At 48.8% G+C, this 57671-nt stretch carries 45 protein-coding genes (2 of these 45 running past the window's edge); 25 read left to right on the plus strand and 20 right to left on the minus strand.

Annotated features, from left to right (window positions below):
• The 10 genes from gspK to ACYQ1O_RS14025 all read right to left on the minus strand — a co-directional run.
• Positions 1-434, minus strand: partial view of a type II secretion system minor pseudopilin GspK gene (gene gspK / locus ACYQ1O_RS13980; protein WP_459992559.1) — the start only. It extends 508 nt beyond the left edge of the window; only the first 434 of its 942 coding nucleotides appear in the window; it begins with the start codon at positions 432-434; its stop codon lies beyond the left edge, outside the window.
• Positions 431-1018, minus strand: a complete 588-nt coding sequence (gene gspJ / locus ACYQ1O_RS13985) for a type II secretion system minor pseudopilin GspJ (RefSeq protein ID WP_459992561.1) — start codon at positions 1016-1018, stop codon at positions 431-433. Before gspJ ends, gspK begins: the two co-directional genes overlap by 4 nt.
• Positions 1015-1371: a type II secretion system minor pseudopilin GspI gene (gene gspI, locus ACYQ1O_RS13990; RefSeq protein ID WP_459992563.1), complete on the minus strand. Its 357-nt coding sequence runs from the start codon at positions 1369-1371 to the stop codon at positions 1015-1017. Before gspI ends, gspJ begins: the two co-directional genes overlap by 4 nt.
• Positions 1361-1876, minus strand: a complete 516-nt coding sequence (gene gspH, locus ACYQ1O_RS13995) for a type II secretion system minor pseudopilin GspH (protein WP_459992565.1) — start codon at positions 1874-1876, stop codon at positions 1361-1363. The genes gspI and gspH overlap by 11 nt, the downstream gene beginning before the upstream one ends.
• A 6-nt stretch (positions 1877-1882) precedes the next feature.
• A complete protein-coding gene (gene gspG / locus ACYQ1O_RS14000) occupies positions 1883-2311 on the minus strand; it encodes a type II secretion system major pseudopilin GspG (RefSeq protein ID WP_459992566.1) in 429 nt (142 codons plus the stop codon).
• A gap of 44 nt (positions 2312-2355) precedes the next feature.
• Positions 2356-3567, minus strand: coding sequence for a type II secretion system inner membrane protein GspF (gene gspF / locus ACYQ1O_RS14005; RefSeq protein WP_459992568.1), 1212 nt, complete (start codon positions 3565-3567; stop codon positions 2356-2358).
• A gap of 5 nt (positions 3568-3572) precedes the next feature.
• On the minus strand, positions 3573-5108 hold the full coding sequence (gene gspE, locus ACYQ1O_RS14010; RefSeq protein WP_459992569.1) for a type II secretion system ATPase GspE: 1536 nt from the start codon (positions 5106-5108) through the stop codon (positions 3573-3575).
• 21 nt (positions 5109-5129) lie between these two features.
• Positions 5130-7022 carry a type II secretion system secretin GspD gene (gene gspD, locus ACYQ1O_RS14015; protein ID WP_459992571.1) on the minus strand — a complete coding sequence of 631 codons (1893 nt, stop codon included), beginning with the start codon at positions 7020-7022 and terminating at the stop codon, positions 5130-5132.
• Positions 7023-7024: 2 nt separating this feature from the next.
• A complete protein-coding gene (locus tag ACYQ1O_RS14020; RefSeq protein WP_459992573.1) occupies positions 7025-7558 on the minus strand; it encodes a type II secretion system protein N in 534 nt (177 codons plus the stop codon).
• Between the two features lie 93 nt (positions 7559-7651).
• Positions 7652-8152: a hypothetical protein gene (locus ACYQ1O_RS14025; RefSeq protein ID WP_459992575.1), complete on the minus strand. Its 501-nt coding sequence runs from the start codon at positions 8150-8152 to the stop codon at positions 7652-7654.
• Positions 8153-8687: 535 nt separating this feature from the next.
• On the opposite strand from ACYQ1O_RS14025, the gene ACYQ1O_RS14030 reads away from it, so the two are divergent.
• The 9 genes from ACYQ1O_RS14030 to ACYQ1O_RS14070 all read left to right on the plus strand — a co-directional run bounded on the left by ACYQ1O_RS14030 (position 8688) and on the right by ACYQ1O_RS14070 (position 30999).
• Complete coding sequence (locus ACYQ1O_RS14030) at positions 8688-10409, plus strand: hypothetical protein (RefSeq protein ID WP_459992576.1); 1722 nt, start codon at positions 8688-8690, stop codon at positions 10407-10409.
• A gap of 364 nt (positions 10410-10773) precedes the next feature.
• Complete coding sequence (locus ACYQ1O_RS14035) at positions 10774-12378, plus strand: ShlB/FhaC/HecB family hemolysin secretion/activation protein (RefSeq protein ID WP_459992579.1); 1605 nt, start codon at positions 10774-10776, stop codon at positions 12376-12378.
• Between the two features lie 79 nt (positions 12379-12457).
• Positions 12458-22891 carry a filamentous hemagglutinin family protein gene (locus ACYQ1O_RS14040; RefSeq protein ID WP_459992580.1) on the plus strand — a complete coding sequence of 3478 codons (10434 nt, stop codon included), beginning with the start codon at positions 12458-12460 and terminating at the stop codon, positions 22889-22891.
• Between the two features lie 178 nt (positions 22892-23069).
• Complete coding sequence (locus ACYQ1O_RS14045) at positions 23070-24875, plus strand: DUF2341 domain-containing protein (protein ID WP_459992582.1); 1806 nt, start codon at positions 23070-23072, stop codon at positions 24873-24875.
• Between the two features lie 21 nt (positions 24876-24896).
• Entirely contained in the window at positions 24897-25301 is a 405-nt protein-coding gene (locus ACYQ1O_RS14050; RefSeq protein ID WP_459992583.1) for an ExbD/TolR family protein, read from the plus strand.
• Positions 25302-25310: 9 nt separating this feature from the next.
• Positions 25311-25976, plus strand: coding sequence for a TonB C-terminal domain-containing protein (locus tag ACYQ1O_RS14055; RefSeq protein ID WP_459992585.1), 666 nt, complete (start codon positions 25311-25313; stop codon positions 25974-25976).
• 24 nt (positions 25977-26000) lie between these two features.
• The gene (locus ACYQ1O_RS14060) at positions 26001-27722 is read left to right on the plus strand and encodes a putative porin (protein WP_459992587.1); all 1722 of its coding nucleotides are present in this window, start codon (positions 26001-26003) and stop codon (positions 27720-27722) included.
• 11 nt (positions 27723-27733) lie between these two features.
• Complete coding sequence (locus ACYQ1O_RS14065; RefSeq protein WP_459992590.1) at positions 27734-28393, plus strand: hypothetical protein; 660 nt, start codon at positions 27734-27736, stop codon at positions 28391-28393.
• 230 nt (positions 28394-28623) lie between these two features.
• On the plus strand, positions 28624-30999 hold the full coding sequence (locus ACYQ1O_RS14070; RefSeq protein ID WP_459992592.1) for a tetratricopeptide repeat protein: 2376 nt from the start codon (positions 28624-28626) through the stop codon (positions 30997-30999).
• On the opposite strand, the gene ACYQ1O_RS14075 is transcribed toward ACYQ1O_RS14070, so the two are convergent.
• Complete coding sequence (locus ACYQ1O_RS14075; RefSeq protein WP_459992594.1) at positions 30996-31610, minus strand: CPBP family intramembrane glutamic endopeptidase; 615 nt, start codon at positions 31608-31610, stop codon at positions 30996-30998. The two genes, ACYQ1O_RS14070 and ACYQ1O_RS14075, sit on opposite strands and share 4 nt — an antisense overlap.
• A gap of 25 nt (positions 31611-31635) precedes the next feature.
• Here ACYQ1O_RS14075 and ACYQ1O_RS14080 point away from each other — a divergent pair, with 25 nt between their 5' ends.
• The 6 genes from ACYQ1O_RS14080 (at position 31636) to ACYQ1O_RS14105 (ending at position 38080) form a co-directional block, all read left to right on the plus strand.
• Entirely contained in the window at positions 31636-31977 is a 342-nt protein-coding gene (locus tag ACYQ1O_RS14080; protein WP_459992596.1) for a YcgL domain-containing protein, read from the plus strand.
• A gap of 280 nt (positions 31978-32257) precedes the next feature.
• Positions 32258-32980, plus strand: a complete 723-nt coding sequence (gene creB, locus ACYQ1O_RS14085) for a two-component system response regulator CreB (protein WP_459992598.1) — start codon at positions 32258-32260, stop codon at positions 32978-32980.
• A gap of 4 nt (positions 32981-32984) precedes the next feature.
• The gene (gene creC / locus ACYQ1O_RS14090; RefSeq protein WP_459992600.1) at positions 32985-34424 is read left to right on the plus strand and encodes a two-component system sensor histidine kinase CreC; all 1440 of its coding nucleotides are present in this window, start codon (positions 32985-32987) and stop codon (positions 34422-34424) included.
• Between the two features lie 124 nt (positions 34425-34548).
• Positions 34549-36552 (plus strand): VIT domain-containing protein, encoded by a 2004-nt coding sequence (locus tag ACYQ1O_RS14095; RefSeq protein ID WP_459992602.1) that lies wholly within the window; start codon positions 34549-34551, stop codon positions 36550-36552.
• Entirely contained in the window at positions 36545-37237 is a 693-nt protein-coding gene (gene xrtK, locus ACYQ1O_RS14100) for an exosortase K (protein ID WP_459992604.1), read from the plus strand. The genes ACYQ1O_RS14095 and xrtK overlap by 8 nt, the downstream gene beginning before the upstream one ends.
• An 84-nt stretch (positions 37238-37321) precedes the next feature.
• A complete protein-coding gene (locus ACYQ1O_RS14105; protein ID WP_459992607.1) occupies positions 37322-38080 on the plus strand; it encodes a polymorphic toxin-type HINT domain-containing protein in 759 nt (252 codons plus the stop codon).
• A gap of 195 nt (positions 38081-38275) precedes the next feature.
• Here the strand turns inward: ACYQ1O_RS14105 and ACYQ1O_RS14110 are convergent, their stop codons facing one another.
• Together ACYQ1O_RS14110 and ACYQ1O_RS14115 are read right to left on the minus strand one after the other, a co-directional pair.
• Positions 38276-38923: a copper oxidase gene (locus ACYQ1O_RS14110; protein WP_459992609.1), complete on the minus strand. Its 648-nt coding sequence runs from the start codon at positions 38921-38923 to the stop codon at positions 38276-38278.
• Positions 38920-40581 carry a multicopper oxidase domain-containing protein gene (locus ACYQ1O_RS14115; protein WP_459992610.1) on the minus strand — a complete coding sequence of 554 codons (1662 nt, stop codon included), beginning with the start codon at positions 40579-40581 and terminating at the stop codon, positions 38920-38922. The genes ACYQ1O_RS14110 and ACYQ1O_RS14115 overlap by 4 nt, the downstream gene beginning before the upstream one ends.
• A gap of 200 nt (positions 40582-40781) precedes the next feature.
• Between ACYQ1O_RS14115 and ACYQ1O_RS14120 the strand changes: the two genes are divergently transcribed.
• The gene (locus ACYQ1O_RS14120; protein ID WP_459992612.1) at positions 40782-44126 is read left to right on the plus strand and encodes a diguanylate cyclase domain-containing protein; all 3345 of its coding nucleotides are present in this window, start codon (positions 40782-40784) and stop codon (positions 44124-44126) included.
• 86 nt (positions 44127-44212) lie between these two features.
• Here the strand turns inward: ACYQ1O_RS14120 and ACYQ1O_RS14125 are convergent, their stop codons facing one another.
• The 4 genes from ACYQ1O_RS14125 to hflD are packed head-to-tail and all read right to left on the minus strand — an operon-like array spanning position 44213 to position 47854.
• Positions 44213-45544: a GldG family protein gene (locus ACYQ1O_RS14125; protein ID WP_459992613.1), complete on the minus strand. Its 1332-nt coding sequence runs from the start codon at positions 45542-45544 to the stop codon at positions 44213-44215.
• Entirely contained in the window at positions 45541-46302 is a 762-nt protein-coding gene (locus ACYQ1O_RS14130; RefSeq protein ID WP_459992614.1) for an ABC transporter permease subunit, read from the minus strand. The genes ACYQ1O_RS14125 and ACYQ1O_RS14130 overlap by 4 nt, the downstream gene beginning before the upstream one ends.
• Positions 46299-47225, minus strand: coding sequence for an ABC transporter ATP-binding protein (locus ACYQ1O_RS14135; protein ID WP_459992617.1), 927 nt, complete (start codon positions 47223-47225; stop codon positions 46299-46301). Before ACYQ1O_RS14135 ends, ACYQ1O_RS14130 begins: the two co-directional genes overlap by 4 nt.
• Before the next feature lie 5 nt (positions 47226-47230).
• Positions 47231-47854 carry a high frequency lysogenization protein HflD gene (gene hflD, locus ACYQ1O_RS14140; RefSeq protein WP_459992619.1) on the minus strand — a complete coding sequence of 208 codons (624 nt, stop codon included), beginning with the start codon at positions 47852-47854 and terminating at the stop codon, positions 47231-47233.
• A 283-nt stretch (positions 47855-48137) separates the two neighbouring features.
• Here hflD and ACYQ1O_RS14145 point away from each other — a divergent pair, with 283 nt between their 5' ends.
• On the plus strand, positions 48138-48356 hold the full coding sequence (locus ACYQ1O_RS14145; protein WP_459992621.1) for a heavy-metal-associated domain-containing protein: 219 nt from the start codon (positions 48138-48140) through the stop codon (positions 48354-48356).
• A 10-nt stretch (positions 48357-48366) separates the two neighbouring features.
• A complete protein-coding gene (locus ACYQ1O_RS14150) occupies positions 48367-50592 on the plus strand; it encodes a heavy metal translocating P-type ATPase (protein WP_459992623.1) in 2226 nt (741 codons plus the stop codon).
• Between the two features lie 52 nt (positions 50593-50644).
• Here the strand turns inward: ACYQ1O_RS14150 and ACYQ1O_RS14155 are convergent, their stop codons facing one another.
• Both ACYQ1O_RS14155 and serA read right to left on the minus strand, forming a co-directional pair.
• Positions 50645-51283 (minus strand): HAD-IB family phosphatase, encoded by a 639-nt coding sequence (locus ACYQ1O_RS14155; RefSeq protein WP_459992625.1) that lies wholly within the window; start codon positions 51281-51283, stop codon positions 50645-50647.
• On the minus strand, positions 51280-52863 hold the full coding sequence (gene serA, locus ACYQ1O_RS14160) for a phosphoglycerate dehydrogenase (RefSeq protein WP_459992627.1): 1584 nt from the start codon (positions 52861-52863) through the stop codon (positions 51280-51282). The genes ACYQ1O_RS14155 and serA overlap by 4 nt, the downstream gene beginning before the upstream one ends.
• Positions 52864-52954: 91 nt before the next feature.
• Between serA and ACYQ1O_RS14165 the strand changes: the two genes are divergently transcribed.
• From ACYQ1O_RS14165 to ACYQ1O_RS14190, 6 genes are all read left to right on the plus strand, one after another.
• Complete coding sequence (locus ACYQ1O_RS14165; protein ID WP_459992629.1) at positions 52955-54241, plus strand: chloride channel protein; 1287 nt, start codon at positions 52955-52957, stop codon at positions 54239-54241.
• Positions 54238-54729, plus strand: coding sequence for a peroxiredoxin family protein (locus ACYQ1O_RS14170; RefSeq protein ID WP_459992631.1), 492 nt, complete (start codon positions 54238-54240; stop codon positions 54727-54729). Before ACYQ1O_RS14165 ends, ACYQ1O_RS14170 begins: the two co-directional genes overlap by 4 nt.
• A gap of 3 nt (positions 54730-54732) precedes the next feature.
• Entirely contained in the window at positions 54733-55158 is a 426-nt protein-coding gene (gene hemJ, locus ACYQ1O_RS14175; RefSeq protein WP_459992633.1) for a protoporphyrinogen oxidase HemJ, read from the plus strand.
• 53 nt (positions 55159-55211) lie between these two features.
• On the plus strand, positions 55212-55718 hold the full coding sequence (locus ACYQ1O_RS14180; protein ID WP_459992635.1) for a hypothetical protein: 507 nt from the start codon (positions 55212-55214) through the stop codon (positions 55716-55718).
• A gap of 9 nt (positions 55719-55727) precedes the next feature.
• Entirely contained in the window at positions 55728-56168 is a 441-nt protein-coding gene (locus ACYQ1O_RS14185) for a universal stress protein (protein ID WP_459992636.1), read from the plus strand.
• 134 nt (positions 56169-56302) lie between these two features.
• Positions 56303-56719: a TM2 domain-containing protein gene (locus tag ACYQ1O_RS14190; RefSeq protein WP_459992637.1), complete on the plus strand. Its 417-nt coding sequence runs from the start codon at positions 56303-56305 to the stop codon at positions 56717-56719.
• 74 nt (positions 56720-56793) lie between these two features.
• Here the strand turns inward: ACYQ1O_RS14190 and ACYQ1O_RS14195 are convergent, their stop codons facing one another.
• Entirely contained in the window at positions 56794-56997 is a 204-nt protein-coding gene (locus ACYQ1O_RS14195; RefSeq protein WP_459992639.1) for a cold-shock protein, read from the minus strand.
• Between the two features lie 394 nt (positions 56998-57391).
• On the opposite strand from ACYQ1O_RS14195, the gene ACYQ1O_RS14200 reads away from it, so the two are divergent.
• On the plus strand, positions 57392-57671 hold the 5' portion of the coding sequence (locus ACYQ1O_RS14200; protein WP_459992641.1) for a hypothetical protein. 107 nt of this gene lie beyond the right edge of the window; 280 of the gene's 387 nt are visible here — the first part of the coding sequence; its start codon is at positions 57392-57394; the stop codon falls past the right edge of the window.

Here is a 57671-nt window from a genome sequence, read left to right on the forward strand (position 1 = left end):
CAATCCAAAAGCGCATCGACAAGCTGCGGTTCGATGTCTAAAAGGCTTAGCAAACGCTTAAAGCGTTTTACATCCCGTTCGTTGACTTCATTATCAACCAGCAAATTATTGAGGTTGAAGCGGCCTTGCAAATCGCTGATGTGGGCGGTTAGCTGCCCGTTATGCGGCGTTGATGTACTGAGCGGTTCCGTCCACGGGTCTTCGAAGCTGTCTGATTTGTTATTGGCGCCATCGGCTTGCAGGACATTTTTCGCCCAGGTTTCAACGTTATAAACTTGCTCGAAGGCTTGTGCGGCGGTCATCAGATTATCGGTGCGGCGGATGTCCAGTTGCCGGCTGGTGGACATCGACACCAGCACAACGGTGGCAATGGCAAGTACCAGCAATACGGTTATCAAGGCAATGCCTTGTTGGCGGATGTGGGCAGCCATCATTCGTGCAGATAAAACAAACGCGGGATGATGCCATCATTGGCTGTGTTGATGCGGACTTCTATGGCTTGGGGGATCGATACCGAATCACCTTCCGCCAGCCACAGGTCGGCCCACGCATTATTAAAAAAGCGCAGTTGGATTTGATCGGCTTTCATCAGTTTGCGGCGTTGGAATTCGCTTTGTTGGGTGCGGTCAAGGCTGTTCCAGACCAAGCGGTACAGCTCACCTTTTTCTAAGCGATAGCTGACCCGCTGCAGTTGGCTGCCGGTTTGGTATTTTGACCAGAGCGGTACGGTGCGGGTTAAGGTGAGCAAGTTGCCATTGTTGCTGTTGCTGCTAAACGCGGGTTCGGACATGCCATATTCATCGCGGACCGGTCTTGGTGCGATTTGGCTTAAGTCTTCGTTGAGCAGGTACAAGGTCATTTGCAAAGCTTCTAGCTGCGCCGATTTTTCGGTGGTGGCAGCCTTGGTGTCCAACAATATCCTCAGGCCGGCGTAAGTCATCACGGACATGATGGCAAACACGGCAATGGCAATCAGCAGTTCCAATAAGGTGAAGCCTAGGCTTTGACGGGCATTCATTGTAATGGCGTTAAAATCGACAGTTCGCTGTACGGCGCTTTGTCGCCTTCCAGATAAACGTTAATGTGGTATTGCCAACCGCCCGCGCCTGGTGTGGTGGGGCGCTGGGTTTGCCAATACCATTTGCGTCCCGCCAAGGTTTCCCAGCCATCTTCGTGTTCGGGCTTGTCTTTGCTTAGCCTTAATAAGGTGGCGTGATTTTGCGCGATGATGTTGGCGAGGGTTTTGTTTTCCAAATGCCAGAGGTTGCGCGTGTTGTCAGCGCTGATTTTTATCAAGCTCATCATGACAATCGCCAAGATGGCAAGCGCGATCAAAACCTCAAGCAGGGTGAAGCCGCCGTTATTTTTCATGGCGGGAGTCGGGCGATTGAATCAACAGTCCGTCTTTTGCGGTGTTGGCAAGGCTGAACAACTGGCTTTCGCCTTCTAGCGCAATATGGATTTGGAACGGGCTGATGCTACCGTCGGGCGTAAAAACAATCTGCGGTTGTTGGTTGTTAAAACCGGTTTGTGCCAACGTGTCCAGCCTAATGGGCTTGTTGTTAATCCGCAAAGCCAGTTGCAGTTTGGCGGGCAAGCTGCGTTGGCGGAATAAACTATCGTGCAGTTCTGGCTGCCATTGTTCGTCCTGAAATTGCAGGAAGCGGTAGCCGTCTTTGCACAGTTCGACGGCGAGCGGCGAACCCCGTACGGTGGCTTCTTGCGAGGTGAGCTTAAACAGTTCGAGCAGGCGCTCCGCTTCCTGCTGTTGCCATTGGCTTTGCTCGCCGGATCCCATCGCCAACAGGCTCATGCTGCTGATGATGCCAATCAGCACCACGACAATCATGACTTCCAGCAGCGTGAAGCCTTTCATGGCGGGTTATTTCAATTCCCAATTGGTGATGTCCGCACCGGCGTCTGCACCGCCTTCGATGCCGTCCGCGCCTAGCGAGTACAAGTCGTATTCGCCGTGCGTACCCGGTTGCAGGTACAAATAAGGTTTGCCCCAAGGATCGGTCGGGGCGCTGTCCAGATAACCGCCTTTTTTCCAGTGTGCGCCTGCCGCCAAGCCGCTGGGTTTGGTGACGAGGGCTTCCAAGCCTTGCTCGGTGGTCGGGTAGCTGAAGTTATCCAATCGGTACAAGTCCAAGGCGGCGCCCACGGCGCGGATGTCTTGCTTGGCGCGGGTGATGCGGGCTTCGTCGGGTCGGCCCATGATTTTAGGGACGATGATGGACGCTAAAATGCCTAAGATCACGACCACGATCATGACTTCGATTAAGGTAAAACCATTTTGTTTTGTTTTCATAGGAATGCCAAAAAAGGTTGGGGTAGCAAATACAATCAAACGGGTTAGTGGACCAACTGGTTCATCTCAAAAATTGGCAACAAAATTGCCAAGACAATCATCAGCACCACCAAGCCCATGAATAAAATCAGGGCGGGTTCAAACAAGCCCATCGTCAGTTCGGTTAAGGCTTCCATTTCCCGTTCTTGGTCGTCGGCGGCGTTGGCGAGCATACGCGGCAATTGCCCGCTGGCTTCGCCGCTTGCGATCAGATGGATAGTCACCGGCGGAAACAGGCCGGTTTTTTCCAAGGCTTTGTTTAGGCTTTGGCCTTCGCGGACGCGCAGCGCGGTGTTTTCCACAGCTTTTTCCATGGCGTTGTTCGATAACACTTGGCTGGAGATTTTCAACGCTTCCAGCAGTTCCACGCCACTGTTGGTCAAAATCGCCAAGGTGCGGGTAAAACGCGCGGTGTTGATGCCTTTGGTAAATTTTGACAGCAGTGGCGCGGTCAATAAAAAACGATGATATTTTAAGCGGTTATTGGCGTTCCGCAGCAGGGCTTGGGCGCTGGCGGACAGGGCGATGAGGCCAATCAATAAATACAAGCCATTGTTTTTTAAAAAATCACTGCAAGCAATTAAGGCAACCGTAATGTCCGGCAGCTTTTGGTCCATTTTGTCGAACACGCCGGTGATTTCCGGCACCACATAAGCCAGCAAGCCGATTACCACCAAAATGGATACGGAGGTCAGCATCAGCGGATAAATCATCGCCATTTGCAATTTACGGTGGATTTGGCCTTTGTCGCTGATGTAATCGGCGAGTCGTTCCAAGACTTGGTCGAGTTTGCCCGACGATTCACCAGCGGCAATGGTGGCGCGGTACAAAGGCGTAAAAGTGCTGGGAAACGCTTGGCAAGCTTGGGCAAAACTTTGGCCTTCCAAAATCCGCGAGCGGATGCCCAGCAACACGCGTTTGCTGCCTGAGGATTCCAATTGCTGCGCGATAATGCCCAAAGCTTCGTCTATCGCCAAACCCGAGCGCAATAAAGCCGACAATTGGCGGGTGATGTGCGCCATTTGCCGGATGCCGATGCGGTGGTTGAACAACGGGCTGCGGGTTTTGTGTTCTTTGGTTTGGACTTCTTTCAAGTCCAATAAGGTCAGGCCTTGGCTACGCAATTGCTGGCGCGCCAGTTTGACGGTGTCGCTTTCATAGACACCTTTTACCGATTGGCCTTTGGCGTTGATGGCTTGGTATTCGAATGCCGCCATGCTACTTACTCTGTTTGGGTAATGCGGATGGCTTCATCCACACTGGTTTCACCCGCCAAGACTTTTTCCAACGCGCTTTGTTGGATGCTGCGCGAGGACAAACGCGCGTGGCGATCCAGTTCGTGTTCGCCTTGGCCTTCGTTAATCATTGTCCGTAAGGTACTGTCGATGGCGACAATTTCAAAAATACCGGCGCGGCCTTTGTAACCGGAGTGTTTGCATTGGTCGCAGCCGACCGGTTCGTGAACGGTGAGCATTTCGTTCGCTTGGGCAGGATAGCCCAAAGCAAGCAAATCCTGAGCAGGGATGTTAGATACTTTTTTGCAAACCGGGCATAATTTCCGCAGCAAACGTTGTGCGATCACGCCGACCAAACTGGAGGCGAGCAGAAATTGTTCGACACCCATATCACGCAAACGGGTAATCGCGCCAATGGCGGTGTTGGTGTGCAAAGTGGACAGCACCAAGTGACCGGTCAAACTGGCTTGTACGGAAATTTCCGCGGTTTCGCGGTCGCGGATTTCGCCGACCATGACAATATCGGGGTCTTGCCGCAAAATGGCGCGCAAGCCTTTGGCGAAAGTCATTTCCACTTTGCTGTTGACTTGGGTTTGCCCGATGCCGTCCAAGTAAAATTCAATCGGGTCTTCCACCGTTAGGATATTGCGCGAACGTTCGTTCAGCTGGTTAAGCACGGCGTAAAGGCTGGTGGTTTTGCCGGAACCGGTCGGACCGGTGACCAGAATAATCCCATGTGGGCGGTGGATCATTTGCTCGATGGTCGCCAGTTCGCGCCCCGCCATACCCAATTGTTTCAGGCTGAGCTGGTTGGCTTGTTTGTCCAGCAAACGCAGTACGACGCGTTCGCCATAACCGGAGGGCAGGGTGGAGACGCGCACGTCCACGGTACGTCCGCCCAACAGCAAAGAAATGCGCCCGTCTTGCGGCAAGCGTTTTTCGGCAATATCCAGTTTCGCCATGACTTTCAGCCGCGACACGACCATTGAAGCGAATTCGCGTTGCGGTTCGATAATCTCACGTAAGACGCCGTCGACGCGGAAACGCACCACCATGCGGGTTTCGTAAGATTCTATATGGATGTCCGAGGCGTTTTCTTTGATGGCTTCGGTCAGCAAGGCGTTGATGAGGCGGATAATGGGCGCTTCGTCTTCGCTTTCCATTAAGTCTTCGGGTTTGGGCAAATGCTGCGCCATGTCCGCCAAATCGGCGTTGCCGTGCAAATCGTCAATCATTTGCTGGGCTTGGCCGGTTTTTTGTTCGTAAGCGGCTTGTAGTTGTAAATCGAAGTTTTCGGCAGGGATTTTTTCAAATTTGGCGGCGACCCCGATCAGCCGGCGGACTTCAAACAGGGCTTGGCTGGACGTTTTGTCCAAATAAGCCACGCTGACCGCGCCATTGCCGTCGATTCTGACCAACACGCCATGCCGCTTGGCAAAGCTGTAAGAAGGCAGCCTAAGGCTCAGGTCATCGCTATCGGTTACTGGTGCGATAGCGTTTGGGTCGTCGGCAGTGGCGATCATTGGCGTTTCCATACCCGATTATTAATGTGTTTGCGGTTTAACGGCAGGGTATTTGGGAATGCTAGGCTTTACTTCCGGCAATAACGGGGGATGCTCATTGGGCATCAGGTAAACGCCATTTTTACCGGCTTTTTGCTCGCGGCTGCGGATGTCGTTGTATTTGTTGTTGGTCAGTTGGGATGATTGCACGGGGTCACGCAAGATATGCGGGCGCAAAAACACCATCAGGTTTTGTTTGGTGACGTTGGACGTACGGTCTTGGAACAGATGCCCAATATAAGGAATATCTCCTAACAGAGGAACTTTGGTGACCGTTTCTTGGACATCGTCACTAATCAAGCCGCCTAAAACCAGAATGGCACCATCGTCCACCAAAACAGCGGTATCGATTTCGCTTTTGTCGATGGTCGGGCCGCTGTCGTCATTGTTTGTGCCTTTGACGACACTGGAGACTTCTTGCTTGATTTTTAGTTTGACGGCATTGCCTTCGTTAATCAATGGCGTAACGGTCAACTTGGTGCCGACATCTTGACGTTGGAAGGTGGTGGCTGCGCCGGCCAAGCCGCTACTGCTGGCGTTGCTGGAAATGCTACCGGTTTTGACGCCAATATTTTGCCCGACAATCATACTGGCTTCTTCGTTGTCTAGCGTGACCACAGACGGGGTTGATAACACATTAACGTTGGTGTCTTTGGCAAAGGCAGCCAAAAGCGCGCGTATTTCACCGCCCACCAAATAGCCGACACTGAAAGTTTTGGCGCTGTTGGTCACAAAGTCGCCCAAGTTGTTGGTAAAGGCATTCGCGGATATGCCGTTTGTCAATTGCTTGGTATGCCATTCCACCCCGACTTCCTGTTCTTTGGTGAAGTCAATTTTGGCGATAATGGCTTCGATATGGATTTGTGCGCGGCGAATATCCAGCTGTTTGATAACGGCTTTTAACGAGCGCATTTCTTCTTCAGAGGCGGTGATAATCAGCGCATTGGTGGCATCGTCGGCGCGTATATCGACATTCTTTTTGGTGCTGGCTTCGGTTTTGGCTTGGTTGTTGATGTCGGTTTTGCCGTCTTTACTGGCTTTGGTGCCGGTTAACGTCGCCATCAGTTCTTTGGCAACCGCGTAATGCAGGTAAATGACTTCTGTGTTGCCAAGGGTTTTTTCTACCGGATTGTCCAAATGCTCAATCAGGGCGCGAATTTCCAAACGGCTGTTGGGATCGCCACTGAGCAGGACACTGTTGGAGCGTTCATCGGCAGAAAGTGTTGGCAAGAAATTGCCGGTTTTACCTGCGCTTTTGGCGGTCAACAGGCTGTTGATCGAAGTGACAACATCCAGTGACTTGGCATTTTGTAAGGCGATGACTTCAATTTGTTGGTGTCCGTTTTTGTCGATGCGGCTAATCATGTCCACCAAACGGTTAACATTGCCGACCGTGTCGGAAATGACGATGACATTGCTGTTTGGAAAAGCGGAAATGAAGGCGTGTTGCGGCACAAGCGGCGTCAGCACTTGCACCATCTCGGCGGCGTCAACAAAATGCAGCTCGATGATTTTGGTCATTAAATCGTCTTCGCCGCCTTCGGGCAACAGCGTGGTGCTTTCCTGTTTGGCGGAAATATTGGGTACGATTTTGACGACATTGCCATTCGCCACCGCAGCAAAACCATGGACTTTAAGGATCGACAGGAAAATCTGGTAAATCTGCGTAGCCCGCATGGGTTTGGCGGTAATCATGCTGACTTTGCCGACAACGTGCGGATCAACAATAAAATTCTTACCGGTAATGTCGGCAACGGTGTCAATCATGACCCGCATATCCACATCGTTGAGGTTAAGCGAAAACTCGTCTTTTTCGGCCCATGAAAAAGTGCTGGTCAAAACAAAGATAAGTCCGATTAATAAGCGGAATGGCATGGCTATTGTGCTGATAGTGAAGGGTCTTCGACCGCAGGTTGGGAGTCGTCGTTAAATTTTTGTAAGCTTAAGGATTCGCGTTGATTGTCAACTAACAAGGTGGCTTTGTCATTATCAATCGCTTCTAAAACAGCACCGCCCGGTAAGGTTTCGTTAAGCCGGTAAATCTTTTGGACATTGTCTTCCGATTGGATGATGGCGCGGGTTGCCGTGGGGTGATTGGCTAGCTTGAACACGCCCATCAATTTGAGCTGTAGCTGCGTTTCGGGCGGTGTTTCGGTATTGCTGACGGGGTTGCTGTCTTGGCCTAAGAGATGCCATTCGCTTATCTGCAAAAAATCCGGCCCGTTTTGTCCGCTCGCCAATGGTTCTTGCTCAAGGCCTGTTTCGGTGCGGGTAGGAATGAGAGCTGCAGATTTTGGCTTCGAAAGCACAGAAGCAAGGCTGGCGATCAGGCAAAGCAGCGAGAAAACGCCCGCCACCAATGGATAAGGGTTGCTGGTTTTGATTAACCTAAAAAGTGCTGATGCTTTCAAAATGCTAAATAATCCGGTTAAAGCAAAACGGCAGAAGGGTTTTTGACTGATTAGGTTACTAATTTTAAGGTGTTGCCCGATCTCGCGGCAAACCTAAGGATCAATGAGTTGACGATCAAAAATAGCTGCTGGAATGTCCTCAAAAGGCTTATTTTTGATATTTTCATCAAGTTTATATTTTTCAGTCAGATAACTCTTTAGCCATTCGTCGGCATCAAGATGGCCCCGAAAATTATCATCCAGCTTGCTGAGCCGTTGTTTTAGCAAATGCGACGGCACCAGCAGCAACTCAATATCACACATCGCAACATATTTATCGGCATTTATATTGTTGCCGTTAATGATCTTTTCTAGCTGGTTGCGCTTAAGCCCCAAGGTGTTATTGATTTCAGCCCTGATTTCAAGCATGGCAGGCAGCAAATCGCTACCGGTACAGGCATCATCAAAAAGGCAGTGAAACCGGTTAATCATATAGTTGATTGAAAAGCGGTAAATATCAGATTCCCGAACAAACAGCCGGCTGGCGATAGCCTGCACTGCCGCGCGGTCACTGTTGATGATACGCAGGGAAATGATTTGTTTTAAGTCATTCAACGCTTAATTCCTTTGTTTATTGCTTAAGACCAATACGAGCCAACAAAAAAATTAATCAAAAAAACAAGAACTCGGAAGGAGGTTGTTATGAAAGCTGGCAAAAGCAAAAGATAAAGGAAAATTATTACAGTAATACGACAGGCCAATGTTTGGCGGGCAAAAACCCAAACGTAATACGTTTGTAATACGTTTCAGCAAAATTTAACGAAGATGTAAAGAAAAAAAATTAGGCGCTGTGAAACAATAATGCGAGTTGAAAGCACGTGCCAGTGCTTAAGGGGTCATGAGAAAACTCTCTTAAGGGCTGTGGGTGTGGGCGGCAGGGCTTGTGTATTAACGACGGGTCGATTGTAGCTCAGGTTGCTTAAACACGGAAGGCTAGTTTGCCAGATTATAAGGAGTGTTGATTTAGGTAAATGCCGGCCGCCTTGAATGGGTGCAGCAGAAATCTTTCTTCAAGTTTTATCAATTGGCTACCTAACGCAAATTAATGGGCATTAGGTAGAAAAATATCTTTATCTTACGAGGAATAAAAATGCAAAAGTTATTATTAGGCGCTGCTGTGGCAGCGGCTTTGTTCGGTGGCGCTGCCAACGCAACATCTTTCAATGCTAACGGCACACCAAATTTGTCTGCTGGCGTTACTGCTGTTGTTTATCTTTCAGGTTCTTCTGCTTTGCAGGAAGTTATTGAAAGAGCAATGTTGGACACTTCTTCCAATTCAATCTGTGCTTCTGGTTCAGCTAGAAAATATGCTGATGCTGCAACCGGCGGTAGCGACCAACAAGCTTACTACTGTAACTTGAATGCCGCTAACACTTCAGTGGCTTCTTATATGTCAGCTACTGGCAACTCTGAAATTTTGTTGTTCAAACGTAACAACGGTGGTTCATTGCAAGGTGTTTATCCTGTCACTAACGCAGTGGCTATCGAATTCTTGAAAGCGGATGCAGGACAAACTTGTACTACAGGTGTTGCGGATACTGTTTTCGGCACAAGAACCAACTGTAACTATGCTGCAAACTCTGCTGCTACTCCAAACAACACAACAACCGTACCAACTTTCGGTTTGTCTGACACCAGCGCCAACTTGTTCACAGTAGCTAGTGAAAACGCGCCAACTGGCACACCAGCATTCACTGCTGGCTACAAAGTAACACCCGCTGTCGGCGTTACTTTTGGTATCGTTGCTAACACAAAATTGCGTAACGCTCTGCAAGAAGCGCAATTCGGCGTGGGCAACGCTTGCGTTGGCTCAGAAACCGAAGCGTGTATGCCAAACATGAACTCAGATTTGATTGCTGACATTTTTGCTGCATACCCAAAACCAACTGCACCATTGACTGTTCCAGTTAAAGGCGCAGGCAAAATCAGAGATTGGACTCAATTGAAAGTCGGCGCAAGCAGCAACTTGTTTGCCAATGCCAGCACTGCCAACAAACCAGCCAGCTCAAAAATCCATCTTTGTACACGTGCTATCGGTTCAGGTACTAAAGCCCAGTTTAACGCAAGATTCTTGAACACTGTTTGTTCAACTTCAGGTGTTAACTCTGTGCAAAATGCTGACTGGCGCGGTTCTAGCGAATCAGGACAAACCGATTATAGTGCTACGCCTATCTTGGAAACAGCAGTTAGACCTATCGTCCATGCAATGTCATCTAGCGGCGGTTTGACTGAATGTTTGGATGAGTTGAACACTGGTGACCAAACTAAATTGGCAGCGGGTTCTTTCAACCCAGGTACTGCTTATGGTTCAACTGCGGCTACTGCAACCCGTTGGGCGCTTGGCTACCAAGCGTTGGATAAAAACGCTAGCCTTTCTTCAGGTTACCGTTTCATCAAAGTTGACGGTGCTACGCCAACTTTGCAAAACATTGCTAACGGCAGATACCCTGATTGGGTCGAAGCGGATTATATTTACAGAAGCACCACTCATACAACCAATCCATTGGCTGGCAATGATTTGAACTTAGTTAAAGCAATTATTACTTCTTTCACTAAGCCAACTGTATTGAGCGTGATTAACACCAACACTGCAAACCATACTTTTGGTATGAGTGGTGTATTGGCTGTTCCGTCAACTACCAACGTGGCGCCAACGACTGGCATTGTTAACCTCGCCAGCCCAATCAACCCAATCAGTTATGCGATTTACCCAGGCACTACAGCAGCTACTCAATCAAATGCTTGCCGTAACCCATTGGTTTACTCAAACAACCCTGCGAACAATTCACAAGGCGTTGTTTTAGTACCTTAATAATGGCGGCTTGAGCAATCAGGCGACATTAGATAGGACTAGTCCGAAGTCAGTCAAGCCAACCGTCTTAGGCGGTTGGCTTGACCCTTTTTAGGGGTTTTGTAGTTTTTGTCATATTTGTGTCATCAAAATTTAACATGGCGGACTATACAATTGGGCTGTGTTATACATCACAGATTTTTCAGCTGAAAATAAATAACAGCCATTAAATACAATTGTTTAGAAACTTATAAAAAGTATTCAGGATTGTTTGCCTTTTAATTAGGTTTTCATTTAAACAGTTTATATTCAGTTCGACCTATCAAGCATTGATAGTTTCATCGTCGAACAAAACACCAACGGGTAAGCGGATAAGCCGACAATTATGCGATTTAAAAATTTTGAGCAAAGTATTGCCTTTAACACCTTGGCTTTATGCCTTTTAGGGAGCTGTTTAAGTACAGTCAATGCAGCGGAGGCCGAAGCGCCAGCGGCTGCTTTTGACTTAATGGAGTTAAGGGTTAAAGGCAATACTTTACTTGAGCGTAAAGAACTTGAACGTACGGTCTACCGTTTTTTGGGGCCTAAAAAAAGCATTGATACGGTAGAACAAGCGCGCACAGCACTTGAAAATCTATACCGGTCAAAAGGTTATCAGACCGTGGCGGTTGATATTCCTGAGCAAAATGTCGATAACGGTGTTGTTTACCTGCAAGTGGTTGAAGGCAAGGTCTCGCGTTTAAGAATTAAGGATGCCCGTTATTTCTCTCTAGGGCAGATTAAAGCAGGCGTACCGGAATTGGCGGAAGGCAAAGTGCCGAACTTGCCGGTTATGCAAAAACAGCTGGCGGCATTGGGCGGACAAAGTCCTGACCGGAAAATAACCCCTGTTTTACGTGCCGGTGAAACTCCTGGCACCTTGGAAGTCGATCTGAAAGTTAAAGATGAATTGCCTTTGCATGGCAAAGTGGAACTTAACGGCAGAAATACCTCATCGACCAGTTTGCTGCGTTTGATTTCGTCGGTCCATTACGACAACTTATGGCAGAAAATGCACAGTGCCTCGTTGATGTACCAAGTTTCACCAGAAGAAAGCCAAGAAGTTGATGTCTGGGCGGGTACTTATGCCATGCCTTTGACAGATAGTGGCGCCCGTTTGGCTTTGTATGCCGTCAGTTCGTCATCCAGTTCACAAGTGGCAAGTGCCGGTTCGTTGTCGGTTTTAGGTATCGGTAAAATTTACGGCATTCGCTTGGTAAAACCGTTGACGGGTTTGGATAGCTATTCGCACAGCTTCACCATTGGCGCAGATTACAAAGATTTCCAAGAAGATTTGGTGCTTCAAGGCAGCGATTCGCTAAAAACGCCGATTGCCTATGTGCCTTTCATGGCGCAATACAGCGGCTCGGTTCGGGATAAAGGTTCGTTTACCACGTTTAACACCGGCATTAACTTCTCGTTGCGTGGCGTCGGTAACGATCAGGCAGAATTTGAAAACAAGCGCTTTAAGGCGCGTGCCAACTATGCCTTCATCACCGCCGGTGTAACACACACGCACGATTTGCCCTTGGATATGCGGTTTATCGGCAAGTTGAACGGACAAGCTGCGGATTCACCTTTAATCAGTAACGAACAATTCTCTTTAGGCGGTATGCAAAGCATCCGAGGGTACTTTGAAACCCAAGCGTTGGCGGATAACGCTGTTAGCGCGTCATTCGAGTTGCTCAGTCCGCATCTTGCGCCGCTGAGTGTTGACGCTATCAACAAATTGAACGCCTTGGTCTTTATCGACGGTGGTTCGGGTTGGATAAAAGATGCCATTCCTGGCAATAAAACCCACTATGAATTAGCCAGTGCTGGTGTGGGTATGCGTATTCAAATGCTTAAGTTTATCTCGGGCAATTTGGATGTAGGCTTTCCAATGATTGACTTGGATCCCGTCAAAAGTGGCGATCCTAAAGTGCATTTCAATATTGTTAGTGAGTTTTAATTCACTGGTTTTAATTTAAAAGGCTAACTATTTGACGGTATCAGCCGTTAAACAAACCCATTTGTAGGTAGACATTGTCATGGTCAACAAACCCAAAACATCAGCATCCATCGTTTCACACGAAGCCTTTAAGCTAGCGCCGTTATCCGCTTCTATCCGCATGGCGATTGCTGGCGGCATGTTTATGGGGTCGGTGGCATCCACTGTTAATGCCGATTCGGCAGATGCCGCCATTGCAGCCGCCCAAGCCGCAGCGACTGCCGATGTGACATCCTCAATTACTGCTGCGCAATCTGATGCGGCGGCAACGGCTGCCGCCGCTGTGGGTACGGCGGGTTTAAGCCCGGGTTTGGCGCCATTGCCAGAGGCTAATGATGCCGCAACGGCGGCGGTGACGGTACAAAATGCCGATGGCACCAAAACCGATGTCAATATCCAAGACCGTGACAATGCCATTTTAAATTGGAAGTCGTTCAACATCGGCACCGGCCATGAAGTTGAATTCCATCAAAAAAGCAGCGACTCCATTGCCCTTAACCGTATCTTCCAAGAAAACCCCAGTGAAATTTTGGGTAAATTGACCGCTAATGGCCAGATTTACCTGTACAACCAAAACGGCTTTTTGTTTGGTCAGGAAGCCGTCGTCAACACCAGCTCTTTTGTCGTTTCTAGCTTAAACATTACCGATGAAGTGTTGACTGAGGGCATCACTAAGCAAACCGATACGGATTCATCAAACCCTGCTTTAGGTAATGACAATTCCGATCCGGCGACCGCGGCAAAAGCCGATGCCAAAATCAAAATTGAAAAAGGCGCAAAAATCAAAGTGGGCGACGATGGTTTGGTGCTGATGGCTTCATCAAAAGTCCAAAACAGTGGCTCGATTAGTACCGGTAATTTTGGTCAAGTCATTTTGGTGGCTAGCCAAGACAAAGTGTATTTGCAGCCAGTCAGCAGCGACAGCCAATTTAACGGTTTATTGGTTGAAGTGGATACCGGCGGTAAAGTTTCAAACTTAGGCGATATTTTAGTCAAACAAGGCAACATCACTTTGGCGGGTTTTGCCGTCAAGCAAGATGGCAAGCTGACGGCAACCACGTCGATTAAAGAAAATGGCTCGATCAGGTTGCTGGCAAGGGAGCAGCACGGCTTTACTGGCAGTCAATTGGTTGCCAACAAAACCGACCGCAGCGAAGCGTTGGATGATGGTTTGGGAACCAGCTCAAGTGTGGAATTGGGTTCTGGCAGTGTTACGCAGATCATTGCTGACGAAAGCGGCGGTACTGCAATTGACGCGCAGGAGCAGCCGCAATCGCGTATTGATATTGTCGCCGATCAGATTGTTTTTAAAGGCAAAGATGACACCCATGCCGGGGCAAGCATTGTGGCACCGGGGGCAAACGTCAATATCATCGCCACTAAAACTCCAGATGTAATTAATTCGATTACCGGAAAATTGAATTCCTATGCAACGGATACCTCCAGCAAGAAAAGCCGGGTAACCCTTGAAGAAGGTGCGTCAATAGACGTTTCTGGCAAAACCGGCGTTAAAGTGGCAATGGAGCGTAACGTTGCCGAGATTTCGGTGCAAAGTTACGATTTACGCGATTCGCCAGTACAAAAGTCGGGCATTTTAAAAGGCCAGACGATAAAAGTTGACTTAAGGCAAGATAACGAGATTCTCGATACCAGCGGTGCAGAAGCCCGTATCCAAAGAAGCTTGGATGAACGCCTAAGCGAAGGCGGTACGGTCAATATTGAAACCGGCGGCGAAGTGGTCGTCAATGAAGGCGCGGTCATCGACATTTCCGGTGGTTCTATTGAATATCAAGACGGTTATATCAACACCACCAAGCTGATCGATAAAAACGGTCAATTGACCGATATTGGCAACGCCGACCCCGATCAGACTTATACCTCCATTTATGGAACCGTTACAGAAACCCACTCCAAATGGGGTGTCACCGAAACCTTCCATACCAGTGCCTTTTTTACCAAAGGCCGTTTTGAAAAAGGTTATGTCGAAGGTAAGGATGCGGGTGAGTTAAACATCAAATCGCCATTAATGTCTTGGAGCGGCGAGTTAGTAGCGGGTACTGAAGTCGGAACTTACCAGCGCACCGATGATAAAGCCCCGTTTGGCGGTTCATTCACCTTTAACGAAAATGTGGGTGACAATTTATACTCCGCGCAAAATATTATTTTCCAAGAAATAGCCGCCGCTACAACGGTTGCCACAACAGAGGCTTTCCCCACCACTGATGGCAAGCCGAATGACATTATTTTCTCTGAAGACTTTGTTAACCGCTCAGGCGTAGAAAACATTGTTATCAAAACCCGTGGACACGCCAAAATTGCGGCGGATGCCGATTTGGCCCCCGATTTCAAAAACCATTCCGGTGGTTTGTTAGAGATAGATGCGGCAAACATTGATGTGCAAGGTAATATCTATCTTCCCGGCGGCGACATCAAACTGACCTCGACTGCTTACGCCAATGATGCCGATTCCGGCACGATTACCGTCGCTGAAAACAGTGTGCTGGATGTTTCCGGACGTTGGGTGAATGATTACCAAAAAGGTTTCGACACGGCCCCTACTGAACCGCTGACGATTGACGCCGGCAGCATCACACTGAGCGCCCAAGGCGATGTCAATTTGAATACAGGGTCGCAGCTTAAGGCCAATGGCGGCGCTTGGTATTCGCTAGACCAAGAGTTGACGGCAGGTAAAGGCGGCGAAATCAGTTTGTCATCCACGACAAGCGAATTTGATCAGAATGCCAGATTGCATTTGGATGGTCAGTTGTCTGCCCAAGGCATTGAACAGGGCGGTAAGCTGACATTGAACAGTCCTGATATTTTGGTTTCTGGCAAACAACATCCGGTTGCAGACAGCACCTTGCTGTTAACGGTTACTGACGGAAATTTTGATGTTGCCAAAAATGGCGGTTTTAGTGAAATTAATCTGGCAGAAGCAGGTGAGTTGGTCATTAAAAGTGACACCCACTTAAAACCCATCCAACAAAATAATGTCTTGCAAACCGGTTTTGCCGCCCAAGCCAGTGGCGCATCTTTGGATGCTTTCAGCAATTTGGAAATCTTGCCCGATCAAAACCGCAACGCGGTTGACTTGAGTTTTTCGGGGGGCGCCGGCGTGTCAATGCGCACGGGCAGCACCATTCTTGCTGATAACCGCGCCAATATCACCTTAAGTTCAACATCGACAAAAGGTGTTTATGTTGACGGAACCATCAAGACTTCGGGCGGTAATATTACCCTGCAAATTATTGGTGACCCTGCTCAGACATATGATGCCAGGCAGAGCATTTGGTTGGGTAGCCATGCCAAGTTATTGGCAAGAGGCAAGACTCTTTATGACTTGCCGGATGCCTTGGGCAGACGCAGCGGTGAAGTTTTGGATGGCGGTAACATTACCCTGACCGCCAATCGGGGTTATGTTATCCAAGAACAAGGCGCACTGATTGATGTGTCCGGTTCCCATGGTGTCATCGACTTGCCGGTTGCCAATAAGGCCGGTACGGCAGTAGATCGTTATCAAGCCACAGATGTCGGTTCCGATGCCGGAAAGATCAGCATTGCTGCTGCCCAAGGCATTATTTTAGATGGGGATTTAAAAGGTTTTGCGGGTTCAGAAACCAATAAAAATGGACGCTTGGATTTCTCCGTGGGTGAAAATATAGTTGATAATGCAGATAGGGACGCGTTTCCAGGCGCATTTCCTGAAAAAGAAGCCACCCTTAACGTAACTGAAAATAAAGCCCAGTTGCTGGATGAAAACCTTGAATATGGCGACTTGCTGGATAACTTCAAAAACAACCCTGACAGCATCAATAAGGAAAGCAGTTTAAACGGCAAAGCTACCATCAGTAGCCAACAAGTCCGTGAAGGCGGTTTTGATGATTTGCGTTTAGCCAGCAGTGGTCAAATCCGGTTTATAGGCGATGTCGATTTGGCGACCAGATCGCGCATTGATTTGTCCGCAAAAACCATAGGATGGAAAGCCGAAACCGGTTCATCAGCAAAAACCGGTGATGTAAATATTGACACGGCCTATTTAAAAATTGGCGACGAGCTTTCCAGATCGAATACCACCGCACTCACCAAAGGTAAAGGTGTGTTTACCGCCCATGCGAATTCGGTTGATTTGGTGGGGGCAACGGTTTGGAATGGTTTCGATACCATTAATATCAACAGTGACCACGACTTAAGGTTGGTGGGCTTTGATAATCAAATAGATAAAGACCATCCGGGTTCTATGGCGACCGCTGCCGACATCAATTTGTCTTCCAGCCAGATTTATCCGTCTACACTGACCCAATTTACCATTAAGGTCGATAGCACGCTGAATCCGGACGGTGCCATTACCATTACCGGAAAAGATACCGATACCTCGCCTTTAGCTGCCAATGGCGTGCTGAATGTTGAAGCGCCTATCATCAATCAAAACGGTGTGCTTAAAGCCGCATTTGGCACCATTAACCTGACCGCCAGCACCAGCTTGACTTTAGGTGAAAACAGCGTCACTTCGGTTTCGGGCGATGGCTTGTTGATCCCGTTTGGTCGGACCCTAGGCGGAGTGGCGTGGATTTACCCTTATCTTGAACCATCCAGTGTTGTTTACAATAACTCAAGTAGCTCAACCCAAATCCAAACCAAACAGATCAATTTAAAATCACCGTCTATTAAGCAGCAGAAAGGCAGTGTGGTTGACATTTCGGGTGGCGGTGATTTGCTGGCCTATGAATTCCAATCAGGTATTGGTGGTACCTACGATTACTTAGATACCACGAGTTCCTCCTATAACGGTGGCTTTGCCATTGTGCCTTCGCAATCATCGGCAATGAATGTTTCCGATCCATTGCAAAATAAGGCTGTTGATCAGTTGTCTTCCGACCAGCAATCCTTATATGAAGTCGGCAGCACTGTCTACTTGAGCGGTAACGACCAGCTGGCAGCCGGTTATTACACCATTATGCCCGCCCGTTACGCCTTGTTGCCGGGGGCGTTTTTGGTGACGCCACAAGCCAATTCCACCGATACGGTTGTCAATACCAAAACGACGGATGGTTTGACAATTATGTCCGGCTATTACGCCAATACGGCAACCGGTACGCGCGATTCCAGAACAACCGGATTCCTCATCGAAAATGGCGACCAGATTAGAAGCCATTCCACTTATGACGAAAACACCGCCAGTGAGTTTTTCACCCAAAAAGCCATTAGCGATGGTGTTGATACCCCACTGATCCCTAAAGACAGTGGGCAGTTGTATTTGGAAGCCCAAAACCAATTGCTATTGGAAGGTAGCATCAATTCCGCTGCCGCCGATGGGGGCAGGGGGGCCAAGGTTGATATTTCCTCCAACAAAATTGTGGTGGTCAGTGAGCTTTCTGGTTCTAACGCCAATGGCCTGGAAATTAAGGCCGATGATTTGAAAAACCTCAATCTTGACAGCCTGTTGTTAGGAGGGAAAAGAAGCCGCAACAACACCACCGGTGAAACCGATATTGCTGTGAATACCGATTCGGTAACGGTTGAAAATGGCGTCAATTTAAAAGTGAAAGATTTGGTGTTGGCAGGCAAATCTAAAGTAGAGGTGAAAGAAGGCGCTTCTATCGTGGTGAGCGACAAGGTCAATACCGGCGATACCCAGTTAAACGTCACTGGCAATGGCGCGCTGTTGAGGGTGTCTGGCGACCAACAAGTCACCTTAAACCGTACGTCAATAACCGGTACGAAAGGCGATTTGATTTTGGCTTCCGGTTCCACCATTAGCGGTGAGGGCAGTGCCTTGCAATCGGTGCTGTTGGATGCCAGCCATTCGATAGATTTGTCGGGCGATATTCAAATGCAGCAAGGATCGCTGAGCTTGAACGCCAACGGCATTTCTATTGGTGAAGTATCGGCTTTGACCGATAACAGCCTGAAACTGACCAACAGCCAATTGGCGAACATCAATGTTGACGAATTGCTGCTCAACAGCCGCAGCACCATCAATTTCTATGGCAACGTCGGTCAAGTTGCCGATGACGGCAGTTTGTCGGCATTGGCTTTCAACAACCTGACCTTAAGCGGTGCGGGTGTCAACGGTTTTGAGAATGCCGGTAAAGCCGTCAAAATTCAGGCAGATTCCTTAACCGTACAAAACACGTTGACGGCGACTAGCACCTCCAGCGGCACAGGCAGCGGCACCTTTGATATTAGCGCCAAACAATACACCCAAGGTGCGGGCAATTTTGCTGTCACCGGCTTTAATACCGTCAACATCAAAGGCCAGAATGCCGATGCCGGTGGTTTGGCTTTTGTTGCCGATGGCAAAAGCAAGCTGACCGTAGCCGGTGACTTGAATGTCACGGCTGATTACCTGACCGCGACAGGCGGTTCGGTATTTGCTATTGATGCCACCGGTCATCAGGCGAATTTTGAACGTGCCGCTTCAGCAAAAGCGTTCACCACAAACGTTTACGGTGCAGAAATCAGCGTTGTGGCAGATTCCGTCAACTTCAACACCTTTGCTGAATTGCCATCCGGCAAACTGACGCTACAAGCGCTGCAAGGCGATGTTACCGTGGGGGCCAATGCCACGCTGGATTTGGCAGGCCGTGCCGTACAGTTTGCTGATGCCATCCAATATACTTCCGGCGGTACGTTGAGCGCGCAGGCCGATCAAGGCAGCGTCCATTTGTTGGCGGGGTCTGCAGTTGATCTCAGTTCAGGTGGCGGCGGCACCCGTGGCGGTAAATTGGTCTTGAAAGCCGCCAATGGTTCGGTCGAATTGGCTGGACAATTGAAAGCGACAGGCGGCAGCGCGCAAATCGACCAGAAAACGTTTTTCGGTAGCCAAAACTTTGACTCGATGATGGCGACACTGGCAAGCGCCGGTGTTTCCGATAGCATTTATTTCCGTTCCCGCGAAGCTGACATCATCCAAAGCGCGGGCAAACAAGTGAACGCTAGCAGCATCAGTTTGGTGTCCGACAAAGGCAGCATTGACCTTTCCGGTACATTAAATGCCAGCGGCACAAAAGGCGGCACTATCCAGCTGTATGCAGGCGACAACATTAAATTGCGCGATGGCAGTGCGTTGTTGGCGAAAGGCTCTAGCGGTAAAGGCGGCAAAGTCTTGCTGTCCACCGTGGATAACGATGCTGATGGCATGGGGCGCATCAGCGTGATGGGCGGTTCAAAAATTGACGTGGGCGGTGCAACGGCAGCCAAAGGCGGACAAGTTGAATTGCGCGCTTTACGTAACGGCACAGGTATCAATATTGATCCGATTGCCGGAACAGTGACAGGCTATAACCATTTTTATGCCGATGCCGTGCAAAAGTACGGTAATGCCGACATCAGCAATGGTGAGATTACGGCGGATGTCATCAATACCATTAAAAACGACACCGACAGCTACATGAGTACGGCTGAAGTTGATTTAGGCTCAGGCATTGTGTTGCGCCCGGGTGTTGAAATTGACTACGACGGCAATTTGAGCTTAAAAGAAAAATGGGATTTGATTGATTGGAAATATAACGGTGAAGCCGGCAGCTTGGTGATTAGGTCGTCGGGAGCCTTCAATATTGAAAGGCCGTTGACCGATGGCTTTGCTTATTCGTCCTTATACGGCTTAGAAACCGTAACCGCTGGCGAGTCTTGGACTTACCAGTTGTCTGCCGGTGCCGATTTGCAATCGGCTGACAGTGTCGCCACCATCAAAGCCGATGCCAGCACCTTGGCGGCAGGCAATGCCGATTTGAAAATCGGCAATAAAGAACGCGCCAACAGTATCTTAAGGGATGTCTACGTCAGGACCGGTACCGGTGACATCACCTTGGCGGCGGGCGGCAATATCATTTTGACGCGCCAATTCTCAACGGTTTATACCGCAGGCAGACAAGATAGCAGCAATCCTTATGGCAGCTTAACGGACGATATTGTGGCGGGTTATATCCCCGTGGAATATCCGATTGACGGCGGTGATTTAACGCTAAACAGCGACAACGACATTATTGGGGCCAACAGCAACCAGGTGATTAGCTCAACAAGTTTCCGGACTTGGCTAAAACAACTGGCGGGTGGCGTTTCCGCATCTGGCGAGAAGCTGGCTTCTGCTTGGGGTATCGACTTTACCGATGCGTCTGGCTTCCAAAACTTCCAAGAAAACGTCGGTTCATTTGGTGGCGGCAATGTAACAGTCAATGCCGCAGGTAATGTCAGCGACTTGTCGGTGATTATGCCGACCACCGGTAAACAGGTGGGTGAACTATCCGGCTCTTATGACCCTGACACAGGCTTGCCGCTGTTCACCACCAACGAGCTGGAAATCAACGGCGGCGGTGAGATGCTGGTCAATGCCGGCGGTGATATTGCTGGCGGCGTCTATCTGTTAGGTAAAGGGCAAGGTACTTTGAACGCGGGTGGGGCAATTACCGGCGGCGAACAATTCACTGCTGCTGGCAACGTCTTTCAATATGCGGTTGGCCCGCAACTGATTATGGGAGATTCCCAGTTCAGTTTGAATGCCAATAGAGGTTTGGGCGTGAATGCGGTAACCGATGCCTTTATTGCTGCACCGGCATCACAGTATTTTAGCTATTCTGAATCAAGTAAATTGTCGGTGAGTTCGCTTTCGGGTGACATCAAATTAGATAACAACACCGAAGCGCTTTCGTTTTTTAACGGTGTATCAGAAAGTCTTCTCAGCTTAACAAAAATATATCCGGCTTCCTTGGAGGCAACGGCATTTGGCGGCAGCCTGTTGTTGTCGGATATTACCTTGTTCCCTTCAGCAACATCGACGCTCGATGTATTTGCCAAGGATAATATAAAGGGTATTTCAACAAGTGTATTGGGAGGTATCTCACTGCTGGATTCGGATCCAAGCCTTTTGCCGACAGTCACCGCTCCGTACCAGTCTCAAAATTTAGAGGAAATTCTTTCTCAGTTTGCACTGACGACTTTAACGTCTACAGCACAAAATATCCTGCCAATCCTTCATTTGAACGACACCCAATCGGCTAGGGTGGTTACTCAAGAAGGCGATATTGATGGCACAAGATTCCTTATCGCCAAAAAAGCCATCATCCAAGCGGGTCGTGATATTAAAAACGCTACCATCAGCGTGCAAAACAACAATGCCAATGACTCCTCAGTTGTTGCCGCTGGTCGGGATATTATTGTCACCACTACGGTAAACGATGCGGGGTTATTAAGCGTGGGCCGCGCCGGAAACTTAGGTATTAGGGTCAGCGGTGCGGGTGAGTTGTTGGTTAAGAGCGGGCGCAATATTGATTTGGGCGCGTCATGGGGTATCCGTTCGGTAGGCAACCAAATTAAGGCCGACTTGCCGGACACCGGAGCCAACTTAAATATTGTGGCGGGTTTAAATAGCGGTGCTGCCGATTACATTGGCTTTGTTGATTACCTTTCCGATCCTGCCAATAACTTGAAGTTTGAACTTTATAAAGACGAGCTTACTGAAGTCAAATCGCTCATCACCAGCTATATGCGTATTTATTTAAGTGATGACAGCTTAAGCGAAGAGGCGGCGCTTGCTGCCTTCAGAACCCTTAAACCCGATGATTACCTTGCCATTGAACCGCAATTGAACGCGGTCTTGGGTTCGGTCTTGTATAGCGAAATCAACATTGCTGGTTCAGCTTCGGCGTTGGACAAAGCCGCTGGCAACGCAGGTGCCTACGATGCCATTGAAGCCTTCTTCCCAGGAACGGATTGGAAAGGTGATTTGAGTTTGGTGTTCAGTACCATCCAGACCACGCGCGGTGGCGACATTAACTTGATGGTGCCAGGCGGTTCCATTAACGCCGGTTTGCCGTTTGCGTTCCCAGGGTTGGTAAAAGCCTCATCCGAGCTGGGCATTATCACCCAAGCCGCTGGCAGCATTAATGCGATGGTCAATGACAATATTGAAGTTAACCAATCGCGCATCTTTACCCAAGGTGGTGGGGACATCCTGCTTTGGTCTTCAGAAGGCGACATCGATGCGGGTCGTGGTGCGAAGTCGGCACTGTCTGTGCCTGAGTTAGTGGTTGAATACAAAAATGACAGGCGCGTCACGACCATCCGCCCCGCTGTATCGGGTAGTGGTATCAGAACCGCGAACAGCGAGGGGGTTGACAGCGATGGCAATCCTAAAAAAGCCGGTAACGCCGCCTTGTTTGCCCCTAAAGGTGTGATTGATGCGGGTGAGGCGGGTATCGGTGCGGAAAACGTGACCATTTCTGCCACCGCCGTCAGAGGTGCAAACAATATTGATATTGGCGGTGTTGGTAGTGGTGTTCCTGTTGCGCCTACCAGTATTGCCGCCGCCTTAACTGGGGTCAGCAATATTGGAGCTAACGTCAGCCAAGTGGCCCAAGCGTCAGCCGATATGTCGGAAGACACTAAATCAAAACCTAAAAATGTAGCTTTGGGCGTGCTGAGTGTGGATGTTTTGGTCAGCGCTGACTGCAAGTCCGAAACAGGCTGTAAAAACTAATAAAAGCAAAACCACGTAACGCTATGGCCTGATCTGAAACCAGGCCATAGCAAGCTTTTGTTTGGTTCTTTGCTAACGGATTTTCTAATTACTTAATAATTAACGTTTAATGTTTTTTATTAATAATTCTGTAACGAATTTTAGTGATAATTCAGGTATTAATTTAAGTAGGAAATAAATGATGAAACGGTTTTGGTTTTTACTAATGTTTTTGGTCTTGTTGCCCAACCTTGCTTCGGCCTGGTGGAATGACGATTGGGGTTACAAGAAAAAAATAAGCTTGGATACGCAAAAGCTTCAACAATCAGGCGTAACCATCCCTACTGACGCATTTGCATTAGTAAGATTGCACACTGGTAATTTTTCATACTTCCTTGATTTGGCTGAACAAGGCAAAGACCTCCGTGTTTTGGCTGGCGATGAAAAAACGCCTTTGAAGTTCTATATTGAAAAGCTCGACACTGTCAACGAAATGGCGTTGTTGTGGGTAAAACTGCCGCAAGACATTGCCACCCAACCTGAGCCAGCATTTTGGTTGTACTACGGCAATGCAGAAGCAGTTGACGGACAAGACGCTGCCGGTTCTTTCGCCGTAGGTGAAGTGTTGAGCTACGCCTTTGCTGCCGACGGCATTAAAGATTTGACCGCCAACGCCAACAGTCCATCGGAAGCCACGGCTACCGTCATTGAAGGTGGTTTGATTGGCAGCGCCGCGCAATTCCAAGGCGGACAAGTTATCCGTATTCCTGCCACGCCTTCTTTGCAAATGTCGCCAACCAACGGTTGGACATTTGATACGTGGTTAAAATTTGACCAGCCACAACAAAATGCAGTGTTGTTTCAACGCACAGCGGCAGCTGGCGGCATTACAATTGCCGTTAGAGATCAAAACGCCGTTTTGGAAGTGAGTGGCGATGCCGGAAAACAAGAATTTACAGCAACCGCGCCTTTAGCGGTGGGTGCATGGCATCATTTGGCGGTTGCTGCCACGGCTGGCGAAATTAAAGTTTATGTCGACGGCGTTGCCGCAGGCAGCTTTCCGTTCGCGCTTTCAGACCTGACCGGTGAAATCACCATTGGTGCGGATTCGATTGCCGCCAGAGGCTATGTCGGTTTGTTGGATCAATTGAACATTTACAAAATCGCCCGTGATGCCAATGCCATCAAGTTTGATGTCGATATGCAAGGCGCCAGTTCAGCAGTAGTGGCTTACGGCGAAGATTCAACACCCGATAGCGAAGAAGGTGGCGAGTCTTATGTCATGGCAACCTTAAAAAACGTCACCATTGACGGCTGGGTCATCATCGGTATTTTGGCGGTGATGTTCGTCATCAGCTGGATTGTGATGGTGGTCAAAGGCATTGTTTTAAGCAGCATCCAAAAATACAACAAACGTTTTGAAGAAGCGTTCAGCAAATTGGGCGTCCAAGAACTGAGCAGTTTGAACAGCCAAAATGACGATGACGATTCTGAATATGAAGAGTCGCCTTTGTTGTTCTCATTAACATCCAAACACAAAGAGTTTTCAGGTTCATCCATTTATCGCGTCTACCATGTTGGCGTCGAAGAAATGAACAAACGTTTGCTCAAATCAGGTGTGGGTTCACAAACCATTTCAGAAACCGCCATGGCGGCTGTTAAAGCTTCTATGGATGCCACCATGATCCGCGAACTGCAAAAGCTGAACTCACAAATGGTGTTGTTGACGATTGCCATTGCCGGTGGCCCTTTCTTGGGCTTGTTGGGTACGGTTGTCGGGGTAATGATTACCTTTGCTGCGATCGCGGTCAGCGGCGAGGTTAACGTTAACGCGATTGCACCCGGTATTGCGGCAGCTTTGACAGCAACGGTTGCTGGTTTGGGTGTGGCGATTCCTGCGCTCTTTGGTTACAACTATTTGGGTAGCCAAATCAAAATCATTTCTGCTGACATGCAAGTGTTTGTTGATGAATTCATCGCCAAACTGGCTGAACAGCACACTTAATCATACGACAGGCAAATCATCATGAAAGTACAAGAAGATAATGCGGCGTATGACGAAATTAACGTTACGCCAATGCTTGACTTGGCTTATGTATTGTTGGTTGTGTTCATTTTGATGACAACGGCGGCAGTACAGGGTATTACCGTCAACTTGCCAAAAGCCAGTGACACGCCCAGTTTGTCCAAACCACAAACCAAAGCGATCACCATTACGGCGGACGGTACGATTTATCTGGATACCTATCCGGTGACGATGGATCAGCTGGAATCGACCTTGCAGCAATATAAAGCAGTCAACCCTGCATTGCCCGTGGTCATCAAAGGTGATGCGGCAGTCCAGTACGTCAATATTGTCAACGTCCTCGCCTTGCTAGGTAAATTGGATATTACCCAGATTGGTCTTGTGACCCAAAACCTAGTCAAGTAATACAACCGCATGACAACTAAGAAAAGCATTAAAGCCTATCTTCCCATGACCGTTGGCGGCATCGTTTTATTAGCCGCCATCTGGTTTATTGTTGATTTTATAAGCAACATGGAAGAAAAACCGGCAAGAAAAGAAAAAAAAATACAGCCGATTACTTTGCTGAAACCGCCACCACCTCCGCCACCGCCACCTAAGGTTGAGGAGCCGCCGCCTCCAGAGCAGGAAAAAGTTGAGGAAGTGCAGGAAGAAGCCGAACCAGAACCCGAAGAAATACCCGATGTTGCCGAGCCGCCACCGGGTGATTTAGGTTTGGATGCTGAAGGTTCGGCGGGTTCGGATGGTTTCGGCTTGGCTGCCCGTAAGGGGGGTAAAGGCTTATTGGGTGGCGGCGAAGGCGGCGACCCCTTTGCTTGGTATCACGGCATCATCAAAAATGAAATTCTTGATTTATTGTCTGAGAACGAAGAGTTACGTAAAAAAGACTACACCGCAATCGTGGAAATTTGGGTAGAACCCGATGGCACAATCAAGCGCTTCCAATTATCAAAAGGCAGTAACCATCCTGATATTGACGAATTGTTGGCAAAAATGATTGGCAAATACAAACGGGTGAGTGAGCCTTCCCCTCCGGGAATGGCGCAGCTGGTCAAATTAAGAATTAAATCAAAAATATAAACAGTTATTTTTACAGGTAAAAATATGGATAACAAAAAGCGGTTGTTGGCTTTTACACTTTGTGGTTTGGTCGGCGTTGCTAACGCAGGCGAAAAAGAAGAGCTATTAAAGCTGCGTAACACCACAACCAACCTCATCAAAGAATTGGTAAAACAGGGTGTTTTATCTGAGAAAGTAGCTGATGAAATGATTAAAAAAGCGGAAGCGGATGCGGAGCAGCAAACCAAAACCAGCACCAGCGACCAACCCGCCGAAGCCGGTGAAGTCCGCGTCCCTTATGTACCCGATTTTGTTAAAGACGAAATCCGCCAACAAGTGCGTACGGAATTGCGTGCCGATGTGGTCAGCGATGTCATGAAAGAAGCCAAAACCCAGCAATGGGGCGTACCCAGTGCGCTGCCCGAATGGATCAACAAATTTAAAATTTCGGGTGATTTGCGTTTGCGTTCGCAAGGCGATTACATGGGTAGTGACAATATTATCCAGGATGAAGAAAAAAGTCTAAATGCCAATTACTATAATGCTAATGTTATCAATAGTGGCACTAACAACTACGATACTCGGGATGCCTTGATTAATACTAATGATGACCGCCAACGCTTCCGCGAACGTTTAAGGCTGTCCATTGATTCAAAAGTGGCGGATAACCTGAAAGCCGGTATCCGTCTTGCCACCGGTGTCAATGCCACCACCAGCCTCATGGATCCGGTTTCGACCAACCAATCTTTGGGCAACTACGCAGGTCAATATCAGTTCAATGTTGATCGGGCTTACCTTAAATATGACGCGGTTGATAAAGATGGCTTTAAATGGCTGACCGTTTCCGGCGGCAGGATCGCCAACCCTTGGTATGTCGGCGGTGGCGAGTTTACCGCAGGCAGTGAATTGGTTTGGGATACTGACTTAAACTTTGAAGGTTTCGCCATTACCGCCCGCCATAGCTTGGCTACCGAAGGCGGCATCCACGAAAAAAGCGACGACAAACATTTGGCCTACGCAACTTTAGGGGCTTTCCCATTACAGGAAAGCGCCCATGATTCGCCAGGCAAATGGTTGTTTGGTGGTCAGTTGGGGCTGGATTGGGGCATGGATAACCAAGACTTTTTCCGCTTAGGTGCTGCTTATTATGATTACCAAAACATTAGGGGCGTGGTAAATAACAATACGACTACCAACGCAAACGGTGAAAATTGTAGCGTCAACTCCAATGCGGTGAATTTCTCAAAAACACAATTTACGCAAGGTGGTAATGATCTTGTCTCGTTGTGTGTTGATGCGAATGGCAACCCCGGCGATTTCGGTTTGGCTAGCGACTTTAAAATCGTCAACATCAATGCCGCTTACGATTTTGCCGCTTTTGCACCTTACCACGTCATATTGGCAGCCGACTATGCTAAAAACGTCGGATTTGATCAAAATTCAGCAATTGCTAAGGCTAACAATATCACTGACAAAACTGATGCTTGGCAAGTACGTATCGATGGTGGCTGGCCAAAAGTTGACCGTTACGGACATTGGAATGTCTTTGCCTTGTATAAATTCGTACAAGCCAACGCGTTAGTGGATGCGTTTACCGATTCCGACTTCCACTTAGGCGGTACAAATGCCAAAGGTTGGGTCATTGGTAGTAACGTAGGCTTGATGAAAAATGTTTGGTTCACCGGCAGATGGTTAAGCACCAACGTTATCAATGGCCCTACGTATTCTGTTGATACCTTGCAGCTTGACTTAAATACGAGATTCTAAAAATGGCAGCCATGAAAAGTAATCTTGTTGGAACACCTGTATTGCTGGTTCTTGTTGCCGCGCTGGGCTTTTCCGGAAGCCCATCAGCCGCTGTCCGTGACAATAATGGCGGTGGTGGCAATGCCAAAATTGTCGCCAAGCTACAGTCGATGGTGCAGGATATTACCGCCGAGCGCGACCGTCTGAAGCTTGAGAACGAGAAAGTTTTGGCTGATTTGGATAAGCTGAAAAAAGAATCGGAAAAAGATAAGGCTGCTGTGGTTGCGGAAAAGGAAAGCTTGGATCAGGCTTTGGCGGCGCAAAAAACCAGTACCGATGATTTGCAAGGCAGGCTTGAAGCCACCACGGTGCGATTGAAAGAGGTGATTGAAAAGTACAACGCCTTGAACAAATCGAAAGCTGAATTGACTGCCCAGCACGGCAATTTGTCGAATAAACAACAAATGACGTCGTCGGAATTGAAAACCTGCGAAGCAAAAAACGTCAAGCTTTACCAAGTCAGCAAAGAGATTATTGAAGGTTATAAAAGCTGCCAAAACCGTGGGATTATAGACACACTTGTCGATTCCGAACCGGTTTTGCAAATTAATAATGTTGAGTTTGAAACCTTGATGCAAGAGTTTGAAGATAAACTTAACAAGCAAAAATATGCCCCAAAAGATATTAAATAATATCTCCTCTGCGATAAAGTAAAATCGTCCCTTCATGTAAAAGCTAATATCTTATGGGTATTAGCTTTTATACATCAAACATCGTAAAAGTCGTTTTTTAGTCAATTAATTTTCAATTAAAGGTTTTTTAACCATTAACATGGAGGTTAATATTCTGTGATTCACAATATTTAGCACCACCATTCGTTTATTCGCCAATATTCAATCCAATAAGGTTATTAATCAAGCCTATGCTTAAGTTATTTATACACATTATCGTTTTCGGCTTTTTGTTGTCTTGCGACAGTAACCAACAAAAAATTGCCCATTTATTGGATGAAGGCAAAGCGCTTTATAAAGCCGGTGATTTGGCGAATGCCCAAGTTTCATTTAATAATGCCTTGGCGATTGCTGAAGATCATATTGATGAGCGTTACCAAATTGCCGATGCTTTATATGCGATGGGCGATATTGCCAGCGCTTCCCAACAATATCAGGCGATAATAAAAAAAGACGATAAGCAAATTACTGCCCGGATTAAATTAGGCCAGATTTTATTGTTGGCAAACAAGCCGGACACCGCCGAACAATTGGCTAAACAAGCCTTGGCTATCGAGCCGGACAATGTTGAATTAAAAGTATTGCTGGCAAAAGCTTATTCCGCCCAAAACAACACTGACGCAGCATTTGTTGAAGTGGAAGCAGCCTTGCAAAAACAACCTGACCACGAAGGCGCATCGGTTTTATTGGCTTCGTTGTTGATAAAATCAGGCAATCTTGACAAAGCGGCGGGCGTGTTGCAGCAATTGATTGAAAAATCACCAAAAGCTATCGCGCCCAGATTGCTTATGGCGGATTTGTACATCAATGGCGGATCAGTGAAAGAGGCTGAGGCGCTTGTCAATGCCGTCATTCAGATTGAACCCAAGCAATTGGAACATCGCAAACGCCTTGCCATTTTGCTGATTAACCAAAAGCGTGTTGACGAGGCCGAGAAATTATTGCGCTTAGCCGTTAATGAGCTGAACAATGACGAAGACGCGGAACTCTTGTTGGTTAATTTTTTAGCCAGCCAAAAAAAGCCCGAAGTGGCGGTTGCCGAACTGATCCCCATGATAGGCCAGCAACCCACGCATTATCAGTTAAAGTTTAAATTGGCGGAGTTGCAGCTGGCCTTAAAGCAGGCCGATAAAGTAGAAGAAACCTTGAAAGAATTACAGGCGGTTGATGCCAAAGCCGTTGCTTATCAGGCTAAAACCAGCCTTGCCCGTTTATACGTGGCAAGTAACCGTTTGCAGGAAGCCAAGCCGTTGGTGGCTGAATTGCTCGCCAAACAAGCCGACAATACCGATGCTTTGTTGTTGCAAGGTGAAATTGCCATCGCTGAGCGGCAATTGCCCGATGCTGTGGCAACCATCCGGAAAGTTCTTGCCGCCCAACCGCAAAATATCAAAGCCCTCAGTTTGTTGGGCAATGCCCATTTGCTGGCGAACGATTGGCTTTTGGCAAGGGAAAATATCGAAAAAATTGTTGAATTGTCGCCTAAAGACGAAACTGCGCGCGAACGTTTGGCAAGCATTTGGTTGCGGATGGGCGACCCTCAGAAAGCCTTGCAGCAATTGGCGGTGCTTTTTAAACTTAACCCTAATAACCGCAGTGGCTTGGAGTTGTTGTTTAAAGTCTATATCGCCGAAAAACAATGGGATAAAGCCCAGCAAGTGGCCCAGCAGTTCCAAGGCAGTGATGCCGAACTGGCTACCGGCTATTTCTTATCGGGTTTGGCGTATCAGGCCGAAGGCAAAACCGATAAAAGCATTGCCCGTTATTTGCAAGTTTTGGACAAACAGCCGTTGGCGGTTGAACCGTTAACGCAATTGGTGAAAAGCTATTTGGCGCTTAAGCAGTCCGATAAGGCAATTGTCAAATTGAACGAACTGATTAAGCAACATCCTGAAAATTTTGTTGCTTGCAGTTTATTGGGCAATGTCTACAGCCAAACCAACAAGCTGCCCGAGGCCATTAAAGCCTATCAAAAAGCCATTGCCATCAAACCGGACTGGCCTGGTCATTACCGCAATTTGGCGTTGGTTTACCAATTGCAAAATCACGAAGCGGAAGCCATCAAAACGTTGCAGGAAGGTTTAACAAAAGCGGGCGAGCAACCGGATTTGGTGGGCGATTTGGCGTCGATTTACCATCAAAACGGCGAACATGACAAAGTGTTGGCCTTGTATGAAAGTGTCTATCAGCATCAACCCAAATCCTTGTCCGCCATCAATAATTTGGCGAGTTACCTGACCGATTACGGCACCGGCGAACCCGCGTTGCAACGTGCGGAACAATTGGCTGAAAGCCTGGAAAAAAGTAACGATCGGTTTGGGCTGGATACCGTGGCTTGGATTGCCTATAAAAAAGGCGATTATGACAAAGCCGAGCGGCTGTTGTTAAAAGTTAGCCAACAAAACCCTGATGAAGCGGTCAGCAATTATCATCTGGGCATGGTGTATTTTAAGAAAGGTGATAAAAACCAAGCCAAAATATTCTTGGAAAAAGCCATCAACAAAAAAAATGAGTTTAATGGCTGGGAAGAGGCAATGAAGACTTTAAAATCGCTGAATGGCAATTAGCTAATGGTGGGCGGGTTTGTACCCGCCAGGCTGGCGCGATAAGCGCGCATCAGCATCAGGAACGCCAAAAAATCATACAAACCGTGGATGAGAATGGGTGTCAGCAAATTGCGCCCATCGCCATAATCCATCGACAAGCCCAAGTAGATGCCGACCAGCGTGGCAAGCAAAGCATAAAGCGGGGTCATGGCATGAACCACACCAAACAAAACACTGCTGACCAGCAAACCGACCGAATAGCCCCACGCATTTTCTAGCCACGGTTGGATCACGCCGCGAAACACCAATTCTTCGGAAAGCCCGGCAATGGCACCTAAAAGCAGCAAATCCGTCCAATCATAACGGTTTAAACCGGGTCCTAAGGTTTTTAACAGCAATTCGCGTATGGTGTTGACCGACTGGGCTTGGAGCTTTTGCATACCCATAAACATCAGAAATAACGGCACAGTACCCAGTACACCGTAAAGCAAGGCCGTTTCGGAAAGTTGGATTGTTTTAAAAGGGTTGATACCGGCTATCCAGCCTAAGATAATGGCAAGCAAGATCAACGAGCTTTCAAACAAGAAAGCTTTCTTAAAAAAATCATCGTATTTAAAAAAAGAATGGTCCATTTGTTAACCGCAGGTTAGGGTTGGCGTGGGTATTCTATACACTTTCATGGCGCAAGACCTTAACTTTGCCGTCAGGTGTGGCGAAGACTGGGTTTTAATCGGTTCAACAGGGGCAATAAACGTGCAGTGTTTTATTTATAAAAGTTTAAAAAAAGAGTTTTTGTATTTGTATGTCAAAACCAAGGATGATTTTTCCGGCGTGCCGGAAGCCTTGCTGTCAATGATGGGCAAAATGGAATTTGTGCTGGAATTGCAATTGTCGTTAGAGCGTAAATTAGCCAGCGAAGATGTCGGTAAAGTGATGGGGCATTTGCAAGACCACGGTTTTTTTGTGCAATTGCCGAAAATGGATTTGCCGCTAAACTAAGCCCGACCCTCCTTTCCTTAGCTGAAAAAACGCCATTTTGATAAAATCCAGAATGGCGTTTTTTTTACGATGGTAAAAAAATCCTAAACCGATATTTTTGGAGAACTGCAAAATGTTGGATGGATACGGCGAGGAGTTGGTGCCGACGATCCAGATAATCCAGATGGAAGGCCAATTGATTTTAAAAATGGTCGCGTCGGAGACTTTTCGGCATTAAATTTCCAACACCGGCGAAAATTGTTTATAACGGTCGCATCGGAACTTTTTACCCCACTTCTTCATGGCAAACACCAAAAAACCGCCCCATCCGTCTTCCAATCCGCGCGCCGTCCTGCTCATCGAAGATGAACCGGCGATTGCCGAAACCATTTGTTACGCCTTGACGACTGACGGCTTTGATACCCATTGGCGACGTACTGGTCGGGAAGGGCTGGATTGCGCGGAGGCGCTTAGACCGCAATTGGTTATTCTGGACATCGGTTTACCCGATGCCAACGGCTTTGAGATTTTCCGGCACTTGCAAACCCGCTTTGAAACGCCGCCAGCGGTGATTTTTTTAACCGCCCGCAGCGAAGAAATCGACCGCATCGTCGGATTGGAATTAGGTGCCGACGATTATCTCGGCAAACCGTTCAGTCCGAGGGAGTTGTGCGCCAGGGTACGCGCCGTGCTGCGCCGCAGTCAGGCATCCGCGCCGGTCGCTGAAACAATGGGCGCCGACAACCGTTTTCTGATCGTCGCTGAGCGTTTCGAAATCCATTATCACGGCTTGCCGTTGACCTTGACGCTGCACGAATTCCGCCTGCTGCAAACCTTGATCCAACAACCGCGCCGCGTATTCAGCCGGGAAGATTTATTGGTGCGTTGCTGGGAAGCGCCGGAGCATCGTTTGGAGCGCGCCGTCGATACCCACATTAAAGCCTTGCGGGCTAAACTGCACGCGCTAAAACCTGGCGAAGAGGCGATTAAAACGCATCGCGGCATCGGTTATTCGTTGCAATAAGACCATGACTGTCCGCACCCGCATCTTATTGATTTTATTGTTGGCGTTCGCGAGCGGTTTTTTTGCGTTGGAGCGTTGGCTCAGCTTGGAACTGCGTCCGCGCTATTATCAATCTTTCGAAGAGCCTTTGGTTGATACGGCTAATTTGTTGGCGGAAATCGCAGGCCGTGAATTCGACCGACCGAATCCGAACTTTGACAGCCTTTACGATGCCTTCGAACGCGTCTACCGCCGCGACCCTCGCGCCGATATTTACGGCTTGCACAAAAACAACATCGACATCCGTGTTTACATTACCGACCGTCAAGGCATTGTTGTGTTCGACAGCCATCGTAAGGCGGTCGGTCAGGATTTTTCCAGATGGCGTGATGTGCATCTGACCTTGCAGGGCGAATACGGCGTACGTTCGTCACCGACCGACGAAATCTTGCAACGCCGTGACGACCGCGAAGCAGGTTCGGTTGCTTATATTGCTGCACCGATTCTCCGTAACAACGATTTGGTCGGGGTTCTCAGTATCGGCAAGCCTAAAATCAACGTGACGCAATTTATTTTAACCGCCAAGCGCGATTTGGTTTGGGCCGTCGCCGGTGTCGCCATGTTGGCCTTGCTGACCGCGACAATGCTGTACTTATGGTTTAGCCGTCCTTTGTACCAAGTTGCGCAATTCGCTGAGCGTATCGCGCAAGGCGAAACGCTGGCGACCCCGGATTTGGGTGATAACGAAATCGGCAGCGTCGCCCGCGCCATCGCGGCGATGCGGCAAGCGTTGGACGGTAAAAACTACATTGAGCGTTATACACAAACGCTGGCTCACGAACTAAAAAGCCCGCTGACGTCGATTAAAGCGTCGGCTGAATTGTTGCTGGAAGACATGCCACCGGCGCAACGTCAGCGATTTATCGGCAATATTCAAGCCGAAAACGAGCGGGCATTGAATTTGATCCAGCGCTTGCTTGAATTGGCTGCCGTCGAAAACCGCCAAGGTGTCGTAGAAAAAAAACCGGTCGTACTGGGTGAGTTGACCGATGAAATCGCCGCTTCGCTGCAAGCGGCGTTGTTGCAAAAAAATCTGGCGTTGGAGATTGGCGGCGACATTTCGATTACCGTTACCGGTGAGCGGTTTTTAATCAAGCAGGCTTTATTCAATATCGTCGAAAACGCGGCGGCTTTTTCGCCGATCGGCGGGCGGCTTGTAATCGATGTTTTATCGGAAGCCGATGCCGTCGTCGTTAAGGTTCGTGACTACGGGCCGGGCATTCCCGATTACGCACAAGCCCGGGTCTTCGAGCGCTTTTATTCGCTGCCTAGACCCGGTGCGCAAAACCGCAGTTCCGGTTTGGGTTTGAGCTTCGTCAAGGAGGTGATGGAGTTGCACAGGGGGAGCGTGTCGCTGACTTCGTCTGAATCCGGCACTGAAGCGGTTTTGCGCTTTCCGGCCTAATACCGCCGCCACATCGCCATCGTTAATCACACACATTCCACATCCAATCCACACATGCGCCTAATCTAAACCACACGGAGCAAGTTTATTCTGTCCTCGCCATAAACTAAAAGACGAGGAGACCATGATGTATCGCATAATTTTATTGATGATCGGTTGCGGATTAGCCGCACTGTTAACGACAGCGCAAGCGGAACCGGGCTGCGACGATTGCAGCCAAAGCCAAGCGCCGAGACTGTGGATCCCTGACGGCGATCCGGCTCTGGACCAGTTGCCGTTAAAATCGAGCCATGCCGACGTACGTATCAACGGGCCGATTGCGCAAGTCACGATTACGCAACACTACCAAAATGCCGGTAAACGGCCGATCAATGCCCGTTACGTGTTTCCCGGCTCGACGCGGGCTGCCGTGCACGGCTTGACGATGAAAATCGGCGAGCGCGCCGTTACCGCTAAAATCAAGGAAAAAGAAGAAGCCAAACAGCTTTTCGAGCAAGCCAAAACGGCGGGCAAGCGCACGGCTTTGCTGCAACAGCAACGTCCGAACGTGTTCATGATGGACACCGCCAACCTGATGCCGGGCGACGACATCGAGCTGAAGTTAACCTACAGCGAACTGCTGGTGCCGGAACAAGGTGTCTACCAGTTCGTGTACCCGACCGTGGTCGGTCCGCGTTACGGTAGCGATCCGCTTCAGATTGCCACCGACGCGGCTTGGCTTGGCAATCCCTATGCCGCAAACGACAGCGGCGGCGGTAATCCGGCGACCGTACAAACGTCGATTAACGTGGCTTTGGATAGCCCGATTGCCATTAAAGATTTGATGTCGAGTCAGCATAAAATCCAGACGGATTGGCATGATGCCAAATCGGTTGAAATCGCGTTGGAAGCCAGCGAAAGCAATGCCGGCAACCGCGATTTTATCCTGCGCTTCCGCTTACAGGATGATCGGATTATGTCGGGTTTGATGACTTACCATCAAGGCGGTGAAAATTATTTTCTGGCGATGGCGCAGCCGCCCGCCCGCGTGAAAGCTGAACATATTATGCGCCGCGAATATCTGTTTGTTTTGGATGTCTCCGGTTCGATGGACGGCTTTCCGTTGGATACCGCCAAAGCGCTGATGCAGGAATTATTGGGCGGTTTAAAAGCCCACGAGTCGTTCAATATCTTGTATTTTGCGGGCGACGCCAGAATGCTATCGCCAACCCCGTTAGCGGCAACACCGGATAACATTCGGCGCGCCTTCGCCGAAACATCGAGTTATCAGGGCGGCGGCGGTACCGAGCTGGTTAACGCGTTGGAAACCGCGTATGCCATGCCGAAAACCGCTGAGATGGCCCGCAGTGTTGTGGTCGTCACTGACGGTTATATCAGTGCCGAACGTGACGCTTACGATCTAATCGCCAAACATTTGAATACGACCAATTTGTTTGCCTTCGGCATCGGCAGTTCGGTCAACCGTTATTTGATCGAATCGATGGCGCAAGCCGGTGCTGGCGAACCGTTTATCGTCACTGGGCAACATGACGTGCCGGAGGTGGGGGCGCGTTTCCGACGCTACGTGGAAGCGCCGTTATTGACGAACATTCGCTTACAAGGCAACAGCGTCGAGCTTTACGATATGGAACCCGGCGAAATACCGGTGATGCTGGCTGAGCGCCCGATCGTGGTGTTCGGGAAATACCACGGCGAGGGCGATTCAGCCGGATTGACATTGACCGGCACGGCGGCAGACGGTGCTTATCGTGTTGATATGCCGTTGCGCGAAGCCAGTCACGAGAACCGCGCCGAACTGCTACCGATTTTATGGGCGCGCCACCGATTGATGCGTTTGTCGGATTGGGCTGGCAACAAGGTTGAAGCCAACCGCGCGGCTATCATCGAATTAGGTCTGAAATACTCGCTGCTAAGCCAATACACTTCGTTTGTTGCCGTCGACGACATTGTTGCCAACCGATCCGCTAACGCCAAAAACGTGCAGCAACCGCTACCGTTGCCGCAAGGCGTTTCAACGCAGGCGCTGGCTTCCCGATCGATGCCTGAGCCTGATTTATCATGGTTTATTGTCATATTGACGATTGTTTATGTTGGCAACCGCGTGTGGAAGGAACAGAAAAATGCCTGACATAAAAAACCGGCCCGGCAACCACGCAATGGCCTATTGGTCGGTTGCGGCTTTGTTGACGCTGGCTTTAAAGCAAGGTTACAGCGCAGCTTCGGCTGCGCAATTACAATGGCAATTGTATCCTTTGGTCGTGTTGCTGGAATTGTTTAGCCATTTGAGTTTCGAAGCGGCTGGCGGCGAATGGCGCGATGATTTTCATCGCGTCAGCATCGTCAAGTCCTGTGCCGGTATCAATTTTCTGATCGTTTCATTGTTGGGTTATTGGTGGTTATGGCGCGACCGCCCGTTCGGCGTCCGGTCTGTGCTTTACGCTTGTACTTGCGCCTGGCTAACCGCTTTGCTGGCGAATACCCTGCGTATCTTGCTAAGCATCTACGGTCAAGACGCGTTGTCTACCACGTTCGGGTTGACGGAGCCTGAAAGCCATCGTTTAATCGGTATTGCCGTTTATTTCTTTTGTATTTGGGCGCAATTATCGGCTTTTCGCTGGCGTCGTTTTAGACAAACCGCTTCAATTGCAACGCTAATCTACTTAACCGTGACGTTGTTGATACCGGTTTTGCGTGCGCTCGTTTTGGGAAGGCAATTGCCGGACTGGCCCCACATCGCATGGGTATTGGGATTGCCTTTGCTGACGTTATTGATAAGCCGCAGTTTGAGGCGCCAATATAAATATCCGACTTGAATCTTTTGGATAATCATTTCAGGCTGTGCGACACTGTCCGCACAGCTTATCAGCGCACCGTATTTAGATAATAAAAACATGGGGATGAAAACATTGCGTACAGTTGACATGCAGAATGAAGGTTGCCAAGCCCGCTTCAGCGACCAGATTAAGGTCATAGAAGAATCCTGTTTTTATGGCGAAACACGCGTTCATGTCAGAATCAATGCTCATGATACGCATTTGTTTGAATATGCAGTAGCGAAAGAAGAAATTTCTCGTTTAGGTTTAATTGGCAAGACCATAAAGGCTGAGATATGGAATTTGCAGCCTGGAATAGAGGTGCTTTCGCGCTGTGAGACTACGGGTGAAGTGGCCTATCGCAAGATAACGCGAGTATTTGAGTACGAGTCGCAAGAAGTTTATGAACTAACCTATTCACGGGAGGATGAAGCTTTTGGACCGGGACATCTTGTCGTGACAGGTAACCATCCCTTCTGGGTAGTCAATAAAGGCTGGGTGAGGGTTGAAGACCTGGAAGTGGGTGACCCATTTTTAACCTCTGACGGCACGCATTCGCATTTAATCACCTTGAAAAAGGAGCGTTTCAAAGTTCCCGTCTACAACATCGAGGTTGAAGGTTTTCATACTTATTTTGTCGGAGGGTTGACCGGTCTTTGGGTGCATAACACTCATTGCTCCCAGACCGAGACGTTGGAGGCGGTAAATTGGACAGGCAACATGAAAACACAATGCTTTCTTGGAACAACCCCTATTTGTATGGAGCTAGGCGACTCTCCCATTGACAAGCCTTATACGACGATTACAGCGGAAAAGTGCGTGAGCAAAGACTTAACTCGGTAAGGCTGATCCGCAAGCAATCCGCCATCAACCAAGCCGCCGAACAATCTGCCGTAGGCCAATTACCAAACGGTTTATTGATTTCCAAGCGTGGGTGTGGGAAATCAAATCCGAAAAACTGTAGGGTACGCATCGCGTACCTTTTTAAGGTCGGTTCAGCGGAAAGGTTTTAGAAGGTACGCAATGCGTACCCTACGGCTATGATGTTTTAGCCTTAATGCTTATTACCAAAACCGGTGTCACTACCCCAATCAGCAAACAAACCAACATCACCAGCCAGGTGGATTGTTGCCAATCCACTGCGTAACTGTCTGCTTTGACGGGTGCGCTAATGCCAGGGATGCTGGGCAAGTCCACATCGCCACCATCGACTTTCAATTGCGCTTTCATGCCTTTTTCCATGTGTTGCGGCAATTCGCAATGCACTAGATAGGTTTTTTTCTGGCTGGGTACGATTAATGAGGCTTGCAGTTCGCCTTTGCCGTACAGCTCCAGATGGAACATGCCGTCGGGGTAGAGATAACCCGGCAGGCCGTGGATCATCAGTTGGTGGCGGATTTGGTCGTCATTGATAAAGGTGATGTTGATTTTTGCGCAAGGTTTGACATCCCATTGCTGCTTATCGAAAGCAAACATTTTGCCGTTGAAGGCAACCGCGTGCTGATGTCCGGCACGGATGGTCAGATTGACGGTTTCGGAGATTTTTTGGCAATCTTGCGGCAATTTATCGCTATTGGCGTTCATGACCATGCCTTTGTCATCCATCAGCATATGATGGTGGCTCATATTGGCATTGGCGGTCTGGCAACCCAGCAGAAGGAATAGGCTGATGGCTAAAGCTTTCATGATGGTCTTTTCCGGGTGGTGCTTAAGATGACAACGATCAGCAAGCCTAACGCTAAGCCAGCTGCCAGTGCAAAAATAATGATTTGCCAATAGTTAGGGGCGATTTTTCCGGCTAAGCCCAAAAGTTGCTTAAAGTCGCCGGTTTGCCACAACGCGGTTTGCTTGGCGTAATAGTTAGGGTTGAACAATTCGCTGAGCGCATCTTCATGCATTTTCGGCATACCTTGTTCGTCCACTAAAGGTTTGTAGGCCAAAATTGCCATGTTGCCGCCCGGTTCCATGCCGTCGGTGGTGGTGCCGGTGGGGACGTGGTCGTGGAACATCCATAAGCCAGGGCCGTAACTGTGCAGGCCGTCGTCCAATGTTCTTAAGCTCAGGTCCAGACGTTGCGCGGGGGCAATGTCGAACACGTCGCGGGTGATCTGTTGGCTTTCGGGTTGGTCAACGCCGTCATAAGCGGTGATGGTGGCTTTGTGCCCATGCACATGTAAGGCGATGGCCGAGCGTTGCAGATTGCCGACGCGTAGTTTGATGTGTTCGTTGGCGGCGGCGATTATCATGCCGTCGCGCAAGGTGTACGGGTAGGAGTGACCATTGAGCAAGAAATAATTTTCAAACGATTCGGTCATGTTGTAGTCATGCGCCATGCGTTGGCTAATCAGCCTTGGGTCGTTGGCGTTTTGGACAATTTGCGACAGCCGTTTGTCGATGGATTGGTAAAGCAAATCGACTTCTTGGCTGTAGGTTTTGCTGACGCTAACCGACGGATGGCGGACTTGTCCGGCACCGATGTTAAAGGTTTGTACCCAGTTGTTGGGTTGGTTTTCTTCAACCACGAACAGACCACCCAAGCCCATCATCATGTGTTGTGCGGTTTGCACATGGCAGTGGTAGAGCATGGTACCGGCGTGGCGGGGTTGAATTTCGTAGGTGTGGCTGCCGCCCGGGAAGACGGGATGTTCTTCCATGCCGTCATTGTCTTCGCCTTGGCTGTTGTGCCACGGATGGTCGACACCGTGCAAATGGATGGTGTGCGGCAAATAATGGGTATTTTCTAAGGTGATGAAAACTTTGTCGCCTTGCTCAACGCGGATGCTAGGGGAGGGCGCGCGCAAAATGGGATTGGCGACCCGCGAATTAAAGTTTTTTACCCCCATGCCGCGTGATTTGGGTGCGTACACCCAGAGTCCGGGTTGAATGCCGGGGGCGATGCCAAACGTGTTCATCAAATAATCGCCATCGGGGCTGAAGCCATTCAGTTCAACCACTTCCAATTTGATGCGGATAACGTCAGGGTCGCCGTCGTGGTCAAGGTCATCGGACATGACCAAGGCATCTTGCGCCAAATCGGTTTGCATCAAGGTTGCCATTGAAATGTTGTTCGTGCCTTTAACGGCAGCGGCGACTTCGTAGGGGTTGTCCGGTTCGCAAGATAAACTTTCGGTAATGGCAACATCTTCTATACTTTGTGCAATGCGCCATTCTGGGTGTTCGTTAGAACAAGGCTTTTCCACGCTGGCAACTTCATCTTGGCGTAGGGTACGGTTGGCAGGTGGGTTGACTGTGGCGTTTTCTGTTTGCTGTGGAAACAAATACCAAGCGATGCCCATCAATATAGGGATCAACAAGACCATTACTAATAAAAATTTCTTTGCCATAGACCTTAAACAGAAGCGGGATTGAACCCGTTATTTTAATGGCATCAGCCGCTATGGCCTAGCCGTGAATTGCAAGATGTCCCTAAACTAGGCAAAAATTGTTAAATAATACCTAAGTTGTTGGATTTCCAACAAATTGATGGCGAACGCCACTTTCTTAAACTAAGCTATTCAAATCCGACCCATTGTAGATGTTATCCATGGCAATGCACTCATCTTTTCGATTGTTCAGCATCCTGAAGCTCAATCTGCTGATTGCGTTTGCTTGTTTCTTGGGCGGCTACATTGGCATTCAAATTATTATGCCATCCAACCATTCTAGCCCGATTTGGCCTGCTGCGGGTATCAGCCTGGCCTGTTTGCTTTGTTATGGGCGTAAGGCGCTGCCGGGTGTGTTTATTGCGGCTATTGTTACTCAGGCTTATTCGATCTTTAGTCTTTCTGGAGGGGAGGCATTAGCGACTTATTGGCAAATGGGTTTTGCCAATGGTTGCGCGGCAACGTTGCAGGCGTTTTTGGGCGCGGGCTTAATCAAGCGTACTATTGGTTCCCATAACCCGTTGTTGGATGATGGCAGTATTCTGCTGTTTATGTTTTTAGGGGGACCTGTCAGTTGCGTGGTGTCAGCATCGTCGGGGATGCTTATGCTTTTCCTAAAAGGTTTTTTAAGTCCGGATTTGATTCCTAACGCATGGTTAACATGGTGGATTGGCGATGCCATTGGCGTGTTGATTTTTGCTCCGCTTTGCTTATGTTTTATTGCCAAGCCTAAGCAGTATTGGCGGCCTAGACGATTGTCGGTTGCCTTACCATTAGCGACTTTATCGGTTGTGGTGGCAGCCTTGTTTGAGCTGGGCAAACAAGAAGAAGGCTATCGGGTCACTCGGCTTTTTAATGAGCGTGCTGACTTAATGCAAAATATTCTGCAAAACGAGTTGAATCGCTTTCCACACGTTAACGAAAGCCTTAAGGCTTTATTTGCCAGCTCAGTACAGGTTACAGAACAAGAGTTTAAGCAGTTTAGCCATTCTATGCTGGAGACCAATGATAATGTTGAAGAATTGCAGTGGATAACACCGCAAGCTGATAAATCAAGCCATTATCTTGTGACGTACCAACTCACTGCCCATGCCAGTAAGCACTTGATAGACGATGGTTTAAGTACCTATACCTTGGATGCGGCGGTAGATTCTGGTCAATCATTAGCCTTCATTGCGCATCAACAAGCGGCATCAAGCCAGCCTGTAACGGCTTGCTTATTCACACCTATTTATCGCGGCATTCATTTGCCAGAGACACAAGCGTTACGCCGACAACAGTTACTTGGCTTGGTAGCAAGTTGTTTCCATCTTGATAATGTTGTGTTTAAGCAAAGCTTTAAGCATGCGCACTTGCAATTGCTCTTGACCCTTACCGACGAAGGTCAAGAGGTCGTTAGCCAACGACTTGAATCCAATAAAGTTGTACAGACTTTACCGGTGTTGCAAAAATCGTCCAATTTGCAATTGGCGGGCCGTCAGATACGGTGCGACTACCAAGCATCCCCCCAGTTTTATAGCAGCGAATATCTATGGAATATCTGGTGGTTAATCCTAAGCCAGTTTTTGATTAACGGTTTGGCGGGCGTTGGTTTGCTGATGTTGACAGGACGCAATTTACAAACTGAGCGGATTGTTAAAGACCGTACCCGTGCATTAGAAGAAGAGGTTTTCCAGCGAAAAAAAATCATTACCGAACGCAGCAACCATAACATCATTTTGCAAGCCATTTTAAGCCCCAATAAGCTTGATGAAGTCTTGGATGTCATTGTCAAAAGCGTTGAAGAAAACTATCCAGACAGTTATTGCTCGATTTTGCTGGCGGATGAAAACGGCATTTGTTTATGCAAAGGCTCAACCTTAGGTCTGCCCGAGTTTTTTAACCAAGCCATAAAAGGCTTACAGGTCAATGTCGGCGGCGATTGTTGTAATACTGCCAGCTTTGGTGCCAAGCGCATCGTTATTGAAAATATTGAGCAACATCCGTTTTGGCAAACCTACAGCAGTTTGGCAAAGCAGGCGGGTATTGCCTCTTGCTTGCTAGAACCCATCTTATCGTCTAGCCACCACGTGTTGGGCGCGTTGGTTATTTACCATCGTCAGGCTTTCCGTCCAGACCAAGAAATGATGCTGGTTGCTGCTGACTATGCCAAGTTGGCGAGTGTTGCCATCGAGAAGAAACTCTACGAAGAGCATATTGCCAATATGGCTTTTTTTGATGCGCTGACCAATTTGCCGAATAGACGTTTGTTTTTGGACCGATTAGACAAGGTGTTGGCTAAGGGTACGCGCCATAAAACGTTCGGAGCGCTGTTGTTCTTGGATTTGGATCATTTTAAAGCCCTAAATGATAATTTCGGACACGACATTGGTGACGAATTGCTTAGGCAAGTCGCTGACCGCCTTAAAGACTGTGTGCGCGAAGAAGATACCGTGGCGCGTTTGGGTGGTGATGAATTTGTGGTGCTGATTGACTGCAACGAAACCACCCGGGAGTTGATTCTCGAACGCTCTTTGGTGATGGGCGAGCGGGTGCAGCGCACCTTACAGCAACCTTATCAGTTAAAAGAACATAGGCACCATGTTAGTCCGAGCATTGGTGTCACTATTTTGCCGCAACAGGGTGTATTGGCAGACGCTTTGCTAAAACAGGCCGATACGGCTATGTATCAAGCCAAGCACCAAGGCAGGAATGCCATACGCTATTTTGATCCGCTTTTACAAAAGCAGGCTGACATCCGCCAAAAAACGGAAAACGAATTAAAATCAGCCGTTAAAAACGATCAGCTACGTATTTTTTACCAACCCCAGTTTGATATTGATGGCGTATTGATTGGCGCCGAAGCCATGCTGTTTTGGCAGCATCCTGAAAAAGGTTTGTTGGCTGCCGAAGATTTTATCGGCATTGCCGAAGAGTTAGGCTTAATGTGGGTGTTCAGTGATTGGTGGCTTAGCGAAGTTTGCCTGCAACTCAAACGTTGGCCTTCATTACCGTATTTGTCTGTTAAGTTGACGGCAAAACAGTTTAAAAGGATGAAGATTGATGAAAAATTGGCGGCAATTTCCAACCAGCAAAGCCACCTATTAAAGCGCTTGGTGTTGGAAATATCGGCAACTGCCATTTTTGACGATGCCGAATTGAATATTGCCAAGCTCGAAGCCATTAATGGTTTAAGCATCTCGACAGCATTGTCGATAGACGACTTCAACACTTGTTGCTTATCGCTATCGTATTTAAAAAACTTGCCCATTTGCCAGATTAAAATCAACCAGCATGTCATTTGTAATATTGAAGTTGATGCTTTAATTGTTGAAACCATGACCGGTATGGCCAGCCATTTCGGTTTAACGGTTGTTGCCGAGCAAATAGAAACCGCCAAGCAAATCCGTTTCTTAAATGAAAAGGGCTGTCATGGTTACCAAGGTACGTTTTTTGGCGCGCCGATGGCTGCCGATGAATTTGCCTATGTCTATCGAGTGGTTGAAGCGCGTGATGAGCTTGCTTAAAGCCGTGCGGACAAACCCTTCGACAAGCCCAGGCCGAACAGCTCTGCCGCTTGACCCCGCATTAAATTGCTTTGACCCATTCCCGACTAACGCCGCTTACGGCTAATCCATATCCACAAGCCCACTACAAACAACAGCAGTGGTAGCACAATCAAAAAACCAAACGCCATTGCCGCCATGCTGGTGGGGCTAAGCTGCAAGTTTTTGTCGTTCGCGGTTTTGGCTGGGATGTCGATAAATTGGTCATCATGCACGAGCCAGTTGAACATCCGTAGCCCCATATCCAAATTGCCGATATTACCCAAATAGGCATTTGCCAGAAAATCACCATCGCCCAACACCAAAATCCTTTGTTGTTTGTGTGCGCCAAATTCACGGGTGAGGGCGTAAGCAAACGGCAATGGGCCGGCTTGGTCGGCGGTGTTGGCTGTCAGGCTGGGGCTGGCTTTAATGTCACCGGTTTCTGTCCACGATTTCGCGGTGCTGTTAAACAAGGCTTTGCCGGTAAAGCCGCTTTGGCTGTCGAAGGATAACGCTGCGGTTTTGGGGTAGATGGTGATGGTCTTAAAGTTTTTGGTGATGGCGTGTTCGAGGTATTCGGAAGCGACAATAAAGCTCGGGTCGCCCACACCGTAAATGGCGAAACTTTTGTCCAGCAATGTGCCGCGATATTGTTTGATGCCGACTAAGGCTTCCACTTCTGCCATCGCGGTATTGTCAGGATCGGTCAACAGCAACAGGTTGCCGCCTTTTTCAATGTAATTTTTGACGACGGCAATTTCCCCCGCCAGCAAAGGTACAGACGGCGCGGCAATCACCAATAGCGAAGAGTTGTCAGGAATGGCTGGCATATTCGCTAAATTGATTGATAAGGCTTTAATGTTGCGGCGGTTCAGTTCTTTGTTGAAAAAACTTAAATCAAAATTGGCGATGCCTTCGGGTGAGCGCTCGCCATGCCCGCTTAGAAAAGTCACCCAGCGGAGCTTGGCATTAGCCAATTGCAGCAAGGCATTTGTTAAGGTGGATTCGTCAATAAAGCTGATTTTCTCCACGCGCCCTTGGTAAGCCACCGTCACCAAACCTTCCGCGCCAATATCCAGTTCGCGGGTTTTGTCCGGCTCGGCATCGGGGTCAACAAACGATAAGGTCAAATCGGCTTTGTAGCGGTTATAGCGGTCGATCAATAAGGCAATTTGTTGGCGCGAAGATTGGCCTTTTTTGATGTAAGCCGTGACTTCCACTTTGTCTGGCAAGGATTGCAGCAGCTTTTGCGAGGCAGGCGATAAGGTGTTGCTGGCGCTGTGGGTCAGGTCGAAGTCGAAAGGGTGTTGTACCGTCAGCCAAGCAAGGCCGAAGCACAGCAACAGCCCCGCCAGACTCACTAAGCGCCTGCTTAAGCGGTTAAATAATGGCTTCATTGTTGTAGGCGGTCATTATCAAGGTTGCGGACGCTCAGCCACAAAAAGCTGGCGATGAACAATAAGAAATAGCCAATATCGACACTGCCCAACAAACCGGTCTGCAGGTTTTGAAAGTGCCGCAACAATGACACATATTCCATGATGACGCTGCGCTCGTCTTGCAGGACGCCTGTCCAGTTGAGCAGCCACAGCAGCAATAAAAAACCCACCGTAGCGGTAGCGGCAATGCTGGGGTGCTGGCCTGCCGCGCACGACATGTACAAGCCGCAAGCGGCGAACGCCGACACCAGCAAGGTCAGGGCCAAGGCATTGGCTGCCAATTTGCCCAAGTCCAAAGAGCCGCCCGTTAGCAAAGACAGCGGCATCAGCGTGACCAATCCGACAATGATGAGCATCAAACCCAGCAATCCCAAATACTTGCCCAAGACAATTTGCAGATGCGAAACCGGTGCGGACAGCAGTAGCGTTAAGGTTTTCTGTTTGCGCTCTTCGGCAATCAGGCGCATGGTCAACAGCGGTGTGATGAGCAAGAGGATAATCCCGGCATTGCCAAACAGTGGCGGTACGACAATATCGGTCAGGCCGGGCGTGCCTTCCAGGGTCGCCAATTTCGGTTGTAAGGTGATAAAGGTTTCCACTTGGGTCAGGAACAGATAGGCCAGCACGATTTGCAAAATTGCCAATAACGTCCACGCCAAGGGCGATAAAAACAAGCTTTTGAATTCGCGCGCGGCAATACTGAAAATGAGTTTCATCCGTTGTTCTGTTGGGTCAGCAAAATAAAAATGTCTTCCATCGATTGTTTGGCAGGCGTGATTTCCTGCAAGCCCCAACCTGCGTTGATGATGGTTTCGGCTAAGGCTTCGCTGGGGTTGGTGGTCAGGCTGTGGTGGATGCGTATGCGTTGCGCGTCAAGGCTTTCAATACGGTTGACCCCGGCAATGGCGCTGAGCCGGTTAACATCAGCCGGTTGTTGGGTGGTGACCAGCAAAATGCCGGTATCCATGCGTGCATTCAAGCCGGCGATGCTTTCGCTGAGGATCAGTTGGCCTTGGTGGATGATTTGCACATGGCTGCAGGATTCTTGCACTTCGCTAAGAATATGCGTGGATAAAATGACCCCGTGGTCGGCGCCCAATTCGCGGATTAAGGCGCGGATGTCACGGATTTGCAGGGGATCTAAGCCAACGGTGGGTTCATCTAAAATGATAATGTCGGGATTGTGCAAAATGGCTTGGGCAATACCAATCCGTTGTTGGTAGCCTTTGGAAAGGTTGCCGATCAGTCGTTTGCCAACTTCGCCCAAACCGCAACGGGCTTTGGCTTGCTTGACGGCTAGCGTTGCTGCTGGGCTGTCCAAGCCATGCAAACGGGCGCAGTAGCTTAAAAACTCATCCGTTGTCAGCTCGCGGTATAACGGCGGCGTGTCCGGCAAGTAACCGATACAGGCTTTGGCTTGTTGGGCTTGGCGTTGAATATCAAAGCCATTGATTTTGATATGTCCGCTGCTGGCGGCAAGATTGCCGGTCAGCATTTGCATGGTGGTGGTTTTACCGGCACCGTTCGGCCCCAAAAAGCCTAGCACTTGGCCTTTTGCCAAACTAAAGCTGACATCGTTGACCGCGCAGTATTTGCCGTAGTGCCTATAGAGGTGTTCGGCGGCTATCAATAATGACATGTCGGTTAAGCTTGCTTTAACAGGTTTTGTACTTCAGCTTGAAATTTTTTTCGGTAAAACAAAAATTTCCAACGCGCCCCGCCACATTGCCGCCACAAAATGGCGGAACGGATACCGGCTAACAGGCAGACGCGCACTTTATCGGCAATATCCGTCCGTGATAAATAGGCTTCGTTGCCATTGACCATAATTCTGGGGTTTAAAGTGCTGAGGGTGTTTTGGTAAATATCACTTAAATTCGCCATGACATTTTCGTGCAGAATGCCGTAAAGCTCGCTTTGTGCTTGCGCTTTGGCAACGCCGGTGCTGATGGTTTTCAGCATGGTGGGTTGTTTGCTGACCAGTTGCTCCAAAAATACCAGCGATGCGCAGTAACGTGCCAATTCCGGGTCGCTGATGCGGTAGCCGGTGATTAACGATTGCAGCGTTTCCAAGCCTAGCTTTAAACCGTCCAAACTGCCGTAAACATCAATGACCGAATCTGAATCAATTTTCAAGATGCTGCCAATGCTGGCTTCCATCGCCGTCAAATTGGCGCTGCCGTTGGTGGCGAGCTGCTGCACCAGCATTGCCGATTGGGCAATACCTGCCATCGCCAGGGTTTGGTTGGTTGGGGTATTGAGTTGCATAATGTTTCGCTGTAGCGACAATGGAAAGATCCGCTATCCTACCAAGAACAAAGAAATTTGTTCAATTTTATAGTTGTTGGTAGTTTGGTGCGGGGCGGTTATTATCGTAACTTATCAGATTTATCTGAAATATCTAACAGTCACGTGGTCATAGAAAAGGTGACCCTGAATGGTTCAGTGTTTGTGTTCCGGGATTGCCTTCGAAATGGGCAAAAGCGGTGAGGGCGAACCCCACAATTTGCGGCAAATTTAATCCATAAAAATTATAAATAAGGAGAACAGCATGATCCAGTCAACAACATTATCGGTGAGTGGTATGAAATGTGGCGGTTGCGAGGCGAATGCCAGCAAAGCCATTAACGCGCTGGCAGGCATTGTTAGCGTAAACGCTTCCAGCAAAGACAAAGCTATCCGTGTCGATTTTGATGACAGCGCAACCCATTTGGATGCCATCAAAGCCGCCATTAGCCAAGCGGGTTATCACGTCGAAGACCACGCCTAAGGCCGCCGCTATGGATAACCAACACATCCGCTTGTCCATTTTGGGGATGAGCTGTGCCGGCTGCGTCAGCGTGGTGGAAGAGGCGTTGGCGGCGGTTGCGGGCGTCAGCTACGTGAGCGTTAATTTTGCCGATCACTCCGCAGAAGTGCAGGGTAGCCCGAACCTGCCTGCCTTAGTGCAGGCTGTTAAGGCAGCCGGTTACGATGCCGCCTTGATGGAAGGCTTGGAAGACCCCAGTGACGTCGAAGCATTGGAGCAACAGCGTTACCGGCAATTGCTCAACAAGGCCAAAGTGGCGGGTGCGTTTGGACTTTTACTGATGCTGGCTGAACATTTCGACGGGTTGCCTGATATGGCATCGGCAACCGGTGCTTGGTTTTGGCCTGAACTGGCTTTGGTGACGTTGGGCATCATGATTTATTCAGGCGGGCATTTTTATCTGAACGCTTATAAATCGTTGTTGTTGAAGCAAGCCAATATGGATACGCTGATCGCCTTGGGTACAGGGTCGGCGTGGTTGTATTCCTGTGTGGTGATTGATTATTACGCATTGTTGCCATCGCTTGCCAAACATGCTTATTTTGAAGCGGCGGTGATGATTTTGGCTTTTATCAATCTGGGCAGCGCTTTGGAATTGCAAGCCCGGGGCAAAACCTCCACCGCTATCCGCCAATTGTTAGGCTTGCAGCCGCGCAGCGCTAGAGTGATAAGAAATGGCATGGAGCTGGATGTGGCTATCGACCAAATCGGCTTAGGTGAAACCTTGCGTGTCCGGCCTGGCGAAAAAATTGCAGTGGATGGTGAAGTCATCGAAGGCCATTCGAATGTCGATGAATCCATGCTTACCGGCGAATCATTGCCGGTTGCCAAATCGGTCGGCTCGCGGGTGGTCGCTGGTACGCTCAACCAAACCGGCACGTTTTTGTTCACCGCCACCCGCATAGGCCGTGATACCGTGTTGGCGCAAATTATCGACAGTGTTCGCCAAGCGCAAAGCAGCAAACCCGAAATCGCCCGTCTTGCCGATAAAATCTCCGCTGTATTTGTACCCGTGGTGGTGGCCTTAGCCGTGCTGACGTTTGTGCTTTGGTACAGCGTTGGTCCTTCGCCGTCTTTGGGCTATGCCTTTGTGACGGCGATGACGGTATTGGTGATCGCCTGTCCCTGTGCCTTAGGGTTGGCTACACCGATTTCGGTGATGGTTGCGGTGGGGCGCGCCGCACAAGCAGGCATTCTTATCCGCAAAGGCGAGGCTTTGCAAAGTGCCGGAAAACTGACCTGCGTGATACTCGACAAAACCGGCACGATTACCGAAGGCAAGCCCACGGTAACCGCTATTGAAAAGTTGGGCGAATATTCCGAGGAAATTATTTTGCAATGGGCCGCCAGCTTGGAAGCAGGTTCGGAACACCCGTTAGCCGCCAGCATTTTGGCTGCCGCCAAACAGCGTTCTATTGCTTTGGCAAAAGTTGAGCAGTTTTCCGCCATTGCCGGTTTCGGTGTGACGGGTTTGCTAAACGATCAGCGGCTGCATTTTGGCAACAAGGCTTTAATGGACAACAACGGCATCAAATTTACCCGTTACAACAATAAATTGGAAAAATTGTCCGCCTTGGGGCAAACGCCCATGTTGCTGGCTTTGGAAGACAAAATCATCGGCATTATCGCCGTTTCCGACCCGATCAAAAAAGACTCCGCCCAAGCCGTCAAGCAACTGCAACAACAAGGTTTGCGCATTATTATGGTGACAGGTGACAACCAAATCACCGCCCACGCCATCGCCAAACAAGCGGGTATTGCCGAAGTCCGTGCCCAAGTGCTGCCGCAAGACAAGGCCGATGTCGTCAAAGCCTTACAACAACAAGGCGAAAGCGTCGGCATGGTGGGTGATGGGATCAACGATGCACCGGCATTGGCGCAAGCCGATGTGGGCATGGCGATTGGCACCGGTACGGACATTGCCATTGCCAGTGCCGATGTGGTGATTTTGCAAGGCTCGTTGTTGAAAATTCCTGAAGTGATTGCCCTCTCGCAAGCGGCGGTCAACAACATTAAGCAAAACCTGTTTGGCGCGTTTGTTTATAACGTGGTCAGCATACCGGTGGCGGCAGGGGTGTTGTATCCGTTGTTTGGCGTGTTGCTCAACCCCATGATAGCGGGTGCGGCAATGGCGATGTCGTCGGTGACGGTGGTGATGAACGCCAACCGTTTGCGGTGGCTAAAGCTTTCAGAATAAACCGGTGGGTTTGGCCTGTATTTTCTACAGGCCAAACTTCGGATAGGGCAGGTTAGCGGAGGTGTTCCAAAACGCCCAACAAACTGGCATCTTCCACAAACACGTCCGCCAATTCGCGCACCACAGGCCTTGCCACCACGCCGCCAAAACCAATGGTGAACGCACCGGCCTGTTTGGCTTCCATGTCGGTTTTGCCGTCGCCGATCATGGCTAAGGAACCCTGTGCAGAAAGTCTGGCGGTAACAATGGCTTTGCCGCCCGTTTTTGCTAGTGGCGAAGCGCTGTCAAAATGGCTGTAACTGCCGTCGTCATTAAAGAAAATATCGACTGCATAAACATGGTCTTCAGGCAGGCCAAGCTGCTGCGCCAAGGGCAAAATGGCTTGGCGCAAGCCGCCGCTGATGATGTACACGGCTTTGCCTTGTGCCAACAGCGTGGCGAACACTTCTTTTATGCCATCGACCGCTTCGGCAATATACAAATCCGCCAACCCAGCCATGCTGGCTTGGTCAGGCTTGATGAGCGACAAACGCCGCTCGTAAACCGCTTCTAACGGCACTTCACCGTTCATGGCGGCATCAGTCAGTTTGGCAACCTCGTCGGTCAAGCCCGACTGTCTTGCCAGTTCGTCGATGCCTTCAATTTTGCTTAAGGTGCTGTCGCAATCAAAGCAGACGACGTCAAAACTCATAAGCTGATTTGGGTGGCTTTATGCACGGCAGGGATGGCGGCAATTTGTTGCAACAAATCTTTGCTTAAAGGCGCCGATACGCTGATGACCGCCATCGCTTGTTGCTGCTCGTCAGCGGTGCTGACTTGCATACGCGAGATGTTGATATGGGCGTTGCCCAACACGGCGCTGATGGCGGAAATCATGCCCGGTTTGTCGTCGTGGCGGGTGACCAGCAACGTGCCTTCGGGGACGGCTTCGATGTCAAAATGGTTGATGCACACCAAACGTGGCTGGCGTCCGCCCAATAATGCGCCCGCTAAGGTGATTTTTTGTTCGGTGGTATGACCGGTCAATTTAATCAGCGAAACATAATCGTTAGATTCGGCAGTGGTGCTTTCCACTAAGGCAATGCCTTGGCGTTTGGCGATATTTTCGGCATTGACGCGGTTGACGGGCGTGGAGACTTGGCCTGACAACACGCCGACCAAAGCCGCCACCGATAACGGACGCACCGCCACATCAGCTGCTTTGCCATAGGTTGACACTTCAATTTTGGTCAGCGGTTGGCTGCTTAAGCCGACCAAAATTTTGCCCAGCATGGTGGCTAGGTTCATAAATTCGTGGGATTTTTTCAGCTCGTCGGCAGACAGGCGCGGCAAGTTGAGGGCGTTGACCGCTTCGCCGGTTTTTAGGAACATTACCGCTTGGCGGGCGATTTCGACACTGACCGCCACTTGCGCTTCGGTGGTTGATGCGCCCAAATGCGGCGTGAAGACGATATTGTCCAATTCCAATAATGGCGATCCGGCTGGTGGCTCGTTTTCGTAAACGTCCAACGCAGCACCAGCGATTTGCCCGCTTTTTAGGGCTTGATAAAGCGCATCTTCGTCAATCAAACCGCCTCTGGCGCAGTTGATGACCATTGCGCCTTTTTTCATCATGGCGAATTGTTCAATACCGATAATATTGCGGGTTTTTTCAATCAGCGGACAATGCAAGGTCAGGTAATCGGCTCTGGAAACCAGTTCTTCCAAACTGACCGATTCCACGCCCAGCTCGGCAAAAATTTCCGGTGCGACAAACGGGTCGTAAGCGATGACGTTCATGCGTAAGCCCAAGCCGCGTTGCGAGACGATACGGCCTATGGTGCCGAAGCCTAAAATAGCTAAGGTTTTGTGGGCTACTTCTGTACCCATCAGTTTGGAGCGTTCCCATTTGCCGGCGCGTACCGAGCGGTCGGCAGTCGGCAAGTGGCGGCTTAAGGACATCAAATGCGCGACCGCCAATTCTGCTGTTGTGGTGGCGTTGGCATCGGGGGTGTTCATGACAATCACGCCCATTTCGGTGGCAAACGGAATATCGACGTTATCTACGCCAATACCGGCACGACCAATCAGTTTTAAGCGGGTGGCGGCTTCCAAGACTTTGCGGGTCACTTGCGTGTCGCTACGGATCAATAAGGCATCGAAATCGCCAATGATGGCACACAGGCCGTCTTCATCAAGTCCGGTTTGAATGTGGATTTGGATGCCGGATTGTTCGTTCAGGTAATTGATACCGGCTTCCGCCAGTTTGTCGGAAATGAGGATTTTTTTCATGGGATTAGGACTCGGTGCTTGCAAGCTAAAAGACGTGTATTTTAGCAGCTTTGCTATAATCCTGACATTGCCAATCTATGCGGTCATGCCGATGAATAGAATTATCAGATGTTTTCTTGTAGCTTGCGCACAAAGGTTGGTTTTTTTGTTGGCGGCAATGCTGATCGCCGTTGTCATCGTCATGATGGCTAACTTAAGCGAGCAGGCCGAGCAAACCTTCCATGATTGGGTCAACCGTTACCCCGACTTGAAGTTTTTGTTGCCGCCCGTTGGTTTAAGCATGACGGCATGGCTGACGACGCGTTTTTTTAAAGGCAGCGAGCGCAGCGGCATTCCCCAAATCCAAACAGCCTTATTAGCCATGTCCGATGCCTACGGGCAGCATCAGCAATTGTTGTCGTTGAAAATTGCTTTGGGCAAGTTTTTGCTGCCCTTGTTGGGTCTGTTGTCGGGGGCGTCGGTTGGCTTTGGCGGACCGGCTACGCATATTGGCGCGTCACTGATGTTTTCTTTACGGCACTGGCTGAAAGCCCCGTCTTTGCCTTTGCTGCAATTGCTGATTGTTTCCGGTAGCGCGGCGGGTTTTGCCGCAATGTTTGGTACGCCTTTGGCAGGTGTTTTTTTTGTCTTGGAGGCTTTACATCGCCAGTGGCAAGAAAAATTCAACCTTTGGCTGTTGGGTGCGGTCATTTGTTCGGGAATCACGGCGCTTGTGCTGTTCAATCGCCCGTATTATTTTGCCGCCCAAAACCAGCTGATGCCTTGGGGAAGCAGCTGGTTGGCGATTCCATTGTGTGCTTGGGTGGGCGGTTTGCTGGGGGCATTTTTTAGTAAAAGCCTAGTATGGGGCGGGCGGTTTTTTAAGCAAACCGGTATGCCGGTGGTGTTGCTTGCGGTCATCTGTGGCGGATTTTTGGTGGTGTTGGGTTATTTTTCCGATGGTGCGACGGCAGGTTCGGGGTATCAGCAGGCTTACGGGCTGATTAACCACGCCGACACGATGCCCGCTGAATTTCCGTTGCTAAAAATGCTGGCGACCTGCGCCACCTTTTTTAGTGGGATTCCAAGCGGTATTTTTGTGCCGTCATTGGCAACCGGTGCAGGCTTGGGTGTCAACCTAGGCCACTGGCTGCCGGTGGCGCCCATGTTGGTCATGGTGTTGTTGACCATGGTCGGGTATTTTTCTGGTATGTTGCAGTATCCGCTGACGGCGGCAGTTATTGTCATGGAGATGACAGGCAGCCATAATCTGATGTTGCCGTTGTTGGCGACCGCTTGGTTGGCAAGCGGAATGGCTCGGCTTGTCAACCCATTGCCTTTATTCGATGAATTTCGTCAAAGTTACATTCACCTTTTGCTGACCAATAAGCCATCATGAACTTTAAAATTATTGCCTTTGTGGTACTGCTGTTGGTGTTGATGAGTGGCTATGTGTTAAAAAAATACTCCCAGCTTGCGCCAGATGTCCGTTTTACAACCATTACCGGGCATACGGTTGCCCTCAGCCATTTGCGTGGCAAGACGGTGTTGGTAACTTTTTGGTCTAGCGATTGTAAAAGCTGCGTTAAAGAAATGCCCGATTTTGCTGAGCTGTATCGTATATATCATCCACAAGGCTTGGAGATTATCGCCGTGGCAATGGCTTATGACCCACCTAGCCATGTGGTGGCAATGGCGGAAGCTAGGCACTTGCCTTATCCGGTGGCTTTGGATTTGGACTCGGGACACGCCAAAGCTTTTGGCAACGTGTCGTTAACGCCCAGCACTTTTCTGATTAGCCCTTCCGGCATCATTGTGCGTAAACTCACTGGCTTGTTTGATATAGAAGAAATGAAAACCGCTATTGAACAATTATTAAAGGGATAAAGCATGTTGTGGTTAAAAGCGTTGCATCTGATATTTATGGTCACTTGGTTTGCAGGTTTGTTTTACTTGCCGCGCTTGTTTGTCTATCACGCCATGAGCGACGATGCCATCAGCATTGAACGTTTTAAGGTCATGGAGCGCAAACTGTATTTTGGCATTATGACGCCCGGCATGATCGCCACGCTGGTCTTTGGCATTTGGATGCTGGTTGATTACGCTTGGGCGGCGTATGCGCATAGCGGCTGGTTGCACGCGAAATTGGCGTTGCTGGCGTTTCTGGTGGTTTATCACTGTTTTTGTGGTGTTTGGCTGTCAGATTTTAAGCATGACCGTAACCAGCGTTCACATGTTTATTATCGATGGATGAATGAAGTGCCGGTGTTGTTTTTGTTGGCAATTGTTATTTTGGCAGTGGTCAAACCGTTTTAAAGCAGTACAGTGAAGGGCGTCACAACAACAATAAAAATGACAGGAGTCCGCTCATGTTTGATGTATTAAAAGTATTGTTTGCTATCTGCCTTTTACAAAAAAATCCGCAAGACTTACCCTATTCGCCCTTTTTGTTACGCTTGCTGATAGCCGGCAATTTTGCCGTAGCCTTATTAATCAGCCATTTGGAATCCAAGCTGGTTGTGGCGCTATTGCAAGCCTTGTTCAGTGTTCTAATTGCTTTTGCCTTTTGTTGGTTGTGTTTATATCTTGGCAAGAAGCGTCACCGGCTTAACCAAACCCTGAGTGCGTTTTTTGGTGTTGATGCCATGTTAAGTTTTTTTTCATTGCCCGCCATCGCTACGCTTGTGACTGGGCATGATAGTTTATTGGTTGTTTTGGTGCTGGTGGCAATGATCGTCTGGCATTGGGCGGTTATTGGGCATATCATCCGCAACGCCTTGGAGCAAAACCTAGGGTTTAGTTTGGGTATCGCCTTGTTGTATTTGATGGCGAACTACAAAATCATGGCTTGGCTGTTTCCTGAAGTCCAAAACTGATGAGGAGAAATGATGACGACCTACCAACATATTTTGCTTGCCGTAGATTTTTTAGAACACGACCATCGCGTTATCGAACGTAGTCAACAATTGGTGGCAAGCTATCAAGCCAAGCTCAGTATCGCCCATGTTATCGACAGTTTGGCGATTGCCGATGGTGGCTTTGGCGGTGAAATCCCGCTTAATTTTGATCTTTACAGCGAGTTGCAAGAAGCAGCCAAGCAGCGTATTTACCAGCTTGCCAATGATTTGGGCGTGGCTGCGGAGCAGGTATTTTTGGAAATGGGCAATCCACGGGATGAAATTGTCCGTGTTGCTACTGAAAACCAGGTGGATTTGATTATTGTAGGTTCGCACAGCCGGCATGGCTTGGTGTTGTTGATGGGATCAACGGCTGATGGCATTATGCACCACGCTCCCTGTGATGTTTTGGCGGTGCATTTACATTAATCGCCTGCATATTTAGTTTAGAAAAAAGTAATTTAATACCGTATGTTGCAATCCGCCCAGCGGATTGTTTTTTTGGACGGGCGAATGACAACCAATTATAAAACGCCCTTGGTCAGTTAATTTAGGTAACACTCATGATAGGAAAAATTGCAAGCTTTGACCCTGACACACAAACCGGCGCCATTACCGATAGCGAAGAGCAAACCTTTGCTTTTCATATGGATGATTGGCAAGCTGAGGTGCCGCCCGATATAGGCGATGATGTCATTTTTGAAGCAGAAGAAAAAACGGCTAAAAGCGTCAAATTGGCAGGTGCTTATTTGGAAAAACCCGAGGCCGTCAAATACAAATGGATTGCAGCTGTGCTGGCCTTGTTATTGGGGTTTACCGGCATCCATCGTGTCTACTTGGGCTATTACAAGCTGGCAGCCATTCAAGCGGCAACGACATTGGCAACGGGCGGCTACGGCGCCTTATGGGGATTTATAGAGTTTGTTTTGCTATCGGCAAACCATATTGAAAAAGATGCCAAAGGCAGGCCACTTAAATAAAAAGTGCCGGATACAAAAAAGGCTCATGTGTGTTAGCACAAGAGCCTTTTTTGGAATCTGAAGGTTTTTACGCCTTACTTGGTAGAAACATTTGCGGCAGTCAAACCTTTTGGGCCAGACTCAATGTCAAAAGTGACTTTTTGGCCTTCAGTCAATGTCTTGAAGCCTTCGCCTTGAATCACAGAGTGGTGGACGAAAACATCTTCACCGCCTTCTGCAGGAGCAATAAAACCAAAACCTTTTGTATTGTTAAACCACTTTACCGTGCCTGTTGCCATTTTTTCAAACTCCTAAAGATTAAAACTTATCATTTCATAGAATTAGAAATTTGATGCTCATGCAAACCGCCGGTTTGGCATTGTCCCGCTTCAACACCCGCTTTCTAATTCTTCGTATTGTAATTTTTTTACCTAAGCCTGTCATCCGTAGATTTTCCGTTTGTCCATAATGGTGCGGAACGGACAGCAAATAAAAGACCAAAATCATGCCAATGCTAAGGTTTTTTTTTTGAAAGTGTGGTTTATATGGCAGTTGTTATGTTTACCAGAAATAAAGGTAATATTTAACATATTCGTCAGGCGGATTTTGATAGAATCCGGCAACCTTAGAATCAGATTGATTCTGAACAAATGCTTAATAACAGTAAAACAATTAAATACCAGGGTAATTTTTATGGACATGCTGCAACTCTTTAACCAAAGGGCCAAACCCCTTGTTTATCGTATGTACATTGGACGATTTGAATACACGGCAAACTTGAATATCATGACGCTCAATGGTGCATTTTTGTCTTACCCTCCAAAGTTTTCTCCAGATTACGTTGATAACGTTAGTAAAATTGATGTTTTCTTTGAAGGGGAATGGTTAAGCCTGGCTTGCAAAGTCATTTATGCTGCTGCCGAAGATGATGGTATTTTTCCATTTGGTTTTGGTATTGTCTTTGCTGAAGAAG

The organism is Methylosoma difficile (assembly GCF_054657615.1).

Bases quoted from the DNA above. Each gene is read 5' to 3' on its own strand.
- gspJ (WP_459992561.1), bottom strand. From the start codon at position 1,018: ATGAATGCCCGTCAAAGCCTAGGCTTCACCTTATTGGAACTGCTGATT.
- gspI (WP_459992563.1), bottom strand. From the start codon at position 1,371: ATGAAAAATAACGGCGGCTTCACCCTGCTTGAGGTTTTGATCGCGCTT.
- gspH (WP_459992565.1), bottom strand. From the start codon at position 1,876: ATGAAAGGCTTCACGCTGCTGGAAGTCATGATTGTCGTGGTGCTGATT.
- gspG (WP_459992566.1), bottom strand. From the start codon at position 2,311: ATGAAAACAAAACAAAATGGTTTTACCTTAATCGAAGTCATGATCGTG.
- gspF (WP_459992568.1), bottom strand. From the start codon at position 3,567: ATGGCGGCATTCGAATACCAAGCCATCAACGCCAAAGGCCAATCGGTA.
- gspE (WP_459992569.1), bottom strand. From the start codon at position 5,108: ATGATCGCCACTGCCGACGACCCAAACGCTATCGCACCAGTAACCGAT.
- gspD (WP_459992571.1), bottom strand. From the start codon at position 7,022: ATGCCATTCCGCTTATTAATCGGACTTATCTTTGTTTTGACCAGCACT.
- ACYQ1O_RS14030 (WP_459992576.1), top strand. From the start codon at position 8,688: ATGCAAAAGTTATTATTAGGCGCTGCTGTGGCAGCGGCTTTGTTCGGT.
- ACYQ1O_RS14035 (WP_459992579.1), top strand. From the start codon at position 10,774: ATGCGATTTAAAAATTTTGAGCAAAGTATTGCCTTTAACACCTTGGCT.
- ACYQ1O_RS14040 (WP_459992580.1), top strand. From the start codon at position 12,458: ATGGTCAACAAACCCAAAACATCAGCATCCATCGTTTCACACGAAGCC.
- ACYQ1O_RS14045 (WP_459992582.1), top strand. From the start codon at position 23,070: ATGATGAAACGGTTTTGGTTTTTACTAATGTTTTTGGTCTTGTTGCCC.
- ACYQ1O_RS14050 (WP_459992583.1), top strand. From the start codon at position 24,897: ATGAAAGTACAAGAAGATAATGCGGCGTATGACGAAATTAACGTTACG.
- ACYQ1O_RS14055 (WP_459992585.1), top strand. From the start codon at position 25,311: ATGACAACTAAGAAAAGCATTAAAGCCTATCTTCCCATGACCGTTGGC.
- ACYQ1O_RS14060 (WP_459992587.1), top strand. From the start codon at position 26,001: ATGGATAACAAAAAGCGGTTGTTGGCTTTTACACTTTGTGGTTTGGTC.
- ACYQ1O_RS14065 (WP_459992590.1), top strand. From the start codon at position 27,734: ATGAAAAGTAATCTTGTTGGAACACCTGTATTGCTGGTTCTTGTTGCC.
- ACYQ1O_RS14070 (WP_459992592.1), top strand. From the start codon at position 28,624: ATGCTTAAGTTATTTATACACATTATCGTTTTCGGCTTTTTGTTGTCT.
- ACYQ1O_RS14075 (WP_459992594.1), bottom strand. From the start codon at position 31,610: ATGGACCATTCTTTTTTTAAATACGATGATTTTTTTAAGAAAGCTTTC.
- creB (WP_459992598.1), top strand. From the start codon at position 32,258: ATGGCAAACACCAAAAAACCGCCCCATCCGTCTTCCAATCCGCGCGCC.
- creC (WP_459992600.1), top strand. From the start codon at position 32,985: ATGACTGTCCGCACCCGCATCTTATTGATTTTATTGTTGGCGTTCGCG.
- ACYQ1O_RS14095 (WP_459992602.1), top strand. From the start codon at position 34,549: ATGATGTATCGCATAATTTTATTGATGATCGGTTGCGGATTAGCCGCA.
- xrtK (WP_459992604.1), top strand. From the start codon at position 36,545: ATGCCTGACATAAAAAACCGGCCCGGCAACCACGCAATGGCCTATTGG.
- ACYQ1O_RS14105 (WP_459992607.1), top strand. From the start codon at position 37,322: ATGAAAACATTGCGTACAGTTGACATGCAGAATGAAGGTTGCCAAGCC.
- ACYQ1O_RS14110 (WP_459992609.1), bottom strand. From the start codon at position 38,923: ATGAAAGCTTTAGCCATCAGCCTATTCCTTCTGCTGGGTTGCCAGACC.
- ACYQ1O_RS14115 (WP_459992610.1), bottom strand. From the start codon at position 40,581: ATGGCAAAGAAATTTTTATTAGTAATGGTCTTGTTGATCCCTATATTG.
- ACYQ1O_RS14120 (WP_459992612.1), top strand. From the start codon at position 40,782: ATGGCAATGCACTCATCTTTTCGATTGTTCAGCATCCTGAAGCTCAAT.
- ACYQ1O_RS14125 (WP_459992613.1), bottom strand. From the start codon at position 45,544: ATGAAGCCATTATTTAACCGCTTAAGCAGGCGCTTAGTGAGTCTGGCG.
- ACYQ1O_RS14130 (WP_459992614.1), bottom strand. From the start codon at position 46,302: ATGAAACTCATTTTCAGTATTGCCGCGCGCGAATTCAAAAGCTTGTTT.
- ACYQ1O_RS14135 (WP_459992617.1), bottom strand. From the start codon at position 47,225: ATGTCATTATTGATAGCCGCCGAACACCTCTATAGGCACTACGGCAAA.
- hflD (WP_459992619.1), bottom strand. From the start codon at position 47,854: ATGCAACTCAATACCCCAACCAACCAAACCCTGGCGATGGCAGGTATT.
- ACYQ1O_RS14145 (WP_459992621.1), top strand. From the start codon at position 48,138: ATGATCCAGTCAACAACATTATCGGTGAGTGGTATGAAATGTGGCGGT.
- ACYQ1O_RS14150 (WP_459992623.1), top strand. From the start codon at position 48,367: ATGGATAACCAACACATCCGCTTGTCCATTTTGGGGATGAGCTGTGCC.
- ACYQ1O_RS14155 (WP_459992625.1), bottom strand. From the start codon at position 51,283: ATGAGTTTTGACGTCGTCTGCTTTGATTGCGACAGCACCTTAAGCAAA.
- serA (WP_459992627.1), bottom strand. From the start codon at position 52,863: ATGAAAAAAATCCTCATTTCCGACAAACTGGCGGAAGCCGGTATCAAT.
- ACYQ1O_RS14165 (WP_459992629.1), top strand. From the start codon at position 52,955: ATGAATAGAATTATCAGATGTTTTCTTGTAGCTTGCGCACAAAGGTTG.
- ACYQ1O_RS14170 (WP_459992631.1), top strand. From the start codon at position 54,238: ATGAACTTTAAAATTATTGCCTTTGTGGTACTGCTGTTGGTGTTGATG.
- hemJ (WP_459992633.1), top strand. From the start codon at position 54,733: ATGTTGTGGTTAAAAGCGTTGCATCTGATATTTATGGTCACTTGGTTT.
- ACYQ1O_RS14180 (WP_459992635.1), top strand. From the start codon at position 55,212: ATGTTTGATGTATTAAAAGTATTGTTTGCTATCTGCCTTTTACAAAAA.
- ACYQ1O_RS14185 (WP_459992636.1), top strand. From the start codon at position 55,728: ATGATGACGACCTACCAACATATTTTGCTTGCCGTAGATTTTTTAGAA.
- ACYQ1O_RS14190 (WP_459992637.1), top strand. From the start codon at position 56,303: ATGATAGGAAAAATTGCAAGCTTTGACCCTGACACACAAACCGGCGCC.
- ACYQ1O_RS14195 (WP_459992639.1), bottom strand. From the start codon at position 56,997: ATGGCAACAGGCACGGTAAAGTGGTTTAACAATACAAAAGGTTTTGGT.